Annotated in this window: 58 protein-coding genes, 4 tRNA genes and 2 riboswitches (2 of these 64 only partly in view); of the genes, 13 read left to right on the top strand and 49 right to left on the bottom strand. The window is 47.1% G+C overall.

Translation table 11 applies throughout. From position 1 onward, the window contains the following. Window positions 1-6, bottom strand: a riboswitch (cobalamin riboswitch) (it extends 205 nt beyond the left edge of the window). Between the two features lie 78 nt (window positions 7-84). Genes BAZ21_RS08330 through cobD form a run of 3 tightly spaced genes read right to left on the bottom strand, consistent with a single transcriptional unit; the run spans window position 85 to window position 2,967 of the window. Further along, window positions 85-855, bottom strand: coding sequence for a histidine phosphatase family protein (locus BAZ21_RS08330; protein ID WP_068499043.1), 771 nt, complete (start codon window positions 853-855; stop codon window positions 85-87). Window positions 856-902: 47 nt separating this feature from the next. Continuing rightward, a complete protein-coding gene (gene cbiB, locus BAZ21_RS08325) occupies window positions 903-1,874 on the bottom strand; it encodes an adenosylcobinamide-phosphate synthase CbiB (protein WP_068498885.1) in 972 nt (323 codons plus the stop codon). Then, on the bottom strand, window positions 1,864-2,967 hold the full coding sequence (gene cobD, locus BAZ21_RS08320) for a threonine-phosphate decarboxylase CobD (RefSeq protein WP_068498883.1): 1,104 nt from the start codon (window positions 2,965-2,967) through the stop codon (window positions 1,864-1,866). Before cobD ends, cbiB begins: the two co-directional genes overlap by 11 nt. Before the next feature lie 161 nt (window positions 2,968-3,128). Between cobD and BAZ21_RS08315 the strand changes: the two genes are divergently transcribed. Beyond that, entirely contained in the window at window positions 3,129-4,130 is a 1,002-nt protein-coding gene (locus BAZ21_RS08315) for a lipoate--protein ligase (RefSeq protein ID WP_068498881.1), read from the top strand. Window positions 4,131-4,292: 162 nt separating this feature from the next. After that, window positions 4,293-5,093, top strand: a complete 801-nt coding sequence (locus BAZ21_RS08310) for a Cof-type HAD-IIB family hydrolase (protein WP_068498879.1) — start codon at window positions 4,293-4,295, stop codon at window positions 5,091-5,093. Window positions 5,094-5,201: 108 nt separating this feature from the next. Here BAZ21_RS08310 and BAZ21_RS08305 read toward each other — a convergent pair whose 3' ends face one another. After that, window positions 5,202-6,113: a DMT family transporter gene (locus BAZ21_RS08305; protein WP_068498877.1), complete on the bottom strand. Its 912-nt coding sequence runs from the start codon at window positions 6,111-6,113 to the stop codon at window positions 5,202-5,204. Between the two features lie 131 nt (window positions 6,114-6,244). On the opposite strand from BAZ21_RS08305, the gene BAZ21_RS08300 reads away from it, so the two are divergent. Then, window positions 6,245-7,768: an aminotransferase-like domain-containing protein gene (locus tag BAZ21_RS08300; protein WP_068498875.1), complete on the top strand. Its 1,524-nt coding sequence runs from the start codon at window positions 6,245-6,247 to the stop codon at window positions 7,766-7,768. Between the two features lie 9 nt (window positions 7,769-7,777). On the opposite strand, the gene BAZ21_RS08295 is transcribed toward BAZ21_RS08300, so the two are convergent. The 5 genes from BAZ21_RS08295 to BAZ21_RS08275 all read right to left on the bottom strand — a co-directional run bounded on the left by BAZ21_RS08295 (window position 7,778) and on the right by BAZ21_RS08275 (window position 12,859). Then, window positions 7,778-8,548 (bottom strand): MBL fold metallo-hydrolase, encoded by a 771-nt coding sequence (locus tag BAZ21_RS08295; RefSeq protein ID WP_068498872.1) that lies wholly within the window; start codon window positions 8,546-8,548, stop codon window positions 7,778-7,780. Between the two features lie 172 nt (window positions 8,549-8,720). Then, a complete protein-coding gene (locus tag BAZ21_RS08290) occupies window positions 8,721-9,782 on the bottom strand; it encodes a sulfate/molybdate ABC transporter ATP-binding protein (RefSeq protein WP_068498870.1) in 1,062 nt (353 codons plus the stop codon). Between the two features lie 353 nt (window positions 9,783-10,135). Beyond that, entirely contained in the window at window positions 10,136-10,717 is a 582-nt protein-coding gene (locus BAZ21_RS08285) for a TetR/AcrR family transcriptional regulator (RefSeq protein WP_068498868.1), read from the bottom strand. A 5-nt stretch (window positions 10,718-10,722) separates the two neighbouring features. Continuing rightward, window positions 10,723-11,355 carry a YigZ family protein gene (locus tag BAZ21_RS08280; RefSeq protein ID WP_007429385.1) on the bottom strand — a complete coding sequence of 211 codons (633 nt, stop codon included), beginning with the start codon at window positions 11,353-11,355 and terminating at the stop codon, window positions 10,723-10,725. 148 nt (window positions 11,356-11,503) lie between these two features. Further along, on the bottom strand, window positions 11,504-12,859 hold the full coding sequence (locus tag BAZ21_RS08275; protein WP_068498866.1) for a glucose-6-phosphate isomerase: 1,356 nt from the start codon (window positions 12,857-12,859) through the stop codon (window positions 11,504-11,506). A 249-nt stretch (window positions 12,860-13,108) separates the two neighbouring features. On the opposite strand from BAZ21_RS08275, the gene BAZ21_RS08270 reads away from it, so the two are divergent. Next, window positions 13,109-14,008 (top strand): NAD(P)-dependent oxidoreductase, encoded by a 900-nt coding sequence (locus BAZ21_RS08270; RefSeq protein WP_068498864.1) that lies wholly within the window; start codon window positions 13,109-13,111, stop codon window positions 14,006-14,008. 86 nt (window positions 14,009-14,094) lie between these two features. On the opposite strand, the gene ppnP is transcribed toward BAZ21_RS08270, so the two are convergent. From ppnP to BAZ21_RS08250, 4 genes are all read right to left on the bottom strand, one after another. Next, complete coding sequence (gene ppnP, locus BAZ21_RS08265; protein ID WP_068498862.1) at window positions 14,095-14,409, bottom strand: pyrimidine/purine nucleoside phosphorylase; 315 nt, start codon at window positions 14,407-14,409, stop codon at window positions 14,095-14,097. Between the two features lie 207 nt (window positions 14,410-14,616). Further along, a complete protein-coding gene (gene tkt / locus BAZ21_RS08260; protein ID WP_068498860.1) occupies window positions 14,617-16,662 on the bottom strand; it encodes a transketolase in 2,046 nt (681 codons plus the stop codon). A 358-nt stretch (window positions 16,663-17,020) separates the two neighbouring features. Next, window positions 17,021-17,920: a formyltetrahydrofolate deformylase gene (gene purU, locus BAZ21_RS08255; RefSeq protein ID WP_068498857.1), complete on the bottom strand. Its 900-nt coding sequence runs from the start codon at window positions 17,918-17,920 to the stop codon at window positions 17,021-17,023. A gap of 22 nt (window positions 17,921-17,942) precedes the next feature. Next, complete coding sequence (locus BAZ21_RS08250) at window positions 17,943-19,070, bottom strand: deoxyribonuclease IV (protein ID WP_068498856.1); 1,128 nt, start codon at window positions 19,068-19,070, stop codon at window positions 17,943-17,945. 209 nt (window positions 19,071-19,279) lie between these two features. Here BAZ21_RS08250 and BAZ21_RS08245 point away from each other — a divergent pair, with 209 nt between their 5' ends. Next, window positions 19,280-20,194, top strand: a complete 915-nt coding sequence (locus BAZ21_RS08245; protein ID WP_068498854.1) for a TIGR01777 family oxidoreductase — start codon at window positions 19,280-19,282, stop codon at window positions 20,192-20,194. A gap of 73 nt (window positions 20,195-20,267) precedes the next feature. On the opposite strand, the gene BAZ21_RS08240 is transcribed toward BAZ21_RS08245, so the two are convergent. The 6 genes from BAZ21_RS08240 to BAZ21_RS08220 all read right to left on the bottom strand — a co-directional run bounded on the left by BAZ21_RS08240 (window position 20,268) and on the right by BAZ21_RS08220 (window position 23,924). Then, window positions 20,268-20,618 (bottom strand): hypothetical protein, encoded by a 351-nt coding sequence (locus tag BAZ21_RS08240; RefSeq protein WP_068498852.1) that lies wholly within the window; start codon window positions 20,616-20,618, stop codon window positions 20,268-20,270. Between the two features lie 76 nt (window positions 20,619-20,694). Continuing rightward, on the bottom strand, window positions 20,695-20,856 hold the full coding sequence (locus BAZ21_RS29560; protein WP_256020133.1) for a hypothetical protein: 162 nt from the start codon (window positions 20,854-20,856) through the stop codon (window positions 20,695-20,697). Further along, window positions 20,834-21,073 carry a hypothetical protein gene (locus BAZ21_RS29555; protein ID WP_256020132.1) on the bottom strand — a complete coding sequence of 80 codons (240 nt, stop codon included), beginning with the start codon at window positions 21,071-21,073 and terminating at the stop codon, window positions 20,834-20,836. The genes BAZ21_RS29560 and BAZ21_RS29555 overlap by 23 nt, the downstream gene beginning before the upstream one ends. A 212-nt stretch (window positions 21,074-21,285) precedes the next feature. Continuing rightward, window positions 21,286-21,639 carry a hypothetical protein gene (locus BAZ21_RS08230; RefSeq protein ID WP_068498850.1) on the bottom strand — a complete coding sequence of 118 codons (354 nt, stop codon included), beginning with the start codon at window positions 21,637-21,639 and terminating at the stop codon, window positions 21,286-21,288. Between the two features lie 50 nt (window positions 21,640-21,689). Then, complete coding sequence (locus tag BAZ21_RS08225) at window positions 21,690-22,766, bottom strand: WXG100 family type VII secretion target (RefSeq protein ID WP_068498848.1); 1,077 nt, start codon at window positions 22,764-22,766, stop codon at window positions 21,690-21,692. A gap of 483 nt (window positions 22,767-23,249) precedes the next feature. Beyond that, window positions 23,250-23,924 carry a nitroreductase gene (locus BAZ21_RS08220; protein WP_068498846.1) on the bottom strand — a complete coding sequence of 225 codons (675 nt, stop codon included), beginning with the start codon at window positions 23,922-23,924 and terminating at the stop codon, window positions 23,250-23,252. Window positions 23,925-24,132: 208 nt separating this feature from the next. On the opposite strand from BAZ21_RS08220, the gene BAZ21_RS08215 reads away from it, so the two are divergent. After that, on the top strand, window positions 24,133-24,714 hold the full coding sequence (locus tag BAZ21_RS08215; protein ID WP_068498844.1) for a TetR/AcrR family transcriptional regulator: 582 nt from the start codon (window positions 24,133-24,135) through the stop codon (window positions 24,712-24,714). 221 nt (window positions 24,715-24,935) lie between these two features. On the opposite strand, the gene BAZ21_RS08210 is transcribed toward BAZ21_RS08215, so the two are convergent. From BAZ21_RS08210 to BAZ21_RS08135, 16 genes are all read right to left on the bottom strand, one after another. Further along, window positions 24,936-26,768 (bottom strand): DUF6382 domain-containing protein, encoded by a 1,833-nt coding sequence (locus tag BAZ21_RS08210; RefSeq protein ID WP_068498842.1) that lies wholly within the window; start codon window positions 26,766-26,768, stop codon window positions 24,936-24,938. Between the two features lie 64 nt (window positions 26,769-26,832). Next, window positions 26,833-27,345: an A24 family peptidase gene (locus BAZ21_RS08205; RefSeq protein ID WP_068498840.1), complete on the bottom strand. Its 513-nt coding sequence runs from the start codon at window positions 27,343-27,345 to the stop codon at window positions 26,833-26,835. A 28-nt stretch (window positions 27,346-27,373) separates the two neighbouring features. Continuing rightward, window positions 27,374-28,354, bottom strand: a complete 981-nt coding sequence (locus BAZ21_RS08200; protein WP_068498837.1) for a TadE/TadG family type IV pilus assembly protein — start codon at window positions 28,352-28,354, stop codon at window positions 27,374-27,376. Continuing rightward, entirely contained in the window at window positions 28,323-30,539 is a 2,217-nt protein-coding gene (locus BAZ21_RS08195; RefSeq protein ID WP_068498835.1) for a DUF5702 domain-containing protein, read from the bottom strand. The genes BAZ21_RS08200 and BAZ21_RS08195 overlap by 32 nt, the downstream gene beginning before the upstream one ends. Window positions 30,540-30,585: 46 nt before the next feature. After that, window positions 30,586-31,254, bottom strand: a complete 669-nt coding sequence (locus tag BAZ21_RS08190) for a TadE/TadG family type IV pilus assembly protein (protein ID WP_068498833.1) — start codon at window positions 31,252-31,254, stop codon at window positions 30,586-30,588. Next, window positions 31,254-31,445: a Flp1 family type IVb pilin gene (locus BAZ21_RS08185; protein WP_010349413.1), complete on the bottom strand. Its 192-nt coding sequence runs from the start codon at window positions 31,443-31,445 to the stop codon at window positions 31,254-31,256. Before BAZ21_RS08185 ends, BAZ21_RS08190 begins: the two co-directional genes overlap by 1 nt. 13 nt (window positions 31,446-31,458) lie before the next feature. Beyond that, entirely contained in the window at window positions 31,459-32,337 is an 879-nt protein-coding gene (locus BAZ21_RS08180; protein WP_068498831.1) for a type II secretion system F family protein, read from the bottom strand. A gap of 12 nt (window positions 32,338-32,349) precedes the next feature. Next, window positions 32,350-33,147: a type II secretion system F family protein gene (locus BAZ21_RS08175; protein ID WP_068498829.1), complete on the bottom strand. Its 798-nt coding sequence runs from the start codon at window positions 33,145-33,147 to the stop codon at window positions 32,350-32,352. Beyond that, window positions 33,144-34,391 (bottom strand): CpaF family protein, encoded by a 1,248-nt coding sequence (locus BAZ21_RS08170; protein WP_068499041.1) that lies wholly within the window; start codon window positions 34,389-34,391, stop codon window positions 33,144-33,146. Before BAZ21_RS08170 ends, BAZ21_RS08175 begins: the two co-directional genes overlap by 4 nt. A 25-nt stretch (window positions 34,392-34,416) precedes the next feature. Continuing rightward, a complete protein-coding gene (locus BAZ21_RS08165) occupies window positions 34,417-35,574 on the bottom strand; it encodes an AAA family ATPase (RefSeq protein WP_068498826.1) in 1,158 nt (385 codons plus the stop codon). Window positions 35,575-35,745: 171 nt separating this feature from the next. Next, entirely contained in the window at window positions 35,746-35,886 is a 141-nt protein-coding gene (locus tag BAZ21_RS28910) for a hypothetical protein (protein WP_176718121.1), read from the bottom strand. Between the two features lie 191 nt (window positions 35,887-36,077). Next, a complete protein-coding gene (locus BAZ21_RS08155; protein WP_068498825.1) occupies window positions 36,078-38,405 on the bottom strand; it encodes a histidine kinase in 2,328 nt (775 codons plus the stop codon). 222 nt (window positions 38,406-38,627) lie between these two features. Then, on the bottom strand, window positions 38,628-39,515 hold the full coding sequence (locus BAZ21_RS08150; protein WP_068498822.1) for a metal ABC transporter permease: 888 nt from the start codon (window positions 39,513-39,515) through the stop codon (window positions 38,628-38,630). Continuing rightward, complete coding sequence (locus BAZ21_RS08145) at window positions 39,512-40,441, bottom strand: metal ABC transporter permease (RefSeq protein ID WP_068498819.1); 930 nt, start codon at window positions 40,439-40,441, stop codon at window positions 39,512-39,514. Before BAZ21_RS08145 ends, BAZ21_RS08150 begins: the two co-directional genes overlap by 4 nt. A 5-nt stretch (window positions 40,442-40,446) precedes the next feature. Next, a complete protein-coding gene (locus tag BAZ21_RS08140; RefSeq protein ID WP_068498817.1) occupies window positions 40,447-41,211 on the bottom strand; it encodes a metal ABC transporter ATP-binding protein in 765 nt (254 codons plus the stop codon). Between the two features lie 14 nt (window positions 41,212-41,225). After that, window positions 41,226-42,194, bottom strand: coding sequence for a metal ABC transporter solute-binding protein, Zn/Mn family (locus BAZ21_RS08135; protein WP_068498815.1), 969 nt, complete (start codon window positions 42,192-42,194; stop codon window positions 41,226-41,228). Window positions 42,195-42,430: 236 nt separating this feature from the next. Here BAZ21_RS08135 and BAZ21_RS08130 point away from each other — a divergent pair, with 236 nt between their 5' ends. Further along, complete coding sequence (locus BAZ21_RS08130) at window positions 42,431-43,222, top strand: DUF3153 domain-containing protein (RefSeq protein ID WP_068498813.1); 792 nt, start codon at window positions 42,431-42,433, stop codon at window positions 43,220-43,222. 11 nt (window positions 43,223-43,233) lie between these two features. On the opposite strand, the gene BAZ21_RS08125 is transcribed toward BAZ21_RS08130, so the two are convergent. After that, entirely contained in the window at window positions 43,234-43,653 is a 420-nt protein-coding gene (locus tag BAZ21_RS08125; protein WP_068498812.1) for a thiol-disulfide oxidoreductase DCC family protein, read from the bottom strand. A 150-nt stretch (window positions 43,654-43,803) separates the two neighbouring features. Beyond that, the gene (locus BAZ21_RS08120) at window positions 43,804-44,130 is read right to left on the bottom strand and encodes a hypothetical protein (protein ID WP_068498811.1); all 327 of its coding nucleotides are present in this window, start codon (window positions 44,128-44,130) and stop codon (window positions 43,804-43,806) included. A gap of 250 nt (window positions 44,131-44,380) precedes the next feature. Between BAZ21_RS08120 and BAZ21_RS08115 the strand changes: the two genes are divergently transcribed. Further along, window positions 44,381-45,700 (top strand): Nramp family divalent metal transporter, encoded by a 1,320-nt coding sequence (locus BAZ21_RS08115; RefSeq protein ID WP_068498809.1) that lies wholly within the window; start codon window positions 44,381-44,383, stop codon window positions 45,698-45,700. Between the two features lie 142 nt (window positions 45,701-45,842). On the opposite strand, the gene kdpC is transcribed toward BAZ21_RS08115, so the two are convergent. The 5 genes from kdpC to BAZ21_RS08095 all read right to left on the bottom strand — a co-directional run bounded on the left by kdpC (window position 45,843) and on the right by BAZ21_RS08095 (window position 51,191). Next, window positions 45,843-46,568 carry a potassium-transporting ATPase subunit KdpC gene (kdpC, locus tag BAZ21_RS08110; RefSeq protein ID WP_068499040.1) on the bottom strand — a complete coding sequence of 242 codons (726 nt, stop codon included), beginning with the start codon at window positions 46,566-46,568 and terminating at the stop codon, window positions 45,843-45,845. Window positions 46,569-46,623: 55 nt separating this feature from the next. Further along, window positions 46,624-48,654: a potassium-transporting ATPase subunit KdpB gene (gene kdpB, locus BAZ21_RS08105; RefSeq protein WP_068498806.1), complete on the bottom strand. Its 2,031-nt coding sequence runs from the start codon at window positions 48,652-48,654 to the stop codon at window positions 46,624-46,626. Window positions 48,655-48,707: 53 nt separating this feature from the next. After that, window positions 48,708-50,384: a potassium-transporting ATPase subunit KdpA gene (kdpA, locus tag BAZ21_RS08100; RefSeq protein ID WP_068498804.1), complete on the bottom strand. Its 1,677-nt coding sequence runs from the start codon at window positions 50,382-50,384 to the stop codon at window positions 48,708-48,710. A 142-nt stretch (window positions 50,385-50,526) separates the two neighbouring features. Further along, window positions 50,527-50,604: a K(+)-transporting ATPase subunit F gene (gene kdpF / locus BAZ21_RS30195; protein WP_081752060.1), complete on the bottom strand. Its 78-nt coding sequence runs from the start codon at window positions 50,602-50,604 to the stop codon at window positions 50,527-50,529. Between the two features lie 191 nt (window positions 50,605-50,795). Continuing rightward, window positions 50,796-51,191 (bottom strand): hypothetical protein, encoded by a 396-nt coding sequence (locus BAZ21_RS08095; RefSeq protein ID WP_043890908.1) that lies wholly within the window; start codon window positions 51,189-51,191, stop codon window positions 50,796-50,798. A gap of 117 nt (window positions 51,192-51,308) precedes the next feature. Next, window positions 51,309-51,481, bottom strand: a riboswitch (cyclic di-AMP (ydaO/yuaA leader). A gap of 463 nt (window positions 51,482-51,944) precedes the next feature. Here BAZ21_RS08095 and BAZ21_RS08090 point away from each other — a divergent pair. Then, window positions 51,945-52,430, top strand: coding sequence for a glutathione peroxidase (locus BAZ21_RS08090; RefSeq protein WP_068498803.1), 486 nt, complete (start codon window positions 51,945-51,947; stop codon window positions 52,428-52,430). A 93-nt stretch (window positions 52,431-52,523) separates the two neighbouring features. On the opposite strand, the gene BAZ21_RS08085 is transcribed toward BAZ21_RS08090, so the two are convergent. Then, window positions 52,524-52,606, bottom strand: a tRNA-Leu gene (locus tag BAZ21_RS08085). A 256-nt stretch (window positions 52,607-52,862) separates the two neighbouring features. Here BAZ21_RS08085 and BAZ21_RS08080 point away from each other — a divergent pair. Together BAZ21_RS08080 and BAZ21_RS08075 are read left to right on the top strand one after the other, a co-directional pair. After that, window positions 52,863-53,600: an urease accessory protein UreF gene (locus BAZ21_RS08080; protein WP_068498801.1), complete on the top strand. Its 738-nt coding sequence runs from the start codon at window positions 52,863-52,865 to the stop codon at window positions 53,598-53,600. Window positions 53,601-53,923: 323 nt separating this feature from the next. After that, window positions 53,924-54,145 carry a hypothetical protein gene (locus tag BAZ21_RS08075; protein WP_007429344.1) on the top strand — a complete coding sequence of 74 codons (222 nt, stop codon included), beginning with the start codon at window positions 53,924-53,926 and terminating at the stop codon, window positions 54,143-54,145. 76 nt (window positions 54,146-54,221) lie between these two features. On the opposite strand, the gene BAZ21_RS08070 is transcribed toward BAZ21_RS08075, so the two are convergent. The 6 genes from BAZ21_RS08070 to BAZ21_RS08045 form a co-directional block, all read right to left on the bottom strand. After that, window positions 54,222-54,605, bottom strand: coding sequence for a helix-turn-helix domain-containing protein (locus BAZ21_RS08070; protein WP_068498798.1), 384 nt, complete (start codon window positions 54,603-54,605; stop codon window positions 54,222-54,224). A 66-nt stretch (window positions 54,606-54,671) separates the two neighbouring features. Further along, on the bottom strand, window positions 54,672-55,046 hold the full coding sequence (locus BAZ21_RS08065) for a helix-turn-helix domain-containing protein (RefSeq protein WP_068498796.1): 375 nt from the start codon (window positions 55,044-55,046) through the stop codon (window positions 54,672-54,674). 185 nt (window positions 55,047-55,231) lie between these two features. After that, window positions 55,232-55,687, bottom strand: a complete 456-nt coding sequence (locus tag BAZ21_RS08060) for a MarR family winged helix-turn-helix transcriptional regulator (RefSeq protein ID WP_068498794.1) — start codon at window positions 55,685-55,687, stop codon at window positions 55,232-55,234. A gap of 162 nt (window positions 55,688-55,849) precedes the next feature. Then, window positions 55,850-55,932: transfer RNA gene (locus tag BAZ21_RS08055), tRNA-Leu, on the bottom strand. Window positions 55,933-55,947: 15 nt separating this feature from the next. Continuing rightward, window positions 55,948-56,023 (bottom strand) — tRNA-Lys (locus tag BAZ21_RS08050). A gap of 86 nt (window positions 56,024-56,109) precedes the next feature. After that, window positions 56,110-56,181, bottom strand: a tRNA-Glu gene (locus BAZ21_RS08045). 245 nt (window positions 56,182-56,426) lie between these two features. Between BAZ21_RS08045 and BAZ21_RS08040 the strand changes: the two genes are divergently transcribed. Both BAZ21_RS08040 and BAZ21_RS08035 read left to right on the top strand, forming a co-directional pair. Continuing rightward, entirely contained in the window at window positions 56,427-57,188 is a 762-nt protein-coding gene (locus tag BAZ21_RS08040; RefSeq protein WP_068498792.1) for a DeoR/GlpR family DNA-binding transcription regulator, read from the top strand. 68 nt (window positions 57,189-57,256) lie between these two features. Beyond that, window positions 57,257-57,671: the 5' end (the start) of a Cof-type HAD-IIB family hydrolase gene (locus BAZ21_RS08035; protein WP_068498790.1), read on the top strand. The gene runs 467 nt beyond the window's last position; 415 of the gene's 882 nt are visible here — the first part of the coding sequence; the start codon lies at window positions 57,257-57,259; the stop codon falls past the right edge of the window.

Here is a 57,671-nt window from a genome sequence, read left to right as displayed (position 1 = left end):
TATTTGATGTAGTGTTAGTCAAGCCGTTCTTTTACTTGATGATTATAGGTTAAAAAGAGACTGCTTACAACCCAAACAGCCTGTTTACCAGCCCTTGTCTAACGAATAAGAAAGTATCTTCGCTATGAACTTGTGCGGCTCTGCCAACCTCAACTGGATGCTGAGTGCAGCTCCCGGTTCCGGGTTTAGGCTCCAAAAATCATGCCCAGGTATCAGCATACAAGCTAACTGACGAATGACGCCACCATGCGTGACGACCAGAACAGAGGGAGGAGCATCAGCCAAACTTATTGGCTGAGCCTCCATAGCGAACCGCCACTCATACAGAGAATCAAGAAATTCGCGCAAACGATGCTCAAAATGTACCCAAGACTCTCCTCCAGGAGGCGTGATCCGGTGCGGCTCATCAATCCAGGCGCGATACAATGCCACACTCTTAAGCATGTCATACGTTTTTCCGTCCCATTCGCCAAAATCAAGCTCTCGAAGGCGTGGTTCCATAATAGGAGGCATAGCCGACAGGGCACGACCCGATTTCAATGCTGATTCCGGCAAAATGATCTGCAAGGTCTGGCGACACCGCCTCAAGTCACTGCAATAGATTCGAGCAAATGACCGACCTTGAAGCCTCTTACGCACTGGCTCCAGTTCCTGCTCTGCCCCGGCCAGCAAACCTATATCAGAGTGTCCCAGATATCGACGCTCTCTGTTCCACAGGGTTGTGCCGTGACGTACCAGCACAAGCTCCAGATCCCATTGCGAATCTTCATTAGCATGATACGGCTCCATATCCTGCTGCGAGTTCAGACTTTGTTCGCATACTGGTTCCCTTTTTCCTTCTATATCCTGTTTCAAAATGATGTCACTTCCTGCCCTATTAACAGTATTCAGGTTGTCACCCCTCACTGTATCCATTCCAAGGCAAAATAACCTGCGGCTCCTAGCAGACACAATCCTGCAAACATACTGGAGACGGCGAACATCAGCCGGATCGTGTGCCGGATATCCTCCGACTCCAGCGGTCGTAGCCCCTCGCCCATATATGCTCGAAAGGAGCGCACGCCGTGATAGACATTATAGCCTCCGAGCCGAATCCCCAGTGCACCGGCAACGGCCGATTCCGGGAAGCCGCTGTTCGGGCTTGGGTGCAGGCGAGCATCGCGCTTGACTGTACGCCAGCTTCTTGCCGCATCATGCCGATACATCCACGCCGCTGCCACAAGCATAACCGCTGTCAGTCGTGCCGGAATGTAGTTAGCTACATCATCCAGACGTGCCGAGGCCCAGCCTAAATGCAGATACTTTTCATTCTTGTAGCCGACCATCGAATCGAGCGTATTCACGGCACGATAAGCCAGCGCCAAGGGTGCCCCTCCGATCAGGGCATAAAAAAGCGGAGAAATAATCGCGTCGACGATGTTTTCCGCGACCGTTTCGACGGTTCCGCGCACAATCTCTGGCTCATCCAGCTGCTGTGTATCCCGCCCGACAATCATCCCCAGCTCCCGGCGTGCCGCAGGCAGGTCACCCGCCTGCAACTGACGGTAGACTGCCATACCCGCTTCCTTGAGTCCTTTGGAGGCGATCGTGGTCGCGATCAGAACGATTTCTGCTCCGACAGACAGCCACGGGTGAATCCAGGCAAGCAAGCGCAGCACTCCCCAGGCGAGCGCAAAGGAGCCTCCCGCCACAAGGAATGGAAGCAGTATGCCCGCACGTTTCAATCCCCGGTCACTGCGAACCTGGCGGCGAATTGCTTTTTCCAACGCTGAAATGGCATGCCCCATTCCGATGACCGGATGTGGCAACCACCTCGGATCGCCGATCAGCCTGTCCAGAAAATAGGCCGCCATGATGATCAAGCTAACTGTCACGCCGCCGTTCCTCCTCCAGCACTTCACCCAATACAGACAGCAGTATGCCGTTGGCTTCCGCGTCCTTGACCGCAATCCGAAAATGGCTCGTCGTCAGCCCCGGATACATGGCACAGCTACGGATAAGAATCCCGCGCTGTCCAAGTGCCTGCTGTATAGCCGATGCACTCCACGTTCCCGGCGCCCTTGCCAGTATATAATTTGCTTCGCCGGGAACAACGCCGCAGCCCCATTCCGCCAAAGTGGTCAGCAGACGGCCACGCTCGATTGCAATCAGCTCCTGGGTGCGTCGCTCGTAGGCCTCCCCGCTTCGCAGACATGCCTCCCCAGCCAGCAGTGCCAATCCGTTCACACTCCAGGTCACCTGCTTGGCCGTCATTCGCCGGATATAGTCCGGATGAGCAATCGCATAGCCCAGGCGCAAACCAGGAATGGCATAAAATTTAGTCATCGACCGGATCAAAATCACATGAGAATACCGATCCAACACAGGCAGCAGTGAAACTCGCCGCTCCAGCGGGATAAAATCAATGAAGGCTTCGTCCACCACCAGCACGGTGTCCGTTTGGCCAGCCACCTCTGCCAGCTGGCGCAGCTCCTGCTCGCCGTACTGTACACCGTTTGGGTTATTCGGCTGCCCCAAAAACAGAATATCTACCTGCTCCATGAGCTGAAGAATGTCCTCCACGTCCGCCTTCCATTGCAGCGAGGCCTTGCCGTATACCCGGCTTACCTCGGCCCCAAATTTGCCCGCCAGCTCTGCATATTCGGAAAAGCATGGCTCCACCGTGCCCACACGTTTGGGAGCCAGTCCGAGCAGCAATAACGCCATGCTTTCAGCCGCGCCGTTTCCGATACTCAGCGACTCGGGTGGAACTTGCAATCGCCGTGCCAGCATATTTTTAAAATTCCGGTGCCCTGGGTCTGGATAGCGAATCACCGTATCCAACGCACTTTGCAGCACCTCCAGCACCTCGGGCGGCGGTCCAAGCGGATTAATATTGGCGCTAAAATCTACAAAATCCGCAGCAGCTCCGCCAAATGTCGCCGCAGCCGTCTCCCTGTCTCCGCCATGACCGTAAACCTCTATCATTGCCTATCATCCTTTCCGGCCGTTCCTGATCATTTAGCTCCATTATGGGGCTGTTTTTTGCGTCCCGTCAATGCAAATGAGCTTTTGTACATCGCTCACTTGGGTTACAATAGAAGAAGGCACACATAAAATACACAGTTTGTATATACGGAGGAATGGACATGCTGTTCATCGACAACCAGGGCATACACGATCCAGCCATTAATCTTGCCATTGAGGAGTATGCACTCAAGCATCTACCGCTGGACGACAGCTATCTGTTGTTTTACATTAATCAGCCTTCTATTATTATAGGCAAGCATCAAAACACCATTGAAGAAATCAACGCCGAGTTTGTCAGAGACAATCATATTCAGGTCGTTCGTCGCCTGTCAGGCGGCGGAGCTGTCTATCATGACCTCGGCAACTTAAACTTCAGCTTCATTACCAAGGATAACGGGGAGTCCTTTCATAATTTCCTCAAATTCACACAACCTGTTATTGATGCCCTGCGTCAAATGGGTGTGGAAGCCGAAATGACCGGACGCAACGATCTTCAGGTGGGTGAACGCAAAATTTCAGGAAACGCCCAGTTTGCCACACGCGGACGCATGTTCAGCCACGGCACATTGATGTTTAACCTGAATCTGGACAATGTAGCCGCATCCCTAAATGCCAACCCTGAAAAATTTAAATCCAAAAGCACCAAATCCGTCCGCAGCCGTGTTGCCAACATCAGCGAGCTGATGGATCGTGAGATGACTATAGAGCAATTTCGTGAGGAGCTGTTGCGCTTCATATTCGGAGTAGACCTGGATCAGGTGCCTCAATATAAGCTCACCGATGCCGATTGGGCTAAAATCCATGAAATTTCCAAAGAACGCTATCAATCCTGGGACTGGAACTACGGTCAATCCCCGGAGAGCGATATCAAGCACACCCGTAAATTCCCGGTCGGTATTATAGATATCCGTATGGACCTTAAGGAAGGCCATATCCGTGATATTAAAATCTATGGCGATTTCTTCGGTGTGGGCGACGTCGCTGATATTGAGAATACCCTGCGCGGCAAGCGCTATGATGAAGGCGAAGTTCGTCAAGCCTTGTCCTCTCTCGATTTGAAGCATTATTTTGGTAATATTGAGCTGGACGATTTTGTGGGACTTGTATTTTTGGAAGACTAATAGTTACTTTTTCCCATAGTTTCAAGCCAATACTTCAGTAGTTATAAGGGGACAGGCTCTTATAGGAGTCGTCCCCTTTTCTTTGTGATATTGTCATTTTGAATATTATGAGATACAATTTGAGCATTGCCCCATGATAGAGATAAAGGAGAGAATACAGATATGTATAAATTAATTGCTATTGATATTGATGATACACTTATTAACGACCAGAAAGAAGTTACTCCGGCGACACAACAGGCCTTGGAAGCTGCTGTAGCTAAAGGTGTTGTAGTTACTCTCGCCACTGGACGAGCTTACGCCTCCGCACATAAAATTGCCCGCCAAACCGGATTGAACGTGCCGATTATTACGTACCAGGGAGCTTTGGTTAAAAACCTGCTGGATGAAAATGTGCTGTATGAGCGCTATGTTCCACTCGTAGCTGCACGCCGCCTGTATGAATTCTGCCTGGAACGCAATCTGCATTTGCAAACCTATATAGATGACAAGCTGTACACACGTGAAGATAATCAGAAAATCAAGGATTATACCGCGCTGAACAATACGGAATATTTTGTAGAGCCTGTATTCAGTAAAGTTATAGAGCAACCGGCTCCTAAATTGCTGATCATTGACGAGCCGGAAGTGTTGGACGAACTAATTCCCGAGCTGCGCGAGCTGCTGGGCAGTGAAGTGCATATTACGAAATCCAAGCCTCATTTTCTGGAAATCATGCATCATGAAGGCACCAAGGGCCACGCTCTCACCTTCCTTGCAAACCATTTTGGCTGTGATCTGTCGGAAACGATTGCCATCGGCGATTCATGGAACGACCATGAAATGCTTGAATGTGCCGGTCTCGGCATAGCTATGGAGAACGCCATTCCTGATTTGAAGAAGCTGGCTGATTACATCACTACCAGCAATAACGAAGATGGCGTCAAGCATGCCATCGACAAATTCGTACTGAATGTTGAATGATTTTAAGCTGAAAACCTCCAAGCGTCGCATGGGACTGACTCATGAACATGCGACAGCTTTGGAGGTTTTTTTGTATCATCAAATACGATGCCTCAACGACTCACATTTTCAGGGAGCCGTACGCAGCTTTCGTCTGTTCACCAGACGGATGATTCCGTTGTTCATACACATCAACCCGATCACAATGAGCAGTACCCCTGCCAGCATCCACCAGCTTACATGCTCTCCATATAAAAAAGCCCCCAAGCCTACAGCAATCGGTGGTGAAATATAGAGCCATGTCGTCGGAAACAGTGGATTCGTACGCTCCATGAGCCAGTAGAACAGTGTATGTGCAATCATCGAACCAAACAGGATCAAATACAATAGAGAGCCCATCGCAGGAAGCAGATTCCATTCCCCGGAAGTCCAAGGCTCTGTGATAGCCGACAATGCCAGCAGCATCCAACCACCATGGAACATTTGTGCTGCATTCAAGGCAATCGGGTTCGTATCACGAAACGCATCCATGACTCGCTTGGAATAGAGAGCTCCTCCCGAATAACACAGCTCACCCAGCAAAATGGCCATACAGCCTGCCAGCCACAAACCGCTGATTTGAACCGCCAATCCGGGCAATACCACCAGCACGACCCCGAGAAAGCTGATCATGCAGCCAATGAGCGTAATTCTCGTCGTTTTTTGCCGCAGTAGTGCGGACTGCATCAACACAATCATCATCGGTCCGGTGGCTGACAAAATAGCACCGATCCCCGAGCTGACATATTGCTCTGCCCAATACAGTGTTGAAAATGTGCCGAAGGTCGTTCCCGTCCCAATCAGCAGCATTTCCTTACGCCATAATAACGACCACCGAACCTTACCCGACAGCCTCATCGCAATAAACAAGATCGCCCCTGCTGCCATAAAACGTGCACCTGCCGATAGGAACGGCGGAAGTCCGGCTTCCACTCCCACTTTTATAGCCAAAAATGTTGTGCCAAAAATAAGACACATGACTGTAAAGGCGATACCAATCATAACACTTCCCTCTCCCTTCTGTTACTCACAAGCATACAAGGAGACAGACAGAACAGATGTGTAACCACAGAACAGTTGTATGCGATATTGAATGATGTATAGTACAATACACACAAAGGAGTGTGGACAGCATGGGCAAGAACAACAGCGAATTACTGTTTTTAACAGAGCGGGTTTCAACAGAGCAGGTTTCGACCGATCAGCCCTTAAAGCTGTATGAGCAGGTCATCCATTATGTAATTGTGCGGATTGATCGCGGGGACTGGCCAGCAGACGTTAAATTGCCATCTGTACGAAGCTTGGCTCAGGAATTGGGTGTGCATCGGTTAACCATCTTCCGGGCATATCAGGAGTTAAAGCAGCAGGGGCGTATCTATGTAAAGGATAAATCAGGGTATTACGCTCATGCTTCCCATGCAACCGGACTAAAAAAGTTTGCTGCCTACTCTGATCCTTCATCCATAAAACGAAGCTTGCATTCGGAATCTGCCCACGCGGCTGACGATCCGTCTGTTTCCGCCTGGAGGGGGATGGATGGACTTACCCGTGTTCAGACCGTCAACGCCGATTTCCAATTCTCCAAAGCGCTAATAGACCCCTCTCTCCTGCCCAACCGCTATTGGGGAGAATTAATGGTGCAGGTTTTTGAAAAGCATCCGAAGGTGGCGGCTACCTATTCTGCTGTACAAGGGGATGCTGAGCTTCGTGCTGCCATGGCCCAGCATTTTAGCGTGGATAAGCATTTTGCTTTATCAACGGACGAAGTGCTGATTACCTCCGGCGCACAGCAAGCCATCGATTTGATTTCCCGATCTCTGATCCGTACAGGGGACCGTGTATTAATCGAACGTCCTGCCTATGGCCCTGCCCTGGAAATATTCCGTAGACAAGGCGCGCGGCTGACGATGACGGATATTCGACCGGAAGGTTATGATATGGACCAGATTGAATGGTGCATGAAAACAGAAAAACCGCGTCTCTTTTATATGAATCCGACATTCCACAATCCGACCGGTTTTACGTTACCCGATGAGCAGCGCAAACAGCTGCCCGAACTGGCCGAGCGCTACGGCTGCCTCATTGTCGAGGATGACAGCACCTATGACATCAGCTTTGGTCAAAAGCCGCCTTCTCCGATTTTCGCCTATGATATCTCGGGAAGCGTCGTCTACATTCGCAGCTACAGCAAATATGTGGCACCCGGTCTGCGAATCGCAGCCGTGACCTGCCGGCGTCAGCTCATGCATAGCCTGCTAAGCGTCAAAGCGTTGGTGGACAATGGATCGCCGCTGCTGAATCAAAAGCTGTTTTTACAATACTTTCAATCTCCACGTATGCAACAGCATATTAAAAAGCTATGTATCGCACTCCAGATTCGTAAGGAAACGATGGAAGACTGTCTCCGCGATTCCGGCTGGACATGGACCAGCCCATCAGGGGGACTCAACCTGTGGCTCCAGCTGCCTTCTGAGTTGAAACCCCATGAACTGCTTGCCAAAAGCATACAGGCGTCCATTTCCTTTGTACCGGGGAATGTATTTGATCCCATTGGCGCAGAGGGTAAAACGCATATACGGCTGTCCTATTCATACGCCAACGAGCTGCAAATCCAAGAAGGCATCTCCAGACTTCTCCGCATCAGCCGGTCGATGTAATGGATGTCACTATTCTAACGGCAGGCTCATGCCGGTCTGTGCCAAGCGAATCCCTTCCAGAAGCCCGTAGTTGCGTGTGACATCCACATCATGGGACATATGTGTGAATACCGTACGATCAGGCTCAAGCCTTCCTACAAGCTCCTGAGCCTCCAGCATGTCATATACCGAGCGGGTCGAATACTCGGCCTCCTCATGATAAAAGCTCGTTCCCAACACGAGCAAATTCAGATTATGCAAAGGCAGAATTTCTGCCTCATTCAGTCCAATCGAATCTGAACAATAGGCCCACGAAAAGCCGTCCTTTTCCAGTCGATAAGCGTAAGCGTATCCGTTCTTGCCGTGATTCACACGCCAGCCTCGGATATTCCACCCGGCAAGCTGGGCACCCTGATCGACAGGGATGAGATCCAGATGTCCAGGAAGCCATGAAAATTGACGCAGAATGGTGTCAATCACTTCCTGTGGAGCGTACAAGCGGCCTCTATTGCCAGTCCAGCGACAGGCATCCGCCCACTCCGGCAATCCTCCAATATGATCAAAATGCGCATGTGTAACGAGGATCGTACGGATGAAGCGGAGACCCTGTAATTCTAGCTGTCTGCGCCAGTCCGGGCCACAATCAATCATAAAGTCCTCCGTATCGCTTTCGATCAGCACAGACGATCTCAGCCTTACATTCGCCGCTGTCGAGCGGGCCTCTGTGCATACCGGACAATCACAATATACACGCGGAACACCCATCGCATCCCCCGTGCCAAGAAAAATAAGCCGATTCATGAATTAAACTCCTATCTATCTGAATGGTTATATTACTATTATAGCGAATATACCAATTCTGCGTAAATCGTCTGCGTAAATCCTTCCATCTCCAACGCCAAAAGGAGCATGCCCCAAGCCGTAAAATCAGGCCGGACATCCCCTCATGCGTGATTGCTATACTTTTAAACTATTAAATCATAATGGGCATTGGATCTTTCTTCAGGCGATTTTCCACCATCCAGCTCGACTGATCATTATACAGATAGGCCCGATGTACCAGCACTCGAACCTGCTGACCGGGCTCCAGTGTAGACTTTTCCAGCGAACGGTACGTCATAAGCCGCTGATCTCCGACCTGCACTTCAACCATCCATTCACTTCCCCGAAAATGCAAATGCTTCACGATGCCTTCCTCGGTCGCTGACAGAAGCGCAAATTCTTCACTAGGCCCGACATCAATATACTCCGGCCGGATCAAGGCACGTACGCCTGCTCCAGCAGCTTCCTCGAAGCCTTTAAGACTGGATGCCTGTTCGATCACTGTCGACTCACCAATAAAAGAAGCAACGAACGGCGTACCTGGTTTTTTATAAATATCCCAAGGCGTTCCCTTCTGCTCCAGCCGCCCTTGATTAATGACCATAATTTCATCTGCTACCTCAATCGCTTCATCCTGATCATGAGTGACGAAAATGGACGTAATGCCCACCCGCTCAATCAACTCGCGCAGCCAGCTTCGCAGTTCCTGACGAATCTTGGCGTCAATAGCTGCAAAAGGCTCATCCAGCAGCAGCAATTGAGGCTCCGGCGCCAAAGCACGCGCAAAAGCAACCCGCTGCCGCTGCCCACCTGACAACTGGTGTGGATAACGATGCTCGAAGCCTTTGAGCCCTGTCAGCTCGACCAGCTCTGTGACTCGCTCCTTGATATGGGTTTTGGAGCTTTTTTTCACTTTTAGACCAAAGGCAATGTTGTCATACACGCTCATGTGCTTAAACAAAGCATAGTTTTGAAAGACAAAGCCGATTCCGCGCTCCTGCGGGGCCAGATCGTTCACTCTTTTCCCGTGAAAATGGATCTCTCCGGCATCTGGCTGCTCCAGCCCCGCCAAAATGCGTAGAATGGAGGTTTTGCCGCCACCACTCGGACCGAGTAAACCAATCAAATGGCCTGTCTGAATATCGAAAGATACGTCCTTTACCGCATGAAAATTGCCGAAATGCTTGTTTAATCCCCTTACCTCCACATGCATATCCGTACACTTCCTTTCCGCTTCTGAACCTGTTTCAGGAACAGCAGCAGCTTTGCTTTTCGCAAAGCGCGTACCTCATTTGAAATCAATTGATTAATCCAATGTCTATACTATGTTTTTCTTATGTGATACTTTATCAAAGGAAAGCTTTTGTCGTCAACTCTATATATTAGGTTGAGAAGGCTGACGGCCATAAAAAAGACGATGATGTTCTCCTCATGGATCCATCATCGTCTTTTAAATTCTTAGTCGCTTTCGCAAAGTAACGTAATGATTAGTCACCGTCTTGAAGTGCGTATATCCAAATAAGCGCCCTACAAGTACATAGCCAAGGCGTGTAATTGCAGGTACGCTCATAGGTTTCGGCACAACAGCTTTACATGTGCTAAAGCAGCGGGTCTGATCTCTTCAAAGGTTAAACCATCCTGGATATAAAATGACACAAAGCCGTGCATGGATAAAAACAGGCTTTTCGGTACCCATGAGCACTCTGCCTCCGAATGCCCCTGATCATTCAATTCCTGACGGATCATGGAAGCAAACAATTCCACACAACGGTTTTGCTCTGTGCGACAATATGCAAGCAATTCTTCATCGTGCATCATAAACATAATTTCGTACTGATAAGGATTTTCCAAGCCAAAACGGATGAACTCCAGCATCAAGTACTCCAGTCTGCTCAAGCCGCCCTCAGGCGTACCTGTTGCTGATTGCAGCAAAATTCCGCGCAATGTATTAAAATCCTCAATTACTATGGCGTAGAACAGTTCAGCCTTCTCTTTAAAATGATAATATAACGAACCATGACTGTAACCCAGATGCTGGCCAATGCTGCGCATTGAAATCGCACGGTAGCCCTTGGTAATAAACAAGTGCCTGGCCGCTTCCAGAATCCGCCCTCTTGACAATTCCTGTTCCACTGCTCTTCTAGCCATATTATTTATTCCCCTTCAATAAAGTAAAGCTGCTCTCCCTCCGACACAAGTGATTGCCCCTGTGTCAAGTCTGTTATCCAGTTGCTGAAGGATTCAGCATCACCAGCCAGCGGCAGACAGGTTAACGTAACTTTATCCGTAAATATGGTTTCTCCAGTACGGATGCTGCGATTCCGCAATTCATTTTCCACTTTACCCAACCAAGTATAATCCAATTCCACAAAAATTTCACGATGCAACACACGCGTAATCGCATCACCTGCCTCGATGGCTGCAACAGCACCGTCTGAGTAGGCGCGAATCAGACCTCCTGCTCCCAGCATAATACCACCAAAGTAACGGGTTACGACAATCGCCACATTTTTCAGCTTCTGATTACGGATCACCTCCAAAATGGGCTTCCCAGCCGTACCACTCGGTTCTCCATCATCCGATTGCTTCTGGATTTCGTCTCTTTCACCAATCATGTAAGCTGAACAATTGTGGGTTGCATTCCAGTGCTCTTTTTTGATGCGTTCTATGAAAGCCGTGGCTTCTTCCTCGGTTTGAACAGGCTGAATATGGCCGATAAAACGGGATTTACGGATCACAATCTCCTTGCTGCCGGAACCGCGTACGGTTCGGTATTGTTCCAACATATTACGTATACCCTTCCTTACTTCATTTTACAAGAAAGCAGTCCCCCGCTTCTGGCAGCCGGTGAACTGCTTTCCTGTACTTTATCTGAGGCTGCAATCTATGATACTCTGCTTGAAACCCTGCTTTAGATCAGAGATTGTAGTTCCCTTATTCGGACAATCTCGCTTCAAGCTCAGCTTTTTGTTTTTCGAAGCCCGGTTTGCCGAGCAGCGCAAACATATTCTTCTTGTATGCTTCTACGCCCGGTTGATCGAACGGATTTACGCCCAGCAAGTAGCCGCTGATGCCGCAAGCTTTTTCGAAGAAATAAGCCAGATACCCGAAGGAGTAAGGGCTCAGGTCAGGAATATTTACAATCAGGTTCGGTACTTGTCCGTCTGTGTGAGCCAGCAATGTACCCTGGAATGCTTTTTTGTTAACAAAATCCACAGTTTTGCCAGCCAGGAAGTTCAGTCCGTCCAGATCATCCTGATCTGCCTCGATAGTGATGTGACTAGGCACATTTTCTACCTGGATAACTGTTTCGAAAATGTTGCGGCTGCCTTCCTGAATGAATTGTCCCATGGAGTGCAGGTCTGTCGAGAAATCAACGGACGCAGGATAGATGCCTTTATAATCCTTGCCTTCGCTTTCGCCGTACAGCTGTTTCCACCACTCGGATACAAAATGCAGGGAAGGCTCATAGTTTACAAGAATTTCAATGGCTTTGCCTTTACGATACAAAGCGTTACGAACGGCTGCATATTGGTAAGCCTCGTTCTCAGCTACGTTCGGGTTGCTGTACTCTTTGGATGCGTCTGCCGCTCCTTGCATCATTTCCTCAATGTTAATGCCAGCTGTAGCAATCGGCAGCAAGCCTACTGCTGTCAGTACAGAGTAACGGCCACCCACATCATCAGGAATAATGAAGGACTCATAGCCTTCTTCGTTAGCGAGTTTTTTCAGAGCGCCGCGTTCTTTATCCGTTGTTGCATAAATACGTTTGCGCGCTTCTTCTTTACCGTATTTTTTCTCCAGAGCCGCACGGAATACGCGGAAAGCGATAGCTGGCTCAGTAGTCGTACCTGATTTGGAAATAACGTTGACGGAGAAGTCTTTTCCTTCAATCAGTTCCAACAGATGATTCATATATGTAGAGCTGATGTTGTTGCCTGCGAAATAGATAGCCGGACCTTTGCGTTGGTCTTTGGACAGTGCATTGTAGAAAGAATGCGACAGCATCTCAATTGCAGCACGTGCTCCAAGGTAAGAACCACCGATACCGATGACGATCAGTACTTCGGAATCGCTTTGGATTTTAGCTGCGGCCTTTTGGATACGTGCAAATTCTTCTTTATCATAATTGGTAGGCAGGTCAATCCAGCCCAGGAAATCGGAGCCTACACCTGTTTGGTTGTGCAGTTGCTCATGAGCCAGCTTGATGGGTTCTGCAAAATAATCAATTTCGTGCTGACCTACAAAGGAGAGTGCTTTAGTGTAATCAAAAATAACTTTTTTAGACATGTTTGGAACCTCCTGTTTGGTATTACTAAGACCATAAATACGAACATAAGGACTTAGGAATAGGATACTTTAATTTGCAGGGCCTGACAAGCTTGCGTTACCTGTATGTCGAGTGCCTTGACAGGCCCATGTGGTAGATAGGGTGGCATGCCCGTGCTACAATAAACTAAGATCAACCTGTTAAACATTCATTTCAAGCCGAATTCGCTCTTATCGGACGCTATCCTCCAACAAGAAAGGTGATTAGCAATGAAAAACATCGGATTTATCGGACTGGGCACCATGGGTGCCCCGATGGCATCCAATCTGCTGAAGCAGGGATTTGGAGTCACGGTTTATAACCGTACAGCTTCACGCTGCGAGCCACTGGCAGAACAGGGTGCCCGTACAGCTTCAACGCCTCGTGAGGCGGCTGAAGGTCAGCAACTGGTCATTACCATGGTCAGCGATGATAACTCGATTCGTGACATCTATTACGGCGAGGACGGCGTGTTTGCCGGTCTTACGTCCGGTGTGACCGTGATGGACAACAGCACGATTTCACCTGAGCTGGTCAAACAGCTGGCCGCTGAAGCGGACAAGCTGGGCTGCTCCTTCATTGATGCTCCCGTCACAGGTAGCAAGCCTGCCGCTGTTGACGGAACGCTCGTGTTCATGGTCGGCGGTGACGCGGAAGCCATCGCGGCACAATCGGACGTTTTTGACACCTTGGGCAAAAAGGTACTTCATATGGGGCCAAACGGCAGCGGAGCTGTGGCCAAGCTTGCTCATAATACGATGGTCGGTATTAACAACCTCGCTTTGGCTGAGGGCTTCGCTATCGCGGCCAAATCCGGCATTCCGGCAGACAGCTTCCTTGAGCTGGTTCAGCTCGGATCAGCAGGCAGCAAGGCTGCGGACCTGAAAGGACGCAAAATCATCGAGCATGATTTTAGCAACCAGTTCTCACTTGCCTTGATGCTCAAGGACTTGAAGCTTGCTTCCTCGCTGACCGATAGCCTGTCCATCCCGACACCTATGCTGGCCATTGCCAAAAGCCTGTTTCAAGCCGGGCAAACGCAAGGCTACGGTGACGAGGACTTGTCCGCTGTCGTGAAGACATATGAAACATGGATTGGCCGCACCATTGGTGGTAAGCCTCTCGAATAAGCTGTCCTTTTCTTTGCAGTTATACGCTAGCTTAAAGGGTAAGCATACTTGGCTTGAAGTCGCGTGCGCTTACCCTTTTTAGATGTTTATTCCGGGTAAGAGCAGCAATAATCAGTCACACTTCGTACTTCCAGTTTGAACGAAGACTGCGCAGGTACGTGGAATGTTGCCGCTCCCTGTATTTCCAGCCATTCCTCAGTACCTGGAAGCAACACTTTCAGATCCCCTGCCAAAATCTCCATAATCTCGCGGGAATCCGTGCCGAATTCGTATGTTCCCGGCAGCATAATCCCCAGTGTAACCTTACTGCCGTCACTCAGAATGACTGTACGGCTTGTGACCTGACCGTCATAATATATATTTGCTTTTTTAACTACGCTGACTCCATCAAACTGTGACATTTTTTATCCCCTCATCTGCTTATCAATGGTTGAATGAACATTGTGCATCATAGCATAGATTTAATTCCAGCTTCAGTATGAAAATACACACTGCATCGGCATATCCTGTACGCTGGATTTTAAAATTGTCTTGCAAAATCTCGGTTGTATGAAACAAACAGCCGTAAGACCTATCTCAGGTTACGACTGTTTGTTTTATATGTTGTTTTATTTCAACAAAGCTTTTACACGGTCAACCACGTTCTCTACCGTAAAGCCATATTCCTTAATAACGCGGTCGCCAGGGGCAGATGCGCCAAATGTGCTGATACCGAGAATGTCGCCCTGGTCGCCGACATATTTTTCCCAGCCCATAGGGTGCGCCATTTCTACAGCCAGACGCGCTTTCACCTCAGGCAGCAGAACGGAATCTTTATATGCTTTGTCTTGTTTTTCGAACAGATCCCAGCTTGGGAAGCTGATAACACGTACTTGGATACCTTGCTCCGCCAGTGCTTCCTGTGCTTTAACAGCCAGTTGTACTTCGGAACCTGTAGCCAGAATTTGAGCAACCGGCTTACCGTCCTTCGCATCTGCAACGACATAAGCACCACGTTTGATACCTTCACGTGCATGCTCAGCAGTAGCAGCCAGAATTGGCAGGTTTTGACGAGTTAATACCAGAGCAACCGGGTTTTTCTTGTTTTCCAGCGTGTAAGCCCAAGCAGCAGAAGTTTCATTGCCGTCTGCCGGACGAATGACCGTCAGATTCGGGATAATGCGCAGGGAAGCCAATTGTTCGATCGGCTCATGGGTAGGGCCATCTTCACCCACAGCAATACTGTCGTGAGTCAGAACGTAAGTTACAGGCAATCCCATCAGAGCTGCCAGACGAACAGCCGGACGCAGGTAATCCGTAAATACGAAGAATGTACCGCCGAATACTTTTACGCCTTGGTGCAGCGCCATACCGTTCATTGCAGCAGCCATACCAAACTCACGGATACCGAAATAGATATTGCGACCGGCATAGTCTTCTGGCGTAAAGTTCGTCAGATTGTTCAAGTGTGTCATCGTGGAGCTTTCCAGATCGGCAGATCCGCCTGTCAGGAATGGTACGTTTGGTGCCAGTCCGTTCAATGCATTACCAGAAGCTACACGAGTCGAAACAGCTTTGTCTCCAGTCGAGTATTTCGGAAGATCACGGTCCCATCCTTCTGGAAGATCGCCGCTTACGGCTGTTTCAAACTGGGCTGCCAAATCAGGGTGAGCCGCTTTGTATTTCGCGAATTGTTCATCCCATGCTTTGTTTGCCGCGATACCGCGCGCTTTTACTTTAGCAAAATGCTCGCGAACCTCTTGCGGTACATGGAAGTCCTCTTCGTATACCCATTTGTAAAATTCTTTAGTCAGCTTGGCTTCTTCTGCACCCAGCGGGGAGCCGTGAGTACCGCCGTGTCCGCCTTTACCTTGTTTGTTCGGGCTTCCGTAGCCGATAACTGTTTTCACTTCAATCAACGTAGGACGTGTGGAGTCCCCTTGCGCTTCTTCAATCGCTTTTTGGATCGCTGGAAGGTCATTGCCATCCTCTACGCGCAGCACTTGCCAGTTGTAAGCTTCAAAGCGTTTGGCAACACTCTCGGAAGAAGACAGGTTCAGTTTGCCGTCCAGTGTAATATCATTGGAATCAAACAATACGATCAGCTTGCCCAATTGCAGACGTCCAGCCAGCGAAGCAGCCTCGTGGGAAATACCTTCCATCAGATCGCCATCACCGCAGATCGCATACGTGAAGTGATCCACAACTTTAAATTCGTTTTTATTGTATGTTGCAGCCAGTTGAGCTTCAGCCATTGCCATACCTACGGACATGGCCAAGCCTTGTCCCAGAGGTCCTGTCGTAGCATCTACACCAGCGGTGTGTCCAAATTCAGGGTGACCAGGTGTCAAGCTGCCCCATTGACGGAATTGCTTCAGCTCTTCCATAGGCAGATCATAGCCGCTCAGGTGCAGCAAGCTGTACAGCAGCATGGAGCCGTGTCCTGCGGACAGTACAAACCGGTCACGGTTAACCCATGTAGGATGGTCCGGATTATGATTCATGGTTTTAGCAAAAAGTTGGTAGCCCATTGGTGCGGAGCCCATTGGCATACCAGGATGTCCCGAGTTTGCTTTCTCGATGGCATCAATTGCCAACGTACGAATAGTTGTGATGGACAAATTGTCGATCGTGGAGTTTTCATCCTTTTGAATCGCTTGGTTCTGGTCAGTCATGGTTTGCCTCCTCATATTGTAAAAAGTATGTCAATTGCTTTCGGTCATGCTCTCCAATACCACCGTTCAATATGTAAACAGCGCCTCTTGGAGTGAGTGAATCTGCTTGAATGTTTCAATATGACTTATACATTCTTAAGTATTGTACCATTTGCCGTGAAGGTTTGCTAGATCGTTTATAGAGATGGTTGTCAAAATGTAACACAGAGTCCTCATATCAATATACCCGTTATGTATTAACCTCATTTAAAAAATGATAAAAACACGAAAAAAAATCACAAAAAAACAAAGCCCGTCATATCGACGGACTTTGTTTTATAAAAAGTGTATATTCAAAAATTTATTATAGATTTCAAGATTAGTTAAAAACGACCGTTTTGTTCTCATGAACCAGAATTCGATCCTCCACATGCCACTTCACGGCTCTTGCCAAAACGACCCGCTCAATTGTGCGGCCAATTCGTTTCAGCTCATTTACATCATCTCCGTGGCTTACCCGCTGCACGTCCTGCTCAATAATCGGGCCGCCGTCCAGTTCCTCGGTTACATAATGCGCGGTAGCTCCAATAATTTTCACCCCGCGATTATACGCTTGGGCATATGGCTTGCCACCCACGAATGCAGGCAGAAAGGAATGATGAATATTGATAATACGGTTACGGTAATGCTCAATAAACTTCGGCGAAATAATCTGCATGTATCGGGCCAAAATGATAACGTCGATGTCGTCACCAATGACCTCCAGTTGACGGCGCTCCGCCTCTGGCTTGGTATCGGGTGTTACCGGAATATGATGATACGGGATGCCAAACGATTCCACATACTCCTTCATATCCAGATGGTTACTAACCACCAATGCAATATCTGCGTCCAGATCCCCTGCCTGCCATTGCCACAGCAGTTCTACCAAACAGTGATCCTCTTTGGAAACGAAAATGGCCAGTTTTTTCTTGCGGCTGACCGCAGAAATCGTCCACTCCATACGGAATTGCTCAGCAACAGCCACAAAGTCCTGCTCCAACTGCGGCTGGGCTACACTCAAATTCGGCAAATCAAATTCAACTCGCATAAAAAACATACCGCCGGACGGGTCCATTGTATATTGGTCGGATTGGACGATATTGGCCCCATGCTCGTACAAAAAGCGGGACACGGCGGCTACAATACCCGGCCCATCAGGGCAGGATACGAGCATACGCGCGCGGTTTTCATGTGCAGATAAAGCGCTGTTTGGATGATGTTTTACGTGAAGTTCCATGTGACTACTAATCCCCCTTAGCTTATACTGTTACTGGCAAATGACTGCCAGCAAACCAGGCAATCAGCCGTTGATTAATGTTTTCTTCGCTCAACTCTGGAAACAGTGCTGCTTCCGTGATCATGTCATACAGACGCTCTAGCGGCTCACGTGGATCGGCTTTTCTTGCTTTGGCATCATTTTTCAGCAGAGCCCAGGTGTCCAGCACAAATTTTCGTACATCCACATCCTGCTTTTTGAAGAACGAATGCAATTGCTCGACCTGACCCAAAAATTCATCTCCAAAGCGCTCCTTCACATTTCCGCGTAGCAAAGCAATTTCAACCTCATACATCGGACGCTGCGTTTTGGCTTCCTTCCCGATCCATGGTGTTTCCAAAATAAATGGTCGCCCTTGAAGCGCTTCATGATGCACCACATGATGAATGGTCTGATAGCCGATCCAGCCCGATCCAATCGGAGTATGACGGTCTTTTCGAGCGCCGACCGGATTTTTACTGTCATTGATATGAACCACTGCGATGCGATTCAAGCCAACAATACGGTCAAATTGCTCCAAAACACCATCCAGATCGTTCACGATATCATAGCCCGCATCATGAATGTGACAGGTGTCCATACAAACCGTAAGACGCTCGTTGTACTCTACTTTATCTATTATGGAGGCAATTTCCTCGAAGCTGCGTCCCATTTCGGTCCCCTTGCCCGCCATCGTTTCAAGCGCAATGTTAACATCTGTCTCCTTGACACCGTTCAGTACCTCGTTCAGACCATCGGCGATACGCCCGATCCCGTACTCTGCATCCTTATCGGTAAAAGCACCCGGATGCAGCACAATATTTTTCACACCAATCGCGTGTGTGCGACGAATTTCCTCCTGAAGAAAGCTGACCGCCAGCTCATAGGTATTTTCTTTGTAAGAACCGAGATTAATGATATACGGGGCATGCACCACGATATCCTCCATCCCTTTTTCGGTCATTAACTGCTTGCCTTCTTCCAAATACATGGATTCCATCGGCTTACGACGCGTGTTTTGCGGTGCCCCCGTATATATCATAAACGAGCTGGACCCGTAAGAAGACGCTTCTTTTGTAGCACTGAGCAGACCCTTGTCCGAGAAGGACACATGAGAACCAATTTTCAGCATGATCCTGATTCATCCCCTTATCCTTATTATCCTGTTATGCTTGTCTTAATTTAATTTAATCATTTTAACGTGATTATTGAAATCAAACAACATGGCTTTTATGGCAGCCTGATCGGATGTGCTTATTCGAATGAATTTTTTTTTCTTGAAAAGGGTTATATTCTATAACATATATATTTATTTGCGAATCGGAAGGAGAACTGGGCTCCATGAACATCATCGTATGCGGAGGTACTGGATTGGTAGGGAGTGCGCTGGTCAAAAGCCTGCTGGGCGACGGATACACTGTGAAGGTCATTACTCGCAAGCCGCTGGTAGGTCACGAATCAAGTCCCCGCTTGCAATACATGAGCTGGAATGAATTGAAACAAAGGCCTGAATTACTGGAAGGTACAGATGTGGTCGTTAATTTGGCAGGCGAAACGCTCAATCAGCGCTGGACGGACAAGTCCAAACAAAGAATTCTTCAATCCCGACTATTGTCCGTTGCCAAATTGGCTCAAGCACTGAATGCGCTGCAAAAAAAACCGGAGGTCATCATTCAGGCTTCGGCAGTTGCCGCATATGGTACTTCCTTGACCGAAACGTTCGATGAAACGAGTCCGCGTCGTTCGGAAGATTTTCTTTCTCAAGTGGTCGAGCAGTGGGAAGAGGCCGCTGGCGCCTACCCATCCGATTCCCGTTTAATCAAGCTGCGTATTAGCCTCGTGCTGGACAGAAAAAAAGGGGCGTTTCCACTTATGAAATTGCCCTACAGATTCGGGTTTGGCGGCAGAATAGGCAGCGGTCATCAATGGATGAGCTGGATTCATATTGAGGATATCGTTCATCTGATCACATACTGCATCCATACGAAGGAAATCGTCGGGGCAGTGAACGCGTCATCACCTTACCCAGTGACGAACGATCAGTTTGGGAAAACCGTGGCTCAAGTATACCACCGTCCACATTGGTTTCCCGTTCCAGGCATTCTCGTTCAAAAGCTGCTCGGTGAGATGAGTACCCTTGTACTGGATGGCCAAAAAGTACTCCCGCGCAAAGCGCTGGAGCACGGATTTAAGTTTAAGTATCCTTCGCTGAAGGAAGCGCTGGAGGAACTCCATTCTCCTCATAAGCAGCGCTAAAATGAAAAGAGGAACTCTGGGATGGTAATATCTCTACCAGCTCAGAGTTCCTTTTTAGATAATCTATTTCATTTTAGCCTATCCCTTCAGCTATCCTCTCAACTATTTCCTTATCAAAATCATCTAGTTCAGCCATTAAAAGATCATATTGTTTTATAGATTCAGAGGTGTTCAATACTCGAAGTACAGCAATACTGTAGTGTCCAAGAGTATCAATACCAAATAGCTTATTTACCTTCGGATCTTTGAACTGGCTAATATGCTTCAATTTTTCGATAATTTTTTCGTTGCAGAGCTTCTTTTTTGCTATCTGACTCATAGCACTCATCATAACCTGGTTATGATGAATATCCAGACACTCCACCAATTTATCGTCACTTATCTTTCCCTCTCGTACTTCTTTTGATAAAGTAAGTAGATTCATTATACAATCTCCATTCAATCTAGTTTAACTGGCCCAAAATTCTCCAAAAGATACTGCCGTTCATCCCTGTAATTGCTCAGAGATGTTCTGCAAGCTCCTTATTTCCAATCCTCTCTGCTTCTTTTATTTCCACCATATAAGCCCTAAGCTCCATGATAATTCTATTTTTGAATTCATATGTTACATCCAAACTTGGAAATCCTTTAGCCTTATCATCAAGGAAATGTTTGATACTCATGTCGCAATGCACTAATTGAAACATCCTTATATATATTCAGCTGACCAGGTTTCCCTGATCCTTTGGGAACATACGCCATAATATCTCTATCCAAAATCCTAACTTCAACGCCCGCTTCTTGTGTGTTTTTAATAATCTTACTCCACTCTTCTGGGTGAGAAAGTCTTCCCGGACCATAAATATCCCTAAATGGGTCAGCATCATTTTTACCTAACATATTATCAGGTAAACGTTTTGAAGTCCCTTCGGCTTCAACTCTCCTAATTGTTATAAGAAAGAGTATTTCTTTTTACCTGTATCAAAAGACTTAGCCCTGAGTATCGCAAATAGTCATTCACACGTTCTTTTCACAAGAAGAATGAGCAACATTTAGGAATTTCATATAAAAAAGCTCACCCCCATTTTATGACAAGGAGCAAGCTTCGCGAACTAATTGGCTTCTGAATCTTCATTCCATAATTTATCAAACTCTTCGTCCGTCAATCCATCCTTTTTTGTATGAGGAGCATAATAATGTCCGTTAGGATCAATAAGATATTTAACCTGTGCCTCTGCCTCAGAGATCACAATGGTATACTCATCATCTGCTTCGAATATGGTCGGGATGATACTCACCATTACAAGCCAAACAGGAAGATTGGAATCGTCAAACTGATTATAAAATTTTGCAGTGCGTTCTTTTGTACTATCTATAGTTCCAGAAAGGTTATATTTTTCCTTGTAGTCCTCAGCTATTTGCATAGCTTGTTCCGCTGTAAGATGTTTATTTATCTTTTCACTCATTTTTTTCAAAACCTTTCCAGCCCGGTGGAGGCCATTCCCCGTTTCTTAATTTATAGATATACTTTTGTGAAAAGAGAATTTCCCCTTTGTTGTAAATAGTTATCCTTCCCTAGCTCCTTCCACTGCTTGGCATGATAGGACTCATGAATTGCGCTCAAATTTGTCGGTTCTTTTCTCAGAACTATTTCTCCTGTAGCTGGATTAAAACCAGCCGCAGCACTTTCAGGCAGAATTTTATCTTTCTTATCAATCAAAACCTTTATATCTATTGCACCCATTTCTTTTTTAAACGACTTCATTTCACTTATATCCATAATTCTGTGTCCAGTGGATGTTAACCTTCTCTGACCACTTACAGGCATTTCTTCCCATGATTTCAAATCCAGATCATGGCCTTTGGGAAATGGTCTAACCTCACCGTTAAATTTTATTGTATTACCAATTCCAAGTTTAGGCTTGATTACTGAGCTGACTCCTCCAAATAATCCTGCTGTACCGATCATATTAGCCCAATGTTCCTTTGACCAGGCATTGTTGGGATTAAATCCTCCCTGAATCATGCCCGTTACTCCAAATGTACCGAAATTGAGCATGTCATTCCATGAGTCATTTTGTTTAGCTGCCCGTTCCATGTACCCTTGATACATTCCTTTCGGAATACCATACGTCATGTAATCTAGGAAACTCCAGACTGAATCGAATTTCTTCTCATAGCGTACCGAATTAGCGGCTACAAAATCCTGTCCCAACTCTGTTAAGCTATCTATTGATTTCTGAAACGGATTTCGTGTATCTGGAGCAGGAACAGCACATGCATTAGGTGGAGGTGGTAAACAACTTGCGTCAATGTTACCTGCTTCCATCAGATCAGCTAATCTGAATTTATCTGCATGGTGACGCAACTCCCTCGCAATGGAATCCGTCAGGGTAACAAAGTCAGTCATATTCTTCTGAGAGACTTGAAATTGACTATAAAATTGTTGTTTAGTTGTACCATCCCATGATTGCAGCATAAAAGAAATTTGCTGCATCAATTGACTATTCATCTGAATCGCTGTTTTCTGTGCAAGGTCGAATTGCTTGGAGATGGTTATAAGTTGTTCAGGAGTCACTCTTATCGTTGTCATAATTTACCTCGGCTCAAGTTCGTTATGACATGATAGCATTATTCAAATTTCTGGAAAACAGCCTTATCTCCTAATTGTTATGAGAAGGACTAACCTTTCTACCTATGTCTAATGGCTTAAATCCTCTCCAACTCAACAATACATCTAGCAAGCTTTTCCATACATACTAAAAAGGCCAGACGGAATATCCCATCTAACCTCTTGATAATACTTAGCTACACTAAAACCCACGTACACACTGGCTGCCGCAGACGAAGCCAGGCAACCTCCGAATGATTCTCCTCCTATCGTTAACATTTTAATGACTTTCTGAACTTCTCTACTCCTCCACCGTCTTCTGTTCACCAGTCAAAGGTACAGTGTGTCCCTGTGTAATAAATTCTTTTCTATCAATTGATATGGGCAAGGAGAGCACTACCACTCTCCACAAATTCACAAATTAAAAGGACGTTACCCGAATGGATTACGTCCTCTCTCGTTAGATTAGTCGTGAAAGGTCACATTAGATTCGATTGGGTCACGGCCTATGCGAAAACTGTTTGCTCTAGCTTCTTTATCTGGATAACCAAAGGAAATTCCAAACAATAACTTCAGATCATCGGATACACCCAATACTTGGCGTACCGTGTCAGCGGTCATGCCCAATACTGTCTGAGGGACACTACTAATCCCACGCGCAGCCAGCGACAGAAGGAACGACTGGGCATACATGCCAATATCAGATGCGACACGCACATTATCTCCAAAGGAAGGCATGAATAGGAACGCAACATGCGGTGCACCGTAAAATTCAAAATTGCGTAACACTGTTTTAAAACGGCCTTCATGATCCTCACGAGCTATGCCCACTGCCTCATAGTATGTTTTGGCTTGTTCTTTTTGTCGTTCAGAATAACGACCATAGTATTCTTTCATATCAAAAGTAAAATCACTTACGAATGTCCCTTTTTCAAACGCCGGCATCAAGGCCCTGCTAAGTTCCTCTTTCTTTGCACCTGAAACGATATGAACATCCCAAGGCTGTGTATTGCAATTTGATGGGGTATACTGAGCATCCTCGAGAATCTCGCGAAGGACTTTCTCTTCAATTGGTGTAGAAAGAAATTGACGTATAGACTGCCGACTGCGTATAACTTCTTGAAAAGAATAATCAATCAACCCAAACCTCTCCTTTTATCATAAATTTTGTAAAAATTATTAAAACGACATTCGTTGTTTAGCAACATATTTTATTTAAACAACAAATATTGTATAGTTGATGTTAAAGTAGAATCCACTTATTCTCAATCATCAGCTTTGGTGTTTTATTGCTTAAACAACAAACCAATTTAAATGTTGCCTATGTTATAGAAAAGAGAGGGATAATATGGATGATATGAAAGTAGATCCACGTATTAAACGGACAAAAAAATTATTAATAGAATCTTTTATAAAAATAGGTCAAAAAAAGGATTTCAAAGACATTACAATAAAAGATATTACGGAGGAAGCAACTGTTAATCGTGCCACTTTTTATTCTCATTTTATTGACAAATACGATTTAGTAGATGTGGTCTTTACAGAAGATATATTAGAGCGCATTGTAAACAATTTGAATCATCACGATTTAAATGAAGAGACTATTGTGAAAATCTTTTTAACATTAACTGAGTTTCATACAGAAAAATCCACAGAATTAAGCTCACAATGTAGAAGAAGTATTGAATCCTTTAGTTCAATACTTGAACAAAAAGTAAAAAAAGAACTGGAAAAATTATTTTATTCTTTACTTTTAAAACAACAACCTGAGTTGGATTCGGAAGCCTTAAAAATTGGTGCTGCTATGTTGAGTTGGGGAATTTACGGAGCGTCTGTAGATTGGCAAAATAATAGTTCTCTTTCAGCAGAGCAATATATAAAAAAAGCCTTACCTTTTATGGTGACAGAAATAAATGATTTAAAAGGATGACTATGATCGTCCTTCTTTTTCAAATTCCAAAACACTAGGGATCTGTTATGGATTGAAAAAAGCAAAAACCTAGGAGATAAATACAGCGAAAAGAAGACATCTTCCCCTAAGGGTTGATGTCTTCTTTTGGAGGGAGCAACCTTACAAAACGAGATTCACCACTTTTTTAGTATATTCCTACATTAAACGGGCTTCTTTTTCTACTATGCACACATAATAAACTACCCTTCACCTAAGGAAGCGCTGGAAGATTTAAGAGAGTCCAGCCGATAAGTATAGGATACACCGGCAATTTTAAAAGTGTCCCCGTCCTTCATTGCATACTCCTTGTATGGCACCATCGCCTCTCCATTCAGAACTGTTCCGTTCGTCGAGGACAAATCCTTGACGATGTGGCCTTGCCCTCCTGCATCTATACAAAGCTCAATATGAGAGCGGGATGCTCCTTCCGTATGCTCTACAAACTGGGCCAATTGGGGCTCTCTTCCGATGAAGAAACTGCCTGCAACAAATTGGTCCAATTGGATGCGCTCGGTCGCTCCACTTCCCGGTGCCTTGCGCTCCAGACAGGCAATCGGCGATTGCTGAACGTGTGGAATATGTGTCTCTTGATCCGCACGAAGCAACACCGTTTCTTGCCTGGATGTAGCATGTAGCAGCTCCGTCACACCAGACAGTGACTTATAATATGCCTCACTGGTATCACTGGCCTCCAAATCATTTCTCCGATCCGCACCTATCCCCTGCGGCTCGTGCAAGTCGTGACGTGCAGAAGCTGCACCTCTTTCTCCCGCATCCCGGCTACCCATATTTTCAGACTCCGGGTCAGGAAAAGACAATCGCCAGCTTTCCTGTCCTTGATCGCTTGAATTGGAAGAGCGTTTATCCTTATTCTGACGACCCGCTACGAATCCGGTCAGCTTATCAACCTGATAACGATCATTTTTCCGCTGTACAGGAGAAGCAGCGCCAAGCCATTCCGAATCCAATACAGGTACTGAATCAGTGTAGATATGAGGCGAAGCGCCCTTGCGCCCCCATTTTCCCGTCCAGCTTATATAAGCGACTATAGCAAATACTACAGTCAGTACAACGGAAATGATCAACGGAACGGTCTCAGAATGATCCAGATAAACGTAGCGCCACACGATGGCCGAAGCGAGCAAACACCCGAGAGCAATGTACGTTTTATACTTCTGCAACGCAGGCTCCGTTTCTTCTATTTCTACATCTACTTCGTCATTCTCCTGTAGTTTCACGGGCGACTTGAGCGGCTTGATCCGTTTAAGCTCCTGTATTTCCTGCAGTGTCTCCCGATTCCCTTGCCCATACACTCCACCACGTTCTGAATGATGGCGCAATGAGGACAATTCATCACGCTTTCCTTGAGGCATATTTGGGATAAAGGCGTTCCTATTATTATGACCTTCTTCTATCCCTTCTTCTATCCCTTGACCTGGGGCGCTGACGAACTTTGCACTAGCCGCCATCCCTTGCAAAAGCAGCTCCTTCAACGATCGTAATTCAAACTCATTTCTATCACATAGCTCAAGTATGCACTGCATATTTTCTCCCTGAAAGTGAGCCACACGAGTCATCAAACGAATAACCATCTGCTTAAATTGACTGCCTGCTTGTCCTTCATACAATACAGCCTGTAAAGGAACATAGGTTAAATTGGCAGCTTTTCTTGAACCTGAACCATCTATAAAAATGTAATCCTCATGCAAAATAAACTGCCTTATATCAAGCATATATTGAGGGCTACGATGGAGGGCGTCCGCCACTTCAAAAAGAATCCGATAAAACTCAGAAGTCGAAATTCCCCCGCCCTTCCATACCTGGGAAAGCATGCGTTGACCTGAAATATCGTAGTGCAACTCAACCTGAAAATCGACTTCCTTTATTCTTAGTTCCAGAAGACCGGGAATCCGATTGCCAGTCATCATTCCGGTTTGCACGGAATTTAAATCATCAGTCTTGAGTCCGCCTTCCTTGTTCAAAATCATAAATGTCCCGCTGTTCCGGGCAAAATCCCTGCTTAAACCAAACAATTCATGACCTCCTTAGCATTTTCCCGATCTCCATAAGGCAGCATGATCTATCCAGGCGGGCATGTCATGGCAAAAAGTAAAGATAAGCACTGATCGCTCCCGGAATGACTGCGGTCATAAATGGAAACCTGAGATGCGCTTCTCTCCCGCTGGTCAGCGCCTTGCCGCTGCGAAACAGAAAAAATCCCCCCAAATTAAAAGCTACACGCCGTAGTCTCATAATGGTTTCCCTACGCCATAGCAAGATTCCGATACCAATAATACCTGCAAAAAAAATGGAATATAGAGCTGATTGCCACGCAAAAGCAGCACCTGTCCAGGCTCCAATTAGGCCAAATAGCTTCACATCTCCTGCACCTACAGCTCCTATCCAGTATAAAATCAGCATGAGGCCAAATCCGGTACCAAGTCCAGCAGCAGCAAATACAAAACCATGCCAGCCTTCAAATATCGTATTGAACAGCAAACCTGCCACCATACCGGGCAGCGTAAGCTTATTAGGAATTTTCATACTCCGTAAATCGGTGACCAGCGCAATCGCCAGTAAAACTCCACATACAATATACATCCATGTCAATGTGACCTCCCCCCTCCCCATCTATTGTCTACTCCACGGAAAATGGAACCTTGATACGCTGTCCATCCTCTGTTTCAATCACAAAACTCCATTGACCGGGTGTCGTATTTGTTCCCACAAACCAATTCCATTCAATCATTCCCTCCGCATTAGCAGAGGTCCAGCCCAAATGCTGAGCCGTGCTTTGACCCGACTTGTAAAATACAGAAAGATTAGCACTCGTTCCGGGTTCAATCCTGGCTCTAATCAAATTGTACACACCCTTCACGGCAGGCTCTGGCTTGACAAGCAACTGTATGGAATGCTGTTCATCCTTATCATCTGCAGCATCTCCTGTACCTGTCCCCTCTCCTGTGTCGCCGATCCAAAGGCGCTCCTCTGCCGCTGCCTGAAGCACAATGCTGCGATACAGAAATGGGACCTTCATCGGCAGTTCATAAGACAGCTCTACTCTAAAATAAGGGTCCTTGGTTCCTGTAAGAGAAGGCACATGTACACTCGTTACATGAATACGGTCATACTCCAGAACACTTTCCTCTATAAAAGGCTTTAGCATCGGCTTCAGAACAGGATCAAGTGCTGCCTCCGTCAAACGCCCCCGCAGCTCCTCCATCGGCTTTTGACCACCTTGCACAGCGCTTTCTACCCAATCGCCAATCGGAGGCGGCAACTGCTCAGCGAATTTGCTTGCATATTCACTCACAGATAACTTGGGCAATTCATCCAGCGGTTCGCGGACTGCATCTATTTTCGTAGACGCCGCATCTACCGCCAGAGACACCGGGTAGATTTTAGCGGAAACCTGCTTAACCGCTTCTGAAGCGGTGGTCTGCAATGCCGTGGACACCAGCGTCATCTGAACCATATAAATGAGAAAAATAATAAAGAACAGAAACAACGGCAACACCAGCGACGCTTCTAAAACAATGCTTCCTTGTTCACACCGCTTCTGCCCACAGATCCACTGTAGATCCCGATTAATAGGAAAAATGCGCTGTTTTCGTAACATAGTACACACTTCCCTTAATACTCTCGCCTTCCTTAGAGGCAGTTCCGAGCATCCTCATTACCCCAGGTAAAAACCACAGCCGCATCCCGTTCTTGACCTCACCCTCTGCATACGTTTGCCGCTCAGCAGGATTGACATCTGTATTCAGGCGGATCAGAGCAAGCATACGGGACATCTTTCGTTCATTATTGCTATGAAGCATCAGAAACAATCGCAAATGATCCTTGTACGTCATTCGAAATTTCAGAAAATCAGATAAAGGCACATACCCCTTTTGCGCCAGCATAATCATATCTTCAATCGCCTTTTCTACCCCATATAACAAAGCCGCCGCCAAAACGACCAATGGATTTCCCTTTGAGCTATTTTTGACTAGTCCCTCCATCGTACGTATGGCAAGTCTCATAGCGAAAATTTCACCATAAGCGGATGCCAGATTACCCGTTGGATTATGGAACCCGTACAGGATGTACTCAACCTCCTGATTACTCACCTCCAGCTGATCTCCCAAAACCTGCGCTGCATTACCCACATTTGCACCTGATCCAGCCAAACTGCCAAATCGGCTAAAATCCACATGATGAAAGTAAGAAAGCGCATATTCGTTCTGGTAAAATTCATCCCCCAGTTGAGTCAGCAAACCGGATGCAGCCCCATACAAACCATCCATACTATCCATGGAGGCCCCCGCTGCATCATAGGTGTCATAGGATAAATCAGCGGTTACAGATGAACCGGATGTAGACTGATTAAATGCAATACTTTCACTGTAATACTGCTCCAGCTTTTGGAACTGTTCTGCACTTTGTTTACCTTTGGAAAGTACCTCAATGATCCGATAAGCTTGCTTGAGCTTGTTTTTCGCCTCTTTTTCCATTTTCTTGCGTTCTTTGTCAGGTCCTCGTCGCGTGTCCAGTATTCTGGCTTCGCTGTCGAGTACATTGACGGCTCCCGACCAGACATACGCATTCAAGTATTTGTCCATCTCCTTGAGCGCTGAGGCGACTTCCTGCTTGAGCATATCTGCATTCAGAAATGGATCTGTATAAAAGGATAACGTGCGCATCATTCCCGTTAGTCTGTTGTTAACCGTATTTATAGCAATTCGTTGCTTTTCGATTTCTACTTCCCATTGCTCAAATTCCTTATCGGGAATCAACAGATCCTCCGCCTTTTGCCGGGCGCTTCCTACTGAGGGATCGGCGTTGGAGCCTCCTCCGCTGGGAGTAGGTGCAGCAGAAACCTCATCGTAGCCTGCATTAGCCGCTCTCTGCTTATACTGCGCAATGACTTTGCGCATCTCTTCATTAATCTGCCGAGCCTCATTTAACGGCTCTTTGGCTTCCAGAAGCAGTTTATCATGCTCTTCTCCAGCCTGAACCATGGCCTGACGAAGGCGGTCAAGCGCTGATCTCGCCCTTCTTGAATATTTCTCTATCTGCATGATTTTAACGTCATCCACGCTTTTCTGATTATCCTCATATACATGCACGTAATGCTTATATTGTGCAGCAATATCGGCTACAACCTCGAGCGGGTCCCAAATATACTGATTGGGTATATATACGCCCTGCTGCTTCATAATCCGTTTGCGAACCTCTTCCATACGAGCCCCAGCCTCACGCTGCTTCGCCAGCATGTCATCCAGCTTGGTATCGCGTTGGTCATACAGCTTTTGCAGCCGTTTCAGCAAATCAACCGTATGAGAAGCCTCCTTCATATTTTGAGAGAGCGGCTTCAGCTTTTCGAGCACTTCAAACGTAAAATCGACTGGCGCTTTATACTTCATCTCTTCACGTATCTGCTCATTAAATATGGGATATTTACCAAGCTCTCTTTCCATTTGCAGAGAACTCGAATCCAGCTTCGTATTCATAAGCGGCAGCGTTTCCGCACGTGCTGTACGCTTGGCGCTGTCATTCAGTACTTTGACCATGATTTGTTGTCCGTCGCTTTCACCATAAGCAAACAGACCGTACTCCTGTTGCAATACCGGATCATAAGCAGACATCACGGAACGAACTGCCGCATGAGTCAGACGTTCGGTTTGCACATGGAGGGCAGCAATTCTCGCATAATCAATAAAGACAGCAATAAAGCCGAACATGACCGCCAAAATCAAAATCAAGAAGACCGTGACAGCACCTAACTCGCTATCCTTTTTATTACGTCCCTTTCCAAACACCCGCTTCCTCCTTTCCAGTCCATTCCCGTTCCTTACCCACCATTCCTTACTTACCGTTCTGGCCATATTGCATCAACACTTGTCCCACGCCTGCCGGATCTACCTTTTCGCCTGAGCCTCTGCCCATAAACTTCGCACCGTAATACCGGACCAGTTCCACCGTACGGATCCATTCCACAGGCTCAACCACACCCGAGCTCATTTTCCCTTGTAAATCCGTCTGGTCCAGAAACTGATTCAACAAAGGCACTTTCACGATCTTATTCAGCTCCGTTGTCACCTTGCGGTGAATCAGACTGTTCTCATATGTCATCTGTCCCTGCATCCCCGCAGGCATTCTGCTTTCGGCATTGGACAGCTTTTGAACGGGCAATGAGCCTGCCACGCTGCCGTCAGGCACCTGTACACTTTCCAGATGATTAGCTCCGGCCCAGCCAAACAAAGCGCCCAGCATGACATCATCCTTCAAACGCCAATAAAGCGAATCCCGTTGTCCTTGCGCAAAAGCTCCTGTACGCGGGTCCCTGAAGCTGTTATCCCAACTGTAGGCAGCTCTTTCCGAAGCGGTAGAAGCGACCTGCACCAATATAGATTTTTGATATATGTACAGGCAGAAAAATAACATCACAAAAATAACCAGCAGCAGAACGGGAAAGACGAGGGACGCTTCTAATGAGAAGCTCCCGTCCTCTTTTTGTGCCAATGTGCGCAGCATTATGAATCCATAAAATCGTTACTTTTTTTATCCGCCTTTTTCAGCAAACCTTCTACAATCTTCTTAATCTGATCCTTGAAAATAATGGCCACTGCAATCAGAATTGCAATGATCAGAATCATTTCCAACGTACCCAGACCGTCCTCCTCCTTGTACAATTTACGGATACCGCTTGTTGCTAATGTCAACATCGTTTCATTCCTCCTACATATTCATCATCATTAAAGCGGGAGCACCCACCAGCACAATAACCGTCAGCAAAATCAGCGCCATCGGGAATACCAGCTTGGATGAAGCCTGCTCCCCTCTTGTCCGGCTAATCGAAGTCCGCTTGCCCCATAACGTCTGGGACAGCTCACGTAACGCCATCACGAAATCACTCCCGCCACGTCGCATATTCAGCAATACCGTTGTCGTAAATACCGTCACTTCCTGAATACCGCAGCGTTTGCTTAAATGCTCAAATGCCTGTTGAAAGGAATATCCGCTTTCCCATTCCCCCACGGTCTGCCGCAATTCCCGATACAACGGATGTACCGTATCCGCCCCTTTACGCTCCACACAATGAAGCAATGCCCGTTGTACCGTCTCGCCTGCACCAACCAAAAGCATCATTTTACTCAACAGTTCAGGCAATTCCAATAGAATTTGCTGATCCCGTTGCTGTACTTTCCCATGCAAATCCTTGGTCAGCGCGACTGGAACCAGAACACCCAGTCCCAAACCAAGCACCAGCCCGGTTGCATCTCCGTCCATGATCAGCGATATTAAAGCTCCACCAGCGACCATCATATATCCGTAGCAGAGCATTTCTGCCAGAAAAAGCATCGTTTTTTCTCCGCTGTTCCGCATACCATACAGCTTTTGCACCGAACGCTGGAGCTTGAACATCAGCACAGGCAGCCTTTGAGTGACGCGCGAAACATGAATTAGGTGTACAAAAGGAACCGAAAATCTGTGCAGCCGCAGTCCTTCCAGCTTCATACAGCGAAAATGTGCATACTGAGCATCATGCATCCGGTTCAGCACCACCCAACCTCCCACTTGCAGAACCAGTATGACCAGACAGACCAACATCACCATATCTAGCACTCCTTATACTTCAATCTTCATAATGTGGTTGATCCACACGAGACAGCCCCCAAGCACCAGCAGACAAAGGGTGGACAGAATCATTCCTGTACCGCTGTATAAAGGCATCATGTAGTCTCCTGCAGTCATTGTCATAAACAATACAAACAAAAAAGGAGCAGCAAACATAACTCTTGATTCAAAACGTTTTTGCGCAATCATCACACTGATTTCTTGTTGAATTTCCAGCTTCTCCCCTATGACACTTGAAGTTCTTCGTACGACCTCCACCAGATCACCTCCGGTTCGCTTGCAGGCCGCAAATACATCTGCAAAATTCGTAATATCCTCCATCTGAGCCCGACGGGCCAAATCCTGCAAAGCAGTCTCCACAGGCTGTCCGATTTCGAGACAGGCTGTAATAATGTTAAATTCAAAAATCAGATCGTGGTCTCCATCCGGACTAAGCAAACGCAAATCCTCCACAGCCTCGCGAAAACCATTCTCTACCGACCTCCCCGCCGAAAGAGAAGACGAGAGTGAATATAAAGCCTGTTTGAATTGGATGCTCAGAGCAGACCTGCGTCGTTGCAGCAAAAATTGCCTGTAATAACGGGGCATTGCCAGAGCTCCGGCAGCACACAGCAACGATAAAATCCATTGGTGATAAAATAGATAGCCGATCATTGCGAATAGCACGCCACTGAAGAGAATGCACATACTTTTTTGCATTGTCGTTAATGTATATACCGTATAATCAGGCAGAGAAGGGGCCTGACGGGATGCTTGCTCCGGCTTCACATCTACTTTTCCTGTTTTCATACCGTTGCTTCCCCCCTGTGCCAGCTTTCCGGCTTTATTCCGGCCATTTGCAGCTTTAACGTATGATGCAGACCTTCACCACAGCGTTCCAGCGCCCCTATGATTCTCCCGTTACTTTCTCCGCGCTCCTGAAAGCGATAGAGCGGATTAAGCGTCACCTGACCATTTTCAAAGCCAATGACTTCGCTAATTTCCAGTACCCGTCTGGATTTGTCACGCAGCCGTGACAGATGCACGAATATATCAATGGCCGAGCTGATCTGCTGCCGAACTACACCCAGCGGAAGATCGGCCCCGCCAAGCACCATCGTCTCCAGTCTGCTGACCATGTCACGGATATTATTCGCGTGGCCGGTGGACAACGATCCATCATGTCCTGTGTTCATCGCTTGCAGCATATCCAACGCTTCACTCCCCCTGACCTCACCTACTACAATCCGGTTGGGTCGCATACGCAGGGAGGAACGAATCAGATCACGAATCGTAATTTCCCCCTTGCCCTCGGTGTTCGCGTTCCGTGTTTCCATGGAAACGAGATTAGGGACGGTCACAATTTGCAGCTCTGCCGAATCTTCAATCGTAATAATCCGTTCGGACGGTGGGATAAACTGGGATAATGCGTTCAGAAAGGTAGTTTTCCCTGAACCCGTTCCTCCGCTTATAAAAATATTGTATTTGCTGCGTACCAAGTCCTTGAGCATTGCAGCGGCTTCCTCATCCAGCGCGCCTATTCGTATCAAGTCCTCCATTGTCATGGGACGCTTGGGAAACTTCCGTATTGTCATTGTTGGCCCCTTGAGGGCGACTGGCGGCAGCACAATATTGACGCGTGACCCATCCTTTAAACGGGCATCCACAATCGGCGAAGCCTCATTCACAATTCGGTTCACCCCGGCTACAATCGTCTGGATCAGATCCTCCAGTCGCTCTCGGGACTCGAATTGATCGGGCACCTGAATCACCTCACCTGCCCGCTCCACAAAAATTTCCCGGTGACTGTTGATCATAATTTCCGTAACTGTCGGGTCATCGATCAATGGCTGGAGCACATCCAGCCCACGGAACGAATGAAAAATTTTTCGGACAAGTGCATGCTTCTCTCGGGAAGTTAAGCCTGTCAGCTCTGTATCGTGTAAAATTCGATTTTCAATATGCCGGACCAAATCCGCATCGTCTACCGAAGACGTCACATCCAGCCCGCTTCGGATATCCGCTCGCAGTGCCTTAAAATGCTTCTCATTTATGCTCATCAGCCCCTTTACCCCCCTTTTAGGACCAAGCGGCGGGCGACTGTGCTGCACTCTCCACATTCAGCAGCTCACGACACAGATGGCGGATTTCCCGCTGATAAATCGGTGAACTAAGCAGCAATTCACGATGCTGCATCTGTTTCCATGAAGGAATATACGGCAGCGCTCCGTCTAGCTCCATAAAGTCTCGAGGTAACGAATTGATCATAGTTCCCATATAACGGTTCACCACAAAGCTCGTTTTGGACAGCATGGCTTCAAGCCCTTCGTGCTGTGTTAACTCCAGAACATCCAGCCACAGGCCGCACTTATGCATGCTCATTAAATCGTCAGCCAGCAGCCAGATCAGCTTATGACTGGCTTCAAGCACAGCTTGAGCCCGGTCACCATTTTCGGATTCGCTATCTACGATCACTACATCATATTGTCCGCTCTCGGCAATCGTCCGAATTAGCTGCACTGCTTCATCACAGGTCATGTCTGTTAGCTCCTTGCGATTGTAGACAGGCTGAAAAGTATCGGCTTGAATTTCAGGGCGGTGCACACAATAGGAAGCTACGGAAGAGGGAATGCTGTCACTCTCCGTCGCCTTGAGGTCATATAGCAGCCTGGACAGCCCTTCTCCTTCTGTACGGTTAGAACTGCCTGAACCCGTGAACAACGAGCTTGAATCCACCGTTTCCAGATTCAAATAAAATACGGAATACCCCTCATTCCCCAGCTGCTTGGACATATTGAGCGCAGCTGTTGTCTTGCCCAACCCGCCGGAAGCCGCCATCATGCCGATAATGATTCCGCCTTCCCGGCTGTTTACACCTTGTCGACTGCTCGACCGCTGTCTTGTCATTTCCAAAATAGAACCTACCAGCTCGGATAAAGGCTGGTATTTCAATAACGCTTGTCCGTATTGGCTTACTTCTTCACCCTCATGTAATACCAAACAAGGAATATCGGCAGCTTCCCGACCCGTCCACAGACTCAAAAAAGCTGCTTCACCCACCACGATATCCGGTCTTTTCATTCCGTTCGTTTCCATCATGTATTGACGAAATGCTTCCGGCTGCGAAAATGCCGTTATCCTCAGCCTTCTGGCGTACTCGCTTCCGTGTACATAATTCAGCAGCGGCTCAATATATTCCCGGTCTGCTACAGCCAATACCACTTTTACCGGAATCATGACATTCATCCCTTTCCAACATAACAACGCAAAAAAGCACCGTTCATCAAACCGTAATTACATACGGTTGGTGAACGGTGCTTCCGTCACGTGCAAACTATTTATTGCTAGAATAGCATAGCGCTTATTTTAGAGCAAGTATTTTTTATGAAAATATGATTCCAAATTCTATTAGGAGCAAAAGGCAGGGATATAATCCCCGCCTCCCGCTACCTTTATCTTACCAGAATTTGTGGTGACGACGATGACATTCATGATGACGATGATGACGATGTTTCCGATGATGATGATGTTTTTTCTCAAAGTCTTCATGTTTAAATTTAGGTCTGAATTTAATGACTGTCACCTTAATAATCTTCTTAGTAACGCGTTTTTTTGGCTTACGAAAATGACAATGTCTAAACATTTTTAATTCGCCTCCATTTCTTTGAGATAGAATATACTATGGAAGCATTGAACAACCGGAAACCATCATACGACTATTTATGAATAGATTGGGCGATCTATTCATCCTCCTCCAGCTTGATATCCGGATCATAGTCCGCCACAATTAGAACATCCATATGACGCGCTTGACGGAGAATTCTTGGAACGACCGCAATCTTTCCCCAACATTTACTTCGGGAAGACTGCCCCACGATTAGCTGCGTACCCGTACATCCTTCCACCGGAGCAATCAAAATATCAGAAATCTCCCGCCGGCTGGAAACAAAGCGAATTTCAAAGGTTCCTCCCAATCGGTGGGTCAACATCTTTAGCTGTTCCAGACGAGGGCTCAGCCTCTCGGGTATACGCTCACCGACATGAACGTAAGTCACAATCCACACGGCCTTCAGACGAAAAGCGATACGAAAACCACGACGAATCAGCCTTTCAGCATTTTCGCTTAGCGTGACGCCTACGAAGATTACTTCCTTCCTGCGCCACGGTCCCCGAAGCGATCCGTGACGATCCCACGATTCCAGCCGCTCATCCACATCATCTGCCAATTCCCGCAGAGCCAGCTCACGCAGCGCAATCAGATTACCTAATTTAAAAAAGTGGCTAAGCGCCTGTTCCACCTTGGCAGGATCGTATATTTTGCCATCACGCATCCGCTGCTGCAACGATTTGGGAGCCACATCCACAAGCTGTACCTCATCAGCCAGACGCATCATGTGATCGGGGACAGTCTCTCTCACCCGAATGCCGGTAATTTGTTCTACCGCGTCATTCAAGCTTTCCAGGTGCTGTACATTCATTGTGGATATGACAGAAATACCTTGATCCAAAATAGCCAATACATCCTCATAACGCTTGGATCTCGGACTGCCGGGAACGTTGGTGTGCGCCAGCTCGTCGATAAGCACTACCTCAGGATTGCGCCTGAGAATGGATTCAGTATCCATTTCTTCCAAATGTACACCATGACGCTCGATGGGCTGACGGGAAATCATATCCAGAGAGCCTACTTGTGCCAAAGTTTCCGCTCTTCCATGCGTTTCCAGCAAGCCGATCACAACATCAATTCCACTCTCCAGCAAATCATTGCCCTCTCTCAGCATCGTGTATGTTTTGCCGACCCCTGGTGCAGCGCCAATATATACCTTGAGCTTGCCGCGCCGAATTTTAGCTGCCTCAGCCTGTGCCTCCTCATCGCTCAAGCGGTGATAGGGATCATTATCTCCTTCCTCCTGTCTCATCGTTGGCAAAATCCGTTCACCTTCCTGCTCGGCTCGATCCGCTATCAACAGCAGGTCCATATTTTTCATCCGTTTTATAATTCCGTTCACCAGCGATCCCCTAACCAGTTCCTGCCATCGGGTCTGCCGAGAATGTCCCATGACGATCCGGGTAACATTATGCGCCACCGCATAATGAATAAGCTGACGAGGCAACCTTCTGCGGGAAAAAAGCGGGATCTCTTCAAATGCCGATCCTATCTTGTCAGCCAACTGCACAATGGAGCGCTTAAAGGCCGCTGATTCCTTGGACAGCTTGTGCTTCGGGCTGACAAAGGAGACCACCAGCATATCTCCACCCAACCGCTTGGCGACCTGCTCTCCTCTGCGAACATAAATAGACCCGTTCCAATGATATTGGACAGGCACCAAAATACGCTCGGCGGCTCCTGACGCCCCGTGCAAGCCTAATTCCTCCCGATGCCGTTCCAGCGAATCGTTCACATCCTCTGCCACTAATCGCAGAGCCAGCTCGCGCAGCTTACCCAGATTTCCCCGGTGGAACATTTCAGGATTGGGCGCATGCATGTAGCCTTTCGCCAGCCGTTCCAAAACCGTCTCCGGTGTAACATCAATCAGACGGATTTCATCCGCCAGCTCCAGCGTATCGACCGGGACCGTGGATGCCGCTTCAATTCCCGTCAGCTGATAAACCCACTCCGTAATCCCTTCAAGTTCATAGACATTGACCGTCGTAATGACGCTAATCCCCAGTTCCAGCAAATATTGAATATCCTCCAGCCGGCTTGGAAATCGGGCCCCTACCCGGTTACGATGTGCCAAATGATCTACCAGCACCACCTCGGGATTGCGTTCCACCAAAGCTTCCACATTCAAATCTTTTTGCTCCACACCGTCCTGCATCCAATGAATACTGGGCACTCGCTCCAGCGTGCCGACCTGCTCCACGGTTTCACGCCGCTGCATGGTCGAGACCGCACAAATCACAACATCAATCCCTTCATGCTGAAGCGATTGTCCTTCCTGAAGCATATGATACGTTTTGCCCGAACCGCTGACTGCACCGATATAAATTTTGAGTCTGCCCCGGTGCAGTTTGTTAATGGATTCCAGTATTTCCTCGGGTGATTTGCGTTTGAAGCTCTCCATCTTTTGTTCCTCCCCGCAACGCGACAGCTCATTGCGTCCGTTCTTGTCTGGCTGTAATGAATGTACTCCCGTGTTCCAGACAATTCAAGACGAGTCCCACGGCTTTCCCCGAAAAAATCCGCACAAGACAGTATACACGCAAAAAAGCGTGAATTCAGGCATTTTCTGCCCATTTGCACGCTTTTTCGGTAAACTTGTATATAATGCTTCCCGCGAATCGAATCACTTGCTATCCTCGCCAACCATTCCCCGCTGCTGAAGCCATTTTTGCCAAACCACACCATGGGTTGGAGAAAAGAGAAAAGCTAAAAGCAGCAGCACTCCCGATACACACAGCATACATGCCGCAATAGAGGCATCCAGTATACTTGCCGTGTAGAAGCCTGCGACCGAACTGATAGCTCCAAATCCGACGCTATACACGATCATACGGGACAATTTCTCCGTCAGCAGGTAAGCTGTAAGTGGCGGTACAACAAGCATTCCAACTACCAGAATTGCCCCCACGCTCTCAAATGACGCCACCGTTGTAAGCGATACGAGACTCATCAGCAGATAATGAAAAAAAACAACCGGAATGCCCAATGAAGCTGCCAATGCTGGATCAAAGGAAGTGATTTTAAATTGCTTGAAAAAGCCCCATACCACGAGCAAGTTGATTAAAAACATCGCGCCTGTAGTCCATACAGCCCTCGGACCGACATCAACGCCAGCAATCTCTAGCGTATTCCACGGCACATATGCAATCTCCCCATACAGTACGTGATCCATATCCAGATGAACATTGGAAGCAAACACACTGACCAGTAGAACGCCGATGGCAAACAGTGTCGTAAACACTACGCCAATAGCAGCATCACTTTGCAAACCGCTTTGCTGGAACAGTTGAATCAGGTATACCGTTAGAAGACCTAGCACGGCCGCACCAAACATCATCCATACCGAATCCCTGGACCCGCTGATTAAAAAAGCAATAACAATCCCCGGCAGCACCGCATGGCTGATTGCGTCGCCGATCATAGCCATTTTCCGAAGCACGAGAAAGCAGCCAACAATGCTACATCCCCCTGCCACTAACATTCCCGTCAAGATCACATAAAATGAACTCATAGGGCACGCTCCTTTCCCGGCTGCGTCCCGACTGCCTGCTCCAGATTATTTCTGGCATTCAACCGAACGATAGCCTTGGAAATCATTCCGCGCTGCGGCGCAAAAATCAGGCTCACACCAAACACCACCGTCGCACACAGAACGCATAACGGTCCTGTGGGGAGATTTTGCCCCAGAGAGCTAAGGAGTGTCCCCCCAAGACCCGCTATAGCGCCAAACAGGCCTGATAGGCACACCATGACCCCCAGCTTCTCTGTCCAGTATCTGGCTGACACCGCTGGGGTAATCAACAGGGCCGCCATCATAATGACACCCACGGCCTGAATGCCGGCAACCACCGCAATGACAATCAACAGCATCAACAGCTTATCCAGCAGCCCCGCTGGAAAACCAAGTCCGCGAGCAAATCCGGGGTCAAAGCTAAGCAGCTTAAATTCTTTGAAGAACAATATGCATATCCCGATCAGCACCACTGAGATTGCCGCCATCGTATAAACATCAGACAATACCATGGCCGCAGCCTGACCAAATAAAAATTTATCCAATCCGCTTTGGTTTCCCGCGCCACTATGCTGAATTTCGGTCAACAGCATAATGCCGAAACCAAAAAATACAGACAGTACCGCCGCAATCGCCGAATCACTTTTGATTCGCGAATACCGGATTAGTGCACTAATCGCAAAGGTTGCAGCAATCCCTGCAATCGCAGCCCCAATCATAAATCCAAACACGGATTTCGTACCCGTAATCATAAATGCCACGCATACCCCCGGCAAAGCTGCATGTGCCAAGGCATCTCCCATAAGCGACTGCTTGCGCAAATACATAAAGCTGCCAATCACGCCGCTGCTTAAACCGAGCAAAATGCAGCCCAGCAAAATCCATTGCATATTCGGATCGGCCAAAAGCGTAGCCAAGCTTGTCATCCCCCTCACCTCACTCCGAGTATTGTGCCGGAATCCGAGCCTGTTTTGAGTATACTCAGACGTCCACCATACGTACGTTGCAGATTTTCCTCGGTAAAAATCTCTGACGTCTCTCCAAACGCCGTCAAATGCCCATTCAACAGCATGACCTGATCAAAATAATCCGTCACTGTAGACAAATCATGATGAACGACAAGTACGGTTTTCCCCTGCCGCTTCAGATCGTTGAGCAATGATACAATCGCTTTTTCGGTTGCAGCGTCCACACCAACAAACGGTTCATCCATAAAATAAAGCTGAGCGTCCTGTGCGAGTGCTCTGGCTAGAAAAACACGCTGCTGCTGTCCGCCTGACAGCTGACTAATCTGCCTGTCCGCATATTTGCTCATACCTACCTTGTCCAGACACTCCATCGCTGCCTGACGATCTGCGGCACCCGGTCGTTTAAACCAGCCCAGTCTGCCATATCGTCCCATCATAACCACATCCAGCGCGTTCGTCGGAAAATCCCAATCCACCGACTCTCGCTGCGGTACATAGCCAACCTTGAGCAGTTGCTGCTTGTAGGGCTTGCCGTAAACCAGCACCTCGCCTTTGAGCTTTGGAATCAGTCCAAGCGCTGCCTTAATCAGTGTAGATTTACCAGCCCCGTTCGGGCCAATAATACCAATCAGCTTGCCTTCCGGCACCTCGAAGGAAACATCGAACAGAACGGGCTTTTTTTGATAAGCTACAGATAAATCGCGAACCACAAGCGGTGAATGCCCCATATGTTTTGCCTCCTTTATTTGAGCGCTTTAACCATCGTATTGACGTTATGCTTGACCATTCCAATGTATGTGCCTTCTTCTGTGCCTTCTTTGCCCATGGCATCTGAATACAGCTCGCCGCCAATCCTTATCGTATGACCTTGCTGAGCGGCTCCCTGAATTACTGCATCTATGGCCTTTCTCGGAACGCTGGTTTCTACAAATACGGCTTTGATTTTATGCTCCACCAAATAATCACGCAGCTTGGTCACATCTTGAGAGCCCGCTTCTGACTCTGTGCTCATGCCTTGGAGTCCTTTTACTTGAATATTGTAAGCATCTCCGAAATAGCCGAAGGCATCATGTGCCGTGACGAGCACGCGCTGGGCTTCCGGTATGCTGGCAATCTGCTCCCTTGTGTAATCATCCAGCCTGCGCAGCTCAGCCAAATAGGCTTCTGCGTTAGCCTTATAATCCTCTGCATGCGCAGCATCAAGCGCCGACAATTCGTCTCTGATGGTTTCTACCGCAGACATCCAGTTTTGTACGTTAAACCAGATATGCGGATCATGCTCGGACCCCATTTCCGGACTCCCTGCACGCAGCTGATCCTGAGCGATGTTTTTGGAGACAGGTATGACGGGTTTTTGCTTGCCGATTTTCTCCAGAATGTCCTGCATTTTTCCTTCCAAATGCAACCCGTTATAAAAAATAATGTCGGCCTGATCCAGCTTGCGCATATCTCCCTGAGAAGCCTTGTACAAATGCGGGTCAACGCCTGATTTCATAATGCCCGTAACCTCCACATGATCACCACCGACCTTGCCGACAATATCCGAAATCATGCCGATGGTCGTCGTGGCCTTGATTTTTTGTCCCGCCTCCCCCGCCGTACCCTGCTCCTTCTGCTCCTGAGTACATGCAGTTGCGAGAACCAAAACTAGTGACAATACTCCAACCGTCGTTACCCATCGCGGCAAAGCCTTCTTAAACTGCTTGTTCATACTTTAAAACCTCCTTCGACTATTCGTATTTGGGACAAACTATTTCCTGTGGACAATTATTTTTTATCAGGACTATATTTTGGAGTATACACTAAAATTTTTACCTAAGGAAACATTTTTAGAATATAAATCTTATTCCTTTTGTTTTATCGTTCGATTTTGGCTCTCTGAATGTGTAATATATAGAAGACATCCATTTGTTAAAGTAAAGAACGTATATAAAGAAGGTGCAAATCATGAAGCAAACAGAACACAGCCCTGATCAGGACAGACGTCAGCAACATCGAATTCGGCAAATACTGCGCGTTTTTACGCTGCTGTGCTGTCTGGCTATCCTTACCTCGTGTGCTCGGGGGGATATCCATGTAGATGTTCATCTCGATCGGAGTGTAGATATGGATGCATCGTTCAGTGTGAACAATCAGACGCTGGTGATGTTAGATAATCCCGGGCTGCTGGATCGATTAGCCAAGCGTTTTCAAAGCAACCATGTGGATGTTCAGCCGCTAGCTGAACAGGGGAGAAAGGGCTATCAATTCAAGGGACATTATCAAGGAAATTGGAGCACAAACGGAAAAAATCCCAATCAGGAATTCAATCTGCCCGAGGGATTAGAAATAAAACGCATTGTGACCCAACATTTTTTCGCAACAAATTATGATCTTACGATGAAGCTTGATCTGCCACGAATGCTTCCTGAAGAAGCTAAGGGACTGAGTGACAAATTACAGCAAATGAATGTGTTCGCGCGCAAATTACTGGAGCGGCAGCTTGATCTTAACTTTAGCCTGTCCTTACCGATCCAACCCGCTGCCAGCAATGCGGACAGTGTATCGGAAGACGGAAAAACACTGCGTTGGGATATTGCGCCACTAGAATCTAATGAGCTAAAATTATCCATCAACGTACCGAATTTACGACATATCGTGTATGTAGCTATTGCCGGCTTGATACTGATTGTGGCAATTGTGATATGGCTGATTCGTAGTCATCGCTCCAAAAGGAAAGCTGACCCCTCTGAATCTTAAACCCTGAATACCTAAAAAAATCGTTCCCGAATCTCTGGTGGGGGGATCTGGCATTGATCCTCTTCATCCTTGCCAAACCAGCGGTATCGGTTACGCGCTACCACGTTGTAGACAGCATCGCGCATAAAGCGGGGAATCAGAATGAAAGCATAGGCCAGCGGGTATGGAAAACGAAGACGTCTGGCAATCCGTAAAGCCGCAGTTGACCTTGTATAATACACACCGTCTTCAATCAATACAAACGTATCCAGCTGATCTGCAGATAGTCCTCCTGCACGCAAAAGCCTTTGTCCTTCCTCGGATTGCAGGGAACCAAAATGGAATATCCCCTCAGGGTCACGCTTGATAATGAAGCGAGTCGCACCCTGACAAAAATGGCATACCCCATCTACCAACACAATTGAATGATCCAAATGATCAGACTGCTTCATAATACTTGCACCTCCAAGGAATCAACAGCTTGAATGCAATCAACTTTATGCATATAACAAAAATACATATAGCAGAAAAACAGTAACAAAAAAACGCCGAAATCATCCGACGCTTGTTTAAAAATGTATCGACTTTTACCAGTTCGGGAACTAGCTCAATGCTTTCTCGAACAGTTGTTTGGCATTAATTTGTCCTATAATCTCTTCATGAAACTGATCCATACACTTGCAGATAAAATCCTTATGGCATACCGGGCAAGGTGTCGTTAGCAGTCGACTAATATTCGTCAAGGTCCACTCCGGATTACGTTGAGAAAAAACGCGGCACTCCGTACCATCGGCCAAACTCATTTTAAACTCATAAAGCCCTTCTTTTTCGTTGCTGCCAGCCAGCGTGAAATTAACAATATTCGGTCTGTAAGACATCATATCACCCGTATTTTTCAAATTTGTTTCGTACCTGGTGACCAGAATCACCTAAGCCATCTTAATGAATTTTGGCGTTTATGTCAAATGGTCGGGGATCTATCGGTATGTAAATACATGATTTCCTTCTCATATGTACTTTAAACGAGCCACACAAAATGAATCATTAAAAAATACGATTAATTTGCTTGTCCACATAAAAGTTGCACTAGACAAAAACTATTGTAGGTGTACAATAGAGATAGTACAATCGCTATGTCACTAATACTAGATTTCATCATGAATAAAGAAGGTGAAGCGTATGAAAAATACAAAGGGCAACGTGATGGAAATCGCTTCACTATCGGAAGTGAATCGCTCCTTGAGCGTCCCTAAGGACGGTACCTGGTTTCGGAAGTTTCTCGCCTTTGCCGGCCCCGGCTATATGGTCGCTGTCGGCTATATGGACCCCGGCAATTGGGCTACAGACATCGCAGGCGGAGCAAAATTCGGCTACACGCTGCTTAGTGTCATTCTGGTCTCCAACCTGATGGCTATTCTGCTGCAAGCCTTATCCGGCAAGCTTGGCATTGCCACAGGTAAAGATTTGGCACAAATGTGCCGCGATGCCTATAGTCGTCCCGTCGCAATCGGCTTGTGGCTTTTATGCGAAATTGCCATTGCAGCCATGGATTTGGCCGAGGTCATCGGCTCAGCCATTGCACTGAAGCTGCTGTTCGGTCTACCGCTACTGTATGGCGTTATCATTACCGCATTTGATGTCATGCTCATTTTATTGCTGCAAAACAAAGGTTTTCGGGCTTTGGAAACATTGGTCATTGTGCTAATGGCGACAATCGCTGGGTGCTTTGGCATCAATCTCATGTTGGCACAGCCAGCATGGGGCGATGTACTGGGCGGATTTGTGCCAGATTCACAAATTTTGACCAACCCAAGCATGCTGTATATTGCGATCGGTATTATGGGCGCTACCGTAATGCCTCACAACCTGTATCTGCATTCATCCATTGTACAAACTCGCAAATTTGAGCAGACTTCAGCTGGTAAACGGGAAGCTATTAAATTTGCAACCTGGGATTCCAGTATCGCGCTTATGTTTGCCCTATTTATTAATGCCGCCATTTTGATCGTGGCAGCAGCGGTGTTCAATACTGCCGGAAAAACAGATGTAGCCGAAATTAGCGACGCCTACTATCTGCTATCGCCTTTGCTGGGAACCACACTCGCAAGCATTCTATTTGGGGTGGCACTGCTCGCCTCCGGCCAGAATTCGACCGTTACAGGTACGTTAGCTGGACAAATCGTCATGGAGGGCTTTCTCAACCTTCGTCTTCCCCCTTGGCTGCGTCGTCTGGTAACGCGACTCATCGCAATCATTCCAGCGGTAATCGTCACTGCTATCGCTGGTGAAAAAGGAGCGGAAGAACTGCTTGTACTGAGTCAGGTCATTCTGTCCATCCAACTGCCTTTTGCCATCATCCCACTATTGCTCTTTACGAGTGACAAAAATCTCATGGGTGAATTTGCCAACAAAATGTGGCAAAAGGTATTAGCCTGGATCGTGACTGCAATCATTATTATCTTGAATGTGATACTCATTATTCAGACGATTTCAGGATAAACTGCTGCCGACAATTCTTTCTACCAACAAAAAAGGTATCCCACGGGCCTTTCACCCAGGGGATACCTTTTTCTGTAAACTTTGCTATAAAGATTATATCTTCCTATTTACTCTACTCTCTATCAATTCCGTATGGCCAGTTTCACCGCTTGGCAGGCTCTACCTTCATCTGCGCTTCAAGCGCGAGGTTCAGTTTGAGCACGTTCACACGCGGCTCTCCGAACACGCCGGCACTACGGCCTTCGGTGTGCTCCTGTACCAGTGCTTTCAGCTGATCCTGCGGGATTCCCGTCAAGCTGCTAATACGTGGAATTTGTACCTGTGCCGCCTGTGGCGAGATATGCGGGTCCAGACCGGAGCCGGAGTTCGTAATCAGGTCCACCGGAACCTCGCTAACCGGCACATCCGGATTTTGTTTCTGCCAAGCGGCAATGGAGTCCTTGACTCGCTGTATCAAGGCCGGATTCGACGGCGCGTAGTTGCTTGAGCCTGAACCAGCCCCGTTATAATCAACGCTCGATACCCGCCCTTGGAAAAACGCCGGATTGGCAAAGGATTGCCCGATCAGTTCAGAGCCGACTACCCGTCCCTCCGCATTCTGCAGCATGCTGCCGTTGGCTTGCTGCGGAAACAGTACCTGTGCCACTCCTGTGCTAACGAGCGGGTATGCCAAGCCACACAAGAGGATCATCAGGACCGAGGTGCGCAAAGCGACTCCGATGACCGTGCTTCCCCGCATCTCCTGTCTCTCCGGCTGCCCCTCCGACCCAGCCCCCGTCTCTGTAGGGTCGTTATTGCCTCGTCCGGCAGAACCGGCTTTCTCGTGTGCAGCAAATCTGCGCCCAGACATACGATAAAACCCACTCATGTTGATCACCCTTTCCGCTTCCATTGTATCTGAAATGCATCCTCATCCAGGCTGCTTAAATCCATAAATGCACCAGCAAATCAATGGCCTTAATGCCGACAAATGGTACCACCATACCGCCCAAACCGTAAATCAGCAGGTTCCGTCCGAGCAGGCGGTCCGAGCTCATCGGCTTATACTTTACGCCCTTCATCGCCAGCGGAATCAGGAGCGGAATAATAACCGCGTTAAAGATTAGCGCCGACAAAATAGCAGACAGCGGAGAGCCAAGCCCCATGACGTTTAAAGCACCCATTTGTGGAATGGCCAGCATGAACATCGCCGGGATAATGGCAAAATATTTGGCAACATCGTTCGCGATGCTAAACGTTGTCAAAGCGCCGCGTGTCATGAGCAGCTGCTTGCCGATGGCGACCACCTCAATAATTTTGGATGGATCGGAATCCAGATCCACCATATTGGCGGCTTCCTTGGCCGCGACCGTGCCGCTGTTCATGGCAAGACCGACATCCGCCTGCGCCAGCGCAGGAGCATCATTGGTGCCGTCACCGGTCATGGCCACCAGCTTGCCCTGTTCCTGCTCACGGCGGATAACCGCGATTTTATCCTCCGGCTTGCTTTCAGCTACAAAATCGTCCACACCTGCCTCCCGTGCAATGGTAGCTGCTGTCAGCGGATTATCCCCGGTACACATAATCGTACGAATACCCATTTCCCGGAGCTGATCGAACCGCTCCTTCATGCCCGGCTTCACCGTATCCTTCAAATAAAGAATGCCGTATATCTGATCATCCAGCGCGACTGCCAGCGGTGTACCCCCTTCAGATGCCACCTGATTCGCTGTTTCCTCCAGATCGGCTGGAACACTGCCTTTTTGCGATATGATCCACTGCCGAACAGAGTCCACCGCACCCTTGCGTACCTTTCGTCCATCGGCCAGGTCCAGACCACTCATCCGGGTTTCCGCCTTGAACTCGATAAAGGTTCCGCCTGCCGCCAAGGATTCATCCAGCGTGTACTCCTGCTTGCGCATCAATTCCAGCACCGAGCGTCCCTCGGGCGTCTCATCCTTCATAGAGCTCAACGCTGCCCACTTTACCAGCTCTGCCTTCTCCACGCCCCCTACAGGCACGAATTCACTCGCCATCCGGTTCCCGAAGGTGATGGTACCCGTTTTGTCGAGAATCATCGTGTTGATGTCCCCGGATGCCTCTACCGCCTTGCCTGACATCGCCAGCACGTTAAACTGGGTGACCCGGTCCATACCGGCAATCCCAATAGCCGACAGCAGCCCTCCAATCGTGGTCGGAATCAGACAAACCAGCAACGAAATCAAGACTGGTACAGGCAAATCAATGTTAAAGTGACGGGCAATCGGAGCCAGCGTGACCACCACGATCAAAAAAATAATCGTCAAGCTGATCAGCAGCGTGTTCAACGCAATTTCATTCGGCGTTTTTTGCCGCTGTGCCCCTTCCACGAGCGAAATCATTTTATCAATAAACGTTTCGCCCGGCTCTGCCGTAATCCGCACCTTGATGCGGTCACTAACTACCCGTGTCCCGCCCGTTACCGAGCAAAAGTCACCACCCGATTCCTTAATGACTGGAGCCGATTCCCCTGTAATCGCGGATTCATCCACCGAGGCCAGTCCTTCAATAACCTCGCCGTCACCGGGAATCATCTCACCCTGGGATACGAGCACAATATCCCCTTTACGCAGCTCTGTTGAGCTCACCACCTGAATGTCATTTCCGACAAGCTTGTTGGCCTGTATATCCTGCTTGGATTTTTTCAAAGAGGCCGCTTGCGCCTTGCCCCGCCCCTCCGCGAGCGCTTCGGCAAAATTGGCAAAAAGCAGTGTGAACAGCAGAATAACAAAAACAGCCAGGTTAAAGCCCATTTCCTTGTCAGCTCCAAAATAACCGGGAAACAGCAGCATCAGCAGCACAACCAGTGTGCCGATCTCCACGACGAACATGACGGGATTTTTCATCATGAGCATCGGATTTAATTTCACAAAGCTATCCCTGATCGCATGCTTCAAGATGCTTCTGTCCAGCATGCGTTTACGTTGTTCCTTCATGATCAAGCACCCCGTTCATCCATTCTCAATTTCTTCTTCATGCTCATTCTTCATCACATGGTCAAAAATTCAGCTACAGGCCCCAATACAATGACGGGCAAAAAGGTCAGCGCACCAATCAGCAGGACAACTCCGATCAGAATGGCCCCAAACAGCTTGTTGTCCGTGCGCAGTGTGCCCGTCGTCACCGGTGTCGGCGCTTTGGCATTCAACGAAGCCGCAACAGCCAACAGTGCAATCATGGATACATATCGTCCAAAGAACATTACTATCCCTGTTGTAACATTCCAAAACACGTTGTTATCTGCAAGACCTTCAAATCCTGAGCCGTTATTTGCCGCAGATGACGCATATTCATAGAGCACCTGAGTCAGCCCGTGATATCCGGGATTTGTGACCGCATCATATCCCCAATGACTCATAAAAGCGAGCGCAGTCGGCGCCAGAATGAGAAACGGATGTACCAGAATGGCAATCGCGATCAGCTTCATTTCCTTGCCTTCAATTTTCCTGCCCATAAATTCCGGGGTTCTTCCGACCATCAGTCCGCATATAAACACACCCAGAATCGCGTACATCAGCATGTTCATCAGCCCGACACCCTTGCCGCCAAAAATGACATTTAGCATCATTTCACCCAAAGCCGCCATACCACCCAGCGGGGTCAGTGTGTCATGCATATTATTGACCGAACCTGTCGTTGCCGCTGTCGTCACCGCAGTGAATAAGGCCGATTGTCCAATGCCGAAGCGAACCTCTTTCCCTTCCATGCTTCCCTGAGAAGCATCCACACCCAGCGCCTGTATCAGCGGATTCCCCGTCTTCTCAGACACGTACGTAATGGACAGAAAAATGAGGAACAATACCATCATCGAGCTAAAAATAATCCAGCCCTGCTTGCGATTACGGGCAAACAAGCCAAAGGTATACGGCAGCGAAGCCGGCATTACCCACATCGCTAAAATCTCCAGAACGTTCGTCCAGGGACTTGGATTCTCAAAAGGATGCGCAGAGTTGGCTCCCGCATAACCGCCCCCGTTCGTACCCAAATGCTTGATAGATTCCATCGAAGCAATGGGCCCCAAAGCAATCTGCTGCTGTGTTCCGCTCAGCGTCGTAATATCCGCCGTAGGCTGCAGCGTCTGTGGTACTTTCAATCCAACCAGTACCAGCGTAAGCACAAAGGCCAGCGGCAGGAAAATCCGTGTAATCGACTTGATAAAATCTTGAAAAAAATTGCCCATTCCTTCACCGCGCCGCGTCAATCCTCTCATAAAAGCCGCAGCAACAGCAAATCCGGAAGCCGCCGAAGTGAACATCATCATCGTGACAAACGCCATCTGTGTCAGATACGTAAGCCCGCTTTCTCCGCTATAATGCTGGAGATTCGTATTGGTCATAAAGCTGATTACCGTATTAAAAGCCAATGACGCTTCCATATTGCCGTTTCCAGCCGGATTCCCGGGAAGCATTCCTTGCAAACGCAACAGCACATAGCTGATGATTACAAGCACGACATTGGTCGCAAGAAAGCTCATAACATACGTAGTCCAACGCATATTCTCCAGCTTCTTCAAGCCTACAATCCTATAAATCAGCTTTTCCGTTCTACCAAAAATCCGATCCGTCCGATTCGGTTCATTTGAGAATACATGATACATATAGGTGCCTACCGGCTTTACCAAGAGCAGCAATATGACAATCACAATTCCGATTTGCAGCAGCTCCATCCTCAATTCCTCCTTAAAATGCTCCTGCACGTGTAGAACAACAGACCTGACTCAGACCAGCAAGCGAGTGCACACGTTTGCGCCAAACCCGCTACCTGTGATACCGGATCTGCTGTTCCTGTCCGTTTCCTCTTATAGCGATTTAAAACTTTTCAGGGTTCAGGAGCGCATAGATTAAATACACCAACACCATAGCCGTGAGCGCAAGCACAACAATCATCCTCTTCGCCCTCCCTTAGAGGTCTGCGCATCGCACCAGCGTACAAATAGCAGTATCGCTCCATAACTCACAGCCAGCACGAGCAGCATGTATATATCCATCATGTTCAAGCCCTCCCGTATCGGTCCTTTGATCATCATTTTTACTTCATCATAAAACTATAAAATCTAAAACAACTATGTTATAAGCGCTTATCCGTTCAGTAGAAAACCCACCTCTCCGTTCAATGTGTAGATCACATGATCCGCTCCCAATCCCCGATAAATTCCTTGTGGATTACAGCCGTGCGTGATGACATAGATCAAATCTGATGTCAGTGGCCGGCATATTTGCAGGAAACGGCAAGTCAGATTCATACTGTTTTCGAACAAATACACGCTACCAATTTCTTTTTTGGGAAAATTCCATTTTCCCGCTTGCATCGTATTGATGCGCACAATGTGCTCCACACCCATTTTTTTGAGCTGTCGTTCCTCCTGAGCGCTATTGGTGAGTACCGCAAACGCCAGTTTTTTGAACATGAGCAATTTCACAAAACTTCTGCCCGCTTCATTCGGTGCAGTGACGATAATTAACCGACCTTCCATCAGTAGCTCCTCTCCCGGTATAAAAAGACAACAAAAAAGAAGCCAAAGGAAAAAGGCTTTCCTCCGGCTTCTTACATATCCATGATAAAATAAACCATGGCTGCATCACGGCGGTTTGTTGCCTCTCCCTGTACGCTTACGAGGTTAGCTGTCGGATTTGGACGTGAGAGTCGCCCTATTTCCGGCACTTGGCCGGAAAATTCACCCCATGAGATTACGGCTTCCAAAGCCGCATACATCCCGATTGGTTCCCCCGCTTTTGCAACTGCAAAATTCAGCGATTAGATAATTTGTTGCTGTTCATTCTTGTTATTTTGAAATTACGTCTTGAATCATACACCCGCGCGAGGAACACTGTAAAGCTCACTTGTGGGGTCATAAATCGGCCTTTTGAGCACAAAATATTAATAATAGCGCTTACAATTCAATTATGCTTCTTCCAGCTCCTTGAAACTCTGTTTTTCACCCCTTTTTGAAAATGACAGGCATGTCAATATTGGCGTAAGGGGAGAAGTTTTGCCCTTTTTTTGTAAAAGTGAAAGAAAACATGCTATATACACCAGATAAACGCCGATTGAACCTGCTTTTACGATGAGAAACACCGCAATTCGCTCCATTTGCAGCGCGATTTGCCATTTTGAACAAAATACGATTTTACAGGAACAGAACATACGTTACATCTATTTCAGGCTTGCAACCTTCCATAAAATTGCTTACAATTTAATTGTAGAATATCTAATTAGGAGGGACATCATGACCGTTTATGAATATGCTGCCAAAACCCTGCAAGGAAAAGAAATCCCGTTATCCATATATGAAGGGAAAGTTCTACTCATCGTGAACACAGCCAGTAAATGCGGGCTAACTCCCCAATATAAAGCACTTCAGGAGCTGTATGACCAGTACCAGGAGCAGGGGCTCGAAATTTTGGGATTTCCCAGCAACCAATTTGCCAAGCAAGAGCCGGGTTCTAGCGAGGAGATTTCGGAGTTTTGCCAGCTCAACTACGGAGTTAGCTTTCCGATGTTTGCCAAGACAGATGTCAATGGTGATCAGGCACACCCTTTATTTCGCCACCTTACCAAAACAGCTCCAGGCGTATTAGGCTCCAAAGCGATCAAGTGGAATTTTACGAAATTTTTAATCACACGCGAAGGTAACGTATTTAAGCGCTATGCACCACAAACAACTCCGGATAAGCTAGCAGGAGATATTGAAAAGCTTTTAAAGGAAAAATAAGATTCGATTAAAACAAAAAAACATCCCTTCACGCAAAACGTGTCAGGATGCTTTTTTTGTTTTTTGCTATTTGTAACCGTGTCTTACATATAATGCGGTCGAGAGGACTCGAACCTCCACGGGCGTACGCCCACTACCCCCTCAAGATAGCGTGTCTGCCATTCCACCACGACCGCAAATCATAATGTTTTGAGGCAACAGATTTATTATACTCCCTTATCTTATATTTGTAAACCCAAATTCAATAATTATTTAATATGTAATATTAAATTACATATTAGAGCTATAGAAATATTTAATTTGACATCAAAGCAATATAAATGTGAATATATATTACATAATACTTTAAGCAATTCAAATAAACTCAATTTTAATGTCAAATAATATAACGCTAATTCAAGGAGGCGAACCACCCTGCACAAAGGCAACCGCTTGCTAAATTACGCATTATTGTTGGACCCTTCCCTACCCGTCGGCGGCTTCACCCGATCTTACGGATTGGAAGAACTATTCCGTAACGGACGCTTGACCTGTATGCAAGACCTGGAACATTACATGCGGAACGACTTGTATCCTCAATTCACAACGCTTGACGGTATGGCGATCAAAAGCCTGTATGTGGCCATTCAACAGGAGGATGGTTGGCGTATCGCTCTTATTGATAAGATGCTGCATACCCAACGCTCCTCTCTACAACACGCGAAAGAGTCACGCCTGTCTGGTCAGCGCCTGATCAAGCTTGCCAAAGCTCTGTATCCTTGGCTTGAATTTGATCAGCTTGAAGCGATACTCATTCATTACAGCGCAATTGGCACACTCGCTACCGTTCATACGTGGATCAACTTTCTCCTTGGAAATGGTGTGGAGCAGACCATTCACGGCTATCTAGCCGCAGCCGTGTCCTTCTGCGTTGAAGATGCTTCCAAACTGCTAAATACTCCTTACGAGGAAAAAAATCCTCTCATCGAGCGCATGACCGACGAATTGCTCACTACATGGAAAAAATTCAATGCGCCTGAGTCAGCTACATTTCAACAAGAGCTGCTTCACAGACATTGGCCCGGTTCCTACATTACTCATCCCCCTTATATGAGTCGTAAGAGCCGACTGGATGAGGTGAGGCTGTTTCCCTCCCCCGGCCTGTCCAAACGCCTTCCAGCATCCCCCTGATGCCCCGCTTCACCAATTCGGTTGCAACACTAAAAGCACCCTACCGCTTTCCCCAAGTGGCAGAGTGCTTTTTTTATCCAAGCATAACCGCAATTTCACACCGTTAACAGGTTCTAGATGAATGATTCAGGTCACTTAGCACTTCAGGATTTTACAAATTTCTCACTTAATTAAGTAATTAATTTAATAAAATAACGTATTTTCGATTGTAAAAACACGTATAAAAGTGTATCATGGTTTCAGATGGTTAATTCTAACATGTTTACTGATGATTATTATAACACACCAATTATTCCGACAGAATCCGTAAGGGGCGATTTCTCTTGAACAACAAAATGCCTGTCACCTCCTTCGGGTGGGCCATCAAACAACGGCTTGTCGAACTTCGACTGGATCAGAAAACATTTTGCGAGACACACAACATTCCGCCTTCACGTTTATCCAATCTGATTCATGGCACCCGCAAAGCACAAAGGTACAGAAAAAAAGTTGCTGCAATTCTGAACATTGACGATAACGACTATAAGGAGGCATCACCACTCTAAAACCCAAATAAACTCGTAATTCGAACCCGCCAGTCCGTTTTACGGGTTTTCACCCGGGTAATCTCAAGCAAAAAGATCATTCCGGCTTTGCTTTGTTATTCTCTCTTTTTTGCTTGCGGTATTTTGCAAATTCAACATATTCTAAAATAAAATTCTGTTCTTCTGCATCCAGATCTTCTGCCTGGCAATCCAATGGCCCCATCACCCCAAAAAAATAAGCAGCCTTTTGCTCCTGGAGTACGCCTTCTCCCGGCTTGATCCCTTTCATTAACCAGTCGAGCGATACGTTAAAAAAGTCCGAAATTTGAATTAGATGCATCGTACCCGGCGTTGTTTTCCCTCTTCTCCAATCACCGAGGTTCCCTGAACTGATTTTGAGCTTTTCACAAAACGCCTTCTTGGTCATTCCCCGGTCCTTAATCAAAGCTTCAATCCGCTGATAAATAGTTTGATCTCCCAAAATGTTTCCCCTCCGACACCATAACTTTTACGAATGATATTTCCTTTTCAAACCTCAAGCAAATCATTATTTGGCAGTTGAATTGCCCTGTTTTTTCTCTTTACGAAAACGAGTAAATTCAATATACTCAAGTATAAAGTCCTTTTCCGCCTCACTAAGTGAATCCCCCTGGCAATTCAGTTGCCCTGAAGCTCCAAAAAAATAAAGGTCTCTCGACTCCTTCAGCACCTCACTCTGCACATCTCGCCCCAGCATAATCCAATCCAGACTGGCATTAAAAAACGAAGCAATTTCAATGAGTTTATTCGTGCCTGGTGTCGTTTTTCCTCTTTTCCAATCTCCAAAGTTTCCCGTACTAATACCCAGTTGCTCGCAGAACGCTTTTTTGGTCATCCCCCGTTCCTTGATAAGTTGCTCAATACGTTGGTAAATAGATTGCATAGAAGTCCCTTCCTCCCTAGCAGGCTCTCAAATAACGATATCATGTGCCCTGTTCCCATTTCAAAGATCACGTGTGCCAAAATTGCCGAATTATGTATGTTGGTTTTCATTATACCACAATATGCAACAAAAACCGCCTATTTTCCGAAGAAAACGGCGGCCTCCAGTCGGTTCGTATACACCAATTACAGATTAGAGCTGTCGATTTTAAGTAAAATCTGCTTCAATTCGTTCAATGTTTCACTCAAGTGCAATAAATCTTCTTCCGGCAGATACACCAGTCTCTCTTGAATTTTATTGGAAAAGGTATGGAATACCTGTTCACAAAAAGCGTCGCCTTCTTCTGTAATTGCCACATTCACGACTCTACGATCCGAGTCACACGACTGGCGGTCAGCCAACCCATGCTCCACCAGCTTATCCAGAAGAGGAGTCATGTTCGGACGTGAGACATTAAGCTGTTTGGACAAATCAGATACTGTAGACGAACGTACTTCTCGCAGGAGCATTAGCACCTGAAAGTTATTAGGCGACAAATGCAATGGGAAATCAAGCGGACCGTAGGCGAAAAATTTCTTCTTCACAATCGGAAACAAGCCCAAAATATTTTCTGATATATTTCCTAACAGTTGAGTGTCCATATTTTTCACCGTCACTTCATAAGTTTATACTTATTATTCTATAACATTATGGCATTATATTATACTATGGAATCATTATTTCTTCATAATCATTACTTCATACATCACTAAACAAACAAAAAAAGCCTCTGCCGCGAGAGACTTTTCCGTTTAATCCATTGATGCGGTCGAGAGGACTCGAACCTCCACGAGCGTACGCTCACTACCCCCTCAAGATAGCGTGTCTGCCATTCCACCACGACCGCATAACAAAAAATAAATGGTGAGCCATGAAGGACTCGAACCTTCGACACCCTGATTAAAAGTCAGGTGCTCTACCAACTGAGCTAATGGCTCATGCTATTCATCCAAGCTGTCCGCCATTAGACCAGACCTCAGGAATTCCTCTTAAGCATGTAACATGTAGTCTATAAAAACAACAATGACCCGTAGGGGATTCGAACCCCTGTTACCTCCGTGAAAGGGAGGTGTCTTAACCCCTTGACCAACGGGCCTTATTTTCATACGCCAACTTGGCGACAAGAAAGAGTATATCAAATAGATTAGAGAATGGCAATACTTAATTTTGAAAATTTTAAATAAGACACTCGCTAAATTATAAAAACGCATATTCGCTTACGAAATGTGTCTCAATACATTTAATTTCAGAAGTCTATGGATGATTTATTGCAAATTCACTTACATTTACTTATAATCACTTACATAAACCGAAATCATTTTATACCAAAGGAGCTTGCCTATGTATCAGGAAGAACGAATGCTTCAAATCGTTGATTACTTACAGCTCCACAAGCGCATTTCGGTGGACGATATTTGCGAAATTTTTAGTGTATCGCGAGATACAGCTCGTCGCGACTTGGTAAAGCTTGAGGAGCATCAAAAGATTATTCGTACCCGCGGCGGCGCTATTCTCCCTTCACTCCATCACGATTCCATTAGAAATTATAACGAAAGACTGCTCACTGTATCCGAGGAAAAGCAAGTGATCGGACAACTGGCAGCCAGCTTGGTTCGAAATAAGGATCGTATCATACTGGATTCCTCCACTACCGTGCAGGCGTGTGCAGAAAAACTAAATGTACAGGAATGTTCGGTCATCACCAATTCCATTAATCAGGCTGACGTGCTGTCCAGAAAAGACGGTGTATCTATTCATCTCTTGGGAGGTCGTCTGCAAAAAGAACACCGATACGTATACGGCTCCTCCGTCGTCGCCACCTTGTCCCACTATTTTGTAGACAAAGCCTTTATCGGGATTGGAGGTATATCCGCCCATGGATTGAGTCTGATTCATGAAGAGGACGGTATGCTGAAGCATCAGATGATGAAACAGGCAGATCAGGTGATTATCCTTGCGGACCATTCAAAATTCGGTAAAAAATTTCCTTACCGCTTTGCCGATCTATCCGAAATCAATATCGTGATCACCGACCGCTTGCCAGACCCGGAAATGCTGGAAATTTTTCAACATCATGATATTGAGGTTATTGTCCCCTCATAGAAAATGAAGTCGATCTGCTGTAGTTCAAAACCCAGACAAAAAGATATAAAAAGACAGGAGATGGAGAAATGAAACTGTTTGCGATTGATATGGATGGAACACTTCTGAATGAGGAAGGAAAAATAAGTAGAGTAAACACCGAGGCTATACGCCAGGCACAGCAGCAAGGCGTTCAGGTGGCGATTGCTACTGGCAGAGCGTCTTATGATGCCTGGATCAAGCTAGAGGAAGCTGGACTTGCAGCCCCCGTCATTGGAGCAAACGGCGCGACCGTACACGATACACAACGCCGCCAGCTAACCTCTACACCCATGTACCGAGATGAAACCTTTGAAGTGTTGAACTGGCTGCGCGAAAACGATTTTTACTATGAGGTCATGACAGACCGCGCAATTTATTCTCCACAATACGGTCATCAATTGCTTGCCGTGGAAATGGACCGTCTGCTAAGCGCCAATCCTGATATTTCGCTGAACACTTTAT

Origin of the sequence: Paenibacillus kribbensis (genome assembly GCF_001705305.1) — a bacterium.
Taxonomy (GTDB): Bacteria; Bacillota; Bacilli; order Paenibacillales; family Paenibacillaceae; genus Paenibacillus; species Paenibacillus kribbensis_B.
This window is presented reverse-complemented; position numbering and strand designations above follow the sequence as displayed.

Excerpts from the sequence above, each read along its gene's own strand:
- BAZ21_RS08275 (WP_068498866.1), bottom strand. The coding sequence starts at position 12,859 with ATGTCTAAAAAAGTTATTTTTGATTACACTAAAGCACTCTCCTTTGTA.
- cobD (WP_068498883.1), bottom strand. The coding sequence starts at position 2,967 with ATGATAGAGGTTTACGGTCATGGCGGAGACAGGGAGACGGCTGCGGCG.
- kdpA (WP_068498804.1), bottom strand. The coding sequence starts at position 50,384 with ATGGAGCTGCTGCAAATCGGAATTGTGATTGTCATATTGCTGCTCTTG.
- kdpF (WP_081752060.1), bottom strand. The coding sequence starts at position 50,604 with ATGATTGTTGTGCTTGCGCTCACGGCTATGGTGTTGGTGTATTTAATC.
- tkt (WP_068498860.1), bottom strand. The coding sequence starts at position 16,662 with ATGACTGACCAGAACCAAGCGATTCAAAAGGATGAAAACTCCACGATC.
- BAZ21_RS08285 (WP_068498868.1), bottom strand. The coding sequence starts at position 10,717 with ATGGCTAGAAGAGCAGTGGAACAGGAATTGTCAAGAGGGCGGATTCTG.
- BAZ21_RS08315 (WP_068498881.1), top strand. The coding sequence starts at position 3,129 with ATGCTGTTCATCGACAACCAGGGCATACACGATCCAGCCATTAATCTT.
- BAZ21_RS08300 (WP_068498875.1), top strand. The coding sequence starts at position 6,245 with ATGGGCAAGAACAACAGCGAATTACTGTTTTTAACAGAGCGGGTTTCA.
- BAZ21_RS08060 (WP_068498794.1), bottom strand. The coding sequence starts at position 55,687 with ATGGACACTCAACTGTTAGGAAATATATCAGAAAATATTTTGGGCTTG.
- BAZ21_RS29560 (WP_256020133.1), bottom strand. The coding sequence starts at position 20,856 with ATGAGTATCAAACATTTCCTTGATGATAAGGCTAAAGGATTTCCAAGT.
- BAZ21_RS08115 (WP_068498809.1), top strand. The coding sequence starts at position 44,381 with ATGAAAAATACAAAGGGCAACGTGATGGAAATCGCTTCACTATCGGAA.
- BAZ21_RS08310 (WP_068498879.1), top strand. The coding sequence starts at position 4,293 with ATGTATAAATTAATTGCTATTGATATTGATGATACACTTATTAACGAC.
- BAZ21_RS08280 (WP_007429385.1), bottom strand. The coding sequence starts at position 11,355 with ATGTTGGAACAATACCGAACCGTACGCGGTTCCGGCAGCAAGGAGATT.
- BAZ21_RS08270 (WP_068498864.1), top strand. The coding sequence starts at position 13,109 with ATGAAAAACATCGGATTTATCGGACTGGGCACCATGGGTGCCCCGATG.
- BAZ21_RS08190 (WP_068498833.1), bottom strand. The coding sequence starts at position 31,254 with ATGCTGCGCACATTGGCACAAAAAGAGGACGGGAGCTTCTCATTAGAA.
- BAZ21_RS08230 (WP_068498850.1), bottom strand. The coding sequence starts at position 21,639 with ATGAGTGAAAAGATAAATAAACATCTTACAGCGGAACAAGCTATGCAA.
- BAZ21_RS08175 (WP_068498829.1), bottom strand. The coding sequence starts at position 33,147 with ATGAAAACAGGAAAAGTAGATGTGAAGCCGGAGCAAGCATCCCGTCAG.
- BAZ21_RS08065 (WP_068498796.1), bottom strand. The coding sequence starts at position 55,046 with ATGCAATCTATTTACCAACGTATTGAGCAACTTATCAAGGAACGGGGG.
- BAZ21_RS08225 (WP_068498848.1), bottom strand. The coding sequence starts at position 22,766 with ATGACAACGATAAGAGTGACTCCTGAACAACTTATAACCATCTCCAAG.
- BAZ21_RS28910 (WP_176718121.1), bottom strand. The coding sequence starts at position 35,886 with ATGAAGACTTTGAGAAAAAACATCATCATCATCGGAAACATCGTCATC.
- BAZ21_RS08215 (WP_068498844.1), top strand. The coding sequence starts at position 24,133 with ATGGATGATATGAAAGTAGATCCACGTATTAAACGGACAAAAAAATTA.
- BAZ21_RS08140 (WP_068498817.1), bottom strand. The coding sequence starts at position 41,211 with ATGGGGCATTCACCGCTTGTGGTTCGCGATTTATCTGTAGCTTATCAA.
- BAZ21_RS08135 (WP_068498815.1), bottom strand. The coding sequence starts at position 42,194 with ATGAACAAGCAGTTTAAGAAGGCTTTGCCGCGATGGGTAACGACGGTT.
- BAZ21_RS08145 (WP_068498819.1), bottom strand. The coding sequence starts at position 40,441 with ATGACAAGCTTGGCTACGCTTTTGGCCGATCCGAATATGCAATGGATT.
- BAZ21_RS29555 (WP_256020132.1), bottom strand. The coding sequence starts at position 21,073 with ATGTTAGGTAAAAATGATGCTGACCCATTTAGGGATATTTATGGTCCG.
- BAZ21_RS08095 (WP_043890908.1), bottom strand. The coding sequence starts at position 51,191 with ATGGAAGGTCGGTTAATTATCGTCACTGCACCGAATGAAGCGGGCAGA.
- BAZ21_RS08290 (WP_068498870.1), bottom strand. The coding sequence starts at position 9,782 with ATGCATGTGGAGGTAAGGGGATTAAACAAGCATTTCGGCAATTTTCAT.
- BAZ21_RS08240 (WP_068498852.1), bottom strand. The coding sequence starts at position 20,618 with ATGAATCTACTTACTTTATCAAAAGAAGTACGAGAGGGAAAGATAAGT.
- BAZ21_RS08150 (WP_068498822.1), bottom strand. The coding sequence starts at position 39,515 with ATGAGTTCATTTTATGTGATCTTGACGGGAATGTTAGTGGCAGGGGGA.
- kdpC (WP_068499040.1), bottom strand. The coding sequence starts at position 46,568 with ATGAGTGGGTTTTATCGTATGTCTGGGCGCAGATTTGCTGCACACGAG.
- BAZ21_RS08155 (WP_068498825.1), bottom strand. The coding sequence starts at position 38,405 with ATGGAGAGCTTCAAACGCAAATCACCCGAGGAAATACTGGAATCCATT.
- ppnP (WP_068498862.1), bottom strand. The coding sequence starts at position 14,409 with ATGTCACAGTTTGATGGAGTCAGCGTAGTTAAAAAAGCAAATATATAT.
- BAZ21_RS08200 (WP_068498837.1), bottom strand. The coding sequence starts at position 28,354 with ATGTTACGAAAACAGCGCATTTTTCCTATTAATCGGGATCTACAGTGG.
- BAZ21_RS08125 (WP_068498812.1), bottom strand. The coding sequence starts at position 43,653 with ATGAAGCAGTCTGATCATTTGGATCATTCAATTGTGTTGGTAGATGGG.
- BAZ21_RS08130 (WP_068498813.1), top strand. The coding sequence starts at position 42,431 with ATGAAGCAAACAGAACACAGCCCTGATCAGGACAGACGTCAGCAACAT.
- BAZ21_RS08180 (WP_068498831.1), bottom strand. The coding sequence starts at position 32,337 with ATGGTGATGTTGGTCTGTCTGGTCATACTGGTTCTGCAAGTGGGAGGT.
- BAZ21_RS08185 (WP_010349413.1), bottom strand. The coding sequence starts at position 31,445 with ATGTTGACATTAGCAACAAGCGGTATCCGTAAATTGTACAAGGAGGAG.
- BAZ21_RS08250 (WP_068498856.1), bottom strand. The coding sequence starts at position 19,070 with ATGCTGAAAATTGGTTCTCATGTGTCCTTCTCGGACAAGGGTCTGCTC.
- BAZ21_RS08040 (WP_068498792.1), top strand. The coding sequence starts at position 56,427 with ATGTATCAGGAAGAACGAATGCTTCAAATCGTTGATTACTTACAGCTC.
- BAZ21_RS08295 (WP_068498872.1), bottom strand. The coding sequence starts at position 8,548 with ATGAATCGGCTTATTTTTCTTGGCACGGGGGATGCGATGGGTGTTCCG.
- BAZ21_RS08305 (WP_068498877.1), bottom strand. The coding sequence starts at position 6,113 with ATGATTGGTATCGCCTTTACAGTCATGTGTCTTATTTTTGGCACAACA.
- BAZ21_RS08245 (WP_068498854.1), top strand. The coding sequence starts at position 19,280 with ATGAACATCATCGTATGCGGAGGTACTGGATTGGTAGGGAGTGCGCTG.
- BAZ21_RS08090 (WP_068498803.1), top strand. The coding sequence starts at position 51,945 with ATGACCGTTTATGAATATGCTGCCAAAACCCTGCAAGGAAAAGAAATC.
- kdpB (WP_068498806.1), bottom strand. The coding sequence starts at position 48,654 with ATGAAGGAACAACGTAAACGCATGCTGGACAGAAGCATCTTGAAGCAT.
- purU (WP_068498857.1), bottom strand. The coding sequence starts at position 17,920 with ATGGAACTTCACGTAAAACATCATCCAAACAGCGCTTTATCTGCACAT.
- BAZ21_RS08165 (WP_068498826.1), bottom strand. The coding sequence starts at position 35,574 with ATGATTCCGGTAAAAGTGGTATTGGCTGTAGCAGACCGGGAATATATT.